The 57,671-nt window shown below is 37.8% G+C and carries 45 protein-coding genes (2 of these 45 cut by a window edge); 22 read left to right on the plus strand and 23 right to left on the minus strand.

Annotation, left to right across the window (positions count from 1 at the left end; all coding sequences use genetic code 11):
- Positions 1-363, plus strand: the 3' portion of a protein-coding gene (locus U736_RS0103645) for an MBL fold metallo-hydrolase (protein WP_012754896.1). It extends 288 nt beyond the left edge of the window; only the last 363 of its 651 coding nucleotides appear in the window; the start codon falls outside the window, past its left edge; it ends in the stop codon at positions 361-363.
- A gap of 65 nt (positions 364-428) precedes the next feature.
- Here the strand turns inward: U736_RS0103645 and U736_RS0103650 are convergent, their stop codons facing one another.
- The 3 genes from U736_RS0103650 to U736_RS0103660 all read right to left on the minus strand — a co-directional run bounded on the left by U736_RS0103650 (position 429) and on the right by U736_RS0103660 (position 4,572).
- Positions 429-1,184, minus strand: a complete 756-nt coding sequence (locus U736_RS0103650; protein WP_026500312.1) for a BA14K family protein — start codon at positions 1,182-1,184, stop codon at positions 429-431.
- 429 nt (positions 1,185-1,613) lie between these two features.
- On the minus strand, positions 1,614-3,998 hold the full coding sequence (gene uvrB / locus U736_RS10905; protein WP_051406047.1) for an excinuclease ABC subunit UvrB: 2,385 nt from the start codon (positions 3,996-3,998) through the stop codon (positions 1,614-1,616).
- Positions 3,999-4,257: 259 nt separating this feature from the next.
- Entirely contained in the window at positions 4,258-4,572 is a 315-nt protein-coding gene (locus U736_RS0103660; RefSeq protein WP_012754901.1) for an SH3 domain-containing protein, read from the minus strand.
- Positions 4,573-4,910: 338 nt separating this feature from the next.
- Between U736_RS0103660 and greA the strand changes: the two genes are divergently transcribed.
- Positions 4,911-5,384: a transcription elongation factor GreA gene (gene greA / locus U736_RS0103665; protein WP_012754902.1), complete on the plus strand. Its 474-nt coding sequence runs from the start codon at positions 4,911-4,913 to the stop codon at positions 5,382-5,384.
- Positions 5,385-5,401: 17 nt separating this feature from the next.
- Positions 5,402-6,460 (plus strand): glycosyltransferase family 4 protein, encoded by a 1,059-nt coding sequence (locus U736_RS0103670; protein WP_012754903.1) that lies wholly within the window; start codon positions 5,402-5,404, stop codon positions 6,458-6,460.
- 1,153 nt (positions 6,461-7,613) lie between these two features.
- Here U736_RS0103670 and U736_RS0103675 read toward each other — a convergent pair.
- A complete protein-coding gene (locus U736_RS0103675; RefSeq protein WP_026500313.1) occupies positions 7,614-9,008 on the minus strand; it encodes a TrkH family potassium uptake protein in 1,395 nt (464 codons plus the stop codon).
- Between the two features lie 312 nt (positions 9,009-9,320).
- Between U736_RS0103675 and trxB the strand changes: the two genes are divergently transcribed.
- Together trxB and U736_RS0103685 are read left to right on the plus strand one after the other, a co-directional pair.
- A complete protein-coding gene (trxB, locus tag U736_RS0103680) occupies positions 9,321-10,277 on the plus strand; it encodes a thioredoxin-disulfide reductase (RefSeq protein ID WP_012754905.1) in 957 nt (318 codons plus the stop codon).
- 42 nt (positions 10,278-10,319) lie between these two features.
- Positions 10,320-11,225: a LysR family transcriptional regulator gene (locus U736_RS0103685; protein WP_012754906.1), complete on the plus strand. Its 906-nt coding sequence runs from the start codon at positions 10,320-10,322 to the stop codon at positions 11,223-11,225.
- 1,148 nt (positions 11,226-12,373) lie between these two features.
- Here the strand turns inward: U736_RS0103685 and U736_RS0103695 are convergent.
- From U736_RS0103695 to carB, 3 genes are all read right to left on the minus strand, one after another.
- The gene (locus tag U736_RS0103695; RefSeq protein ID WP_026500315.1) at positions 12,374-13,576 is read right to left on the minus strand and encodes a pyridoxal phosphate-dependent aminotransferase; all 1,203 of its coding nucleotides are present in this window, start codon (positions 13,574-13,576) and stop codon (positions 12,374-12,376) included.
- Between the two features lie 321 nt (positions 13,577-13,897).
- The gene (locus tag U736_RS0103700; RefSeq protein ID WP_012754908.1) at positions 13,898-14,107 is read right to left on the minus strand and encodes a cold-shock protein; all 210 of its coding nucleotides are present in this window, start codon (positions 14,105-14,107) and stop codon (positions 13,898-13,900) included.
- Positions 14,108-14,352: 245 nt separating this feature from the next.
- Positions 14,353-17,838 (minus strand): carbamoyl-phosphate synthase large subunit, encoded by a 3,486-nt coding sequence (carB, locus tag U736_RS0103705; RefSeq protein WP_012754909.1) that lies wholly within the window; start codon positions 17,836-17,838, stop codon positions 14,353-14,355.
- A gap of 817 nt (positions 17,839-18,655) precedes the next feature.
- Between carB and U736_RS0103715 the strand changes: the two genes are divergently transcribed.
- Positions 18,656-19,180: a methylated-DNA--[protein]-cysteine S-methyltransferase gene (locus U736_RS0103715; protein WP_012754910.1), complete on the plus strand. Its 525-nt coding sequence runs from the start codon at positions 18,656-18,658 to the stop codon at positions 19,178-19,180.
- Here the strand turns inward: U736_RS0103715 and U736_RS0103720 are convergent.
- From U736_RS0103720 to thiC, 9 genes are all read right to left on the minus strand, one after another.
- Positions 19,177-21,498, minus strand: coding sequence for a sensor histidine kinase (locus U736_RS0103720; RefSeq protein WP_026500316.1), 2,322 nt, complete (start codon positions 21,496-21,498; stop codon positions 19,177-19,179). The two genes, U736_RS0103715 and U736_RS0103720, sit on opposite strands and share 4 nt — an antisense overlap.
- A 284-nt stretch (positions 21,499-21,782) precedes the next feature.
- Positions 21,783-24,410, minus strand: coding sequence for an aminopeptidase N (gene pepN, locus U736_RS0103725; protein ID WP_012754912.1), 2,628 nt, complete (start codon positions 24,408-24,410; stop codon positions 21,783-21,785).
- A 69-nt stretch (positions 24,411-24,479) separates the two neighbouring features.
- Positions 24,480-25,310, minus strand: a complete 831-nt coding sequence (locus tag U736_RS0103730) for a uracil-DNA glycosylase (protein WP_012754913.1) — start codon at positions 25,308-25,310, stop codon at positions 24,480-24,482.
- A gap of 471 nt (positions 25,311-25,781) precedes the next feature.
- The gene (locus U736_RS0103735) at positions 25,782-26,540 is read right to left on the minus strand and encodes a hydroxymethylpyrimidine/phosphomethylpyrimidine kinase (protein ID WP_012754914.1); all 759 of its coding nucleotides are present in this window, start codon (positions 26,538-26,540) and stop codon (positions 25,782-25,784) included.
- Positions 26,531-27,136 carry a thiamine phosphate synthase gene (locus tag U736_RS0103740; protein WP_026500317.1) on the minus strand — a complete coding sequence of 202 codons (606 nt, stop codon included), beginning with the start codon at positions 27,134-27,136 and terminating at the stop codon, positions 26,531-26,533. The genes U736_RS0103735 and U736_RS0103740 overlap by 10 nt, the downstream gene beginning before the upstream one ends.
- A complete protein-coding gene (locus U736_RS0103745) occupies positions 27,133-27,906 on the minus strand; it encodes a thiazole synthase (RefSeq protein ID WP_012754916.1) in 774 nt (257 codons plus the stop codon). Before U736_RS0103745 ends, U736_RS0103740 begins: the two co-directional genes overlap by 4 nt.
- A 4-nt stretch (positions 27,907-27,910) precedes the next feature.
- The gene (thiS, locus tag U736_RS0103750; RefSeq protein ID WP_012754917.1) at positions 27,911-28,108 is read right to left on the minus strand and encodes a sulfur carrier protein ThiS; all 198 of its coding nucleotides are present in this window, start codon (positions 28,106-28,108) and stop codon (positions 27,911-27,913) included.
- Between the two features lie 3 nt (positions 28,109-28,111).
- Complete coding sequence (gene thiO, locus U736_RS0103755; protein WP_026500318.1) at positions 28,112-29,062, minus strand: glycine oxidase ThiO; 951 nt, start codon at positions 29,060-29,062, stop codon at positions 28,112-28,114.
- The gene (thiC, locus tag U736_RS0103760; protein ID WP_026500319.1) at positions 29,059-30,894 is read right to left on the minus strand and encodes a phosphomethylpyrimidine synthase ThiC; all 1,836 of its coding nucleotides are present in this window, start codon (positions 30,892-30,894) and stop codon (positions 29,059-29,061) included. The genes thiO and thiC overlap by 4 nt, the downstream gene beginning before the upstream one ends.
- Before the next feature lie 1,728 nt (positions 30,895-32,622).
- Between thiC and U736_RS12170 the strand changes: the two genes are divergently transcribed.
- Together U736_RS12170 and U736_RS0103775 are read left to right on the plus strand one after the other, a co-directional pair.
- Positions 32,623-32,793, plus strand: coding sequence for a hypothetical protein (locus tag U736_RS12170; RefSeq protein ID WP_155914971.1), 171 nt, complete (start codon positions 32,623-32,625; stop codon positions 32,791-32,793).
- A 780-nt stretch (positions 32,794-33,573) separates the two neighbouring features.
- Positions 33,574-34,548, plus strand: coding sequence for a tail fiber protein (locus U736_RS0103775; protein WP_012754920.1), 975 nt, complete (start codon positions 33,574-33,576; stop codon positions 34,546-34,548).
- A 741-nt stretch (positions 34,549-35,289) separates the two neighbouring features.
- Here U736_RS0103775 and U736_RS0103780 read toward each other — a convergent pair.
- From U736_RS0103780 to U736_RS0103800, 5 genes are all read right to left on the minus strand, one after another.
- Positions 35,290-36,123, minus strand: a complete 834-nt coding sequence (locus U736_RS0103780) for a heme ABC transporter ATP-binding protein (protein ID WP_012754921.1) — start codon at positions 36,121-36,123, stop codon at positions 35,290-35,292.
- Positions 36,120-37,217, minus strand: coding sequence for a FecCD family ABC transporter permease (locus U736_RS0103785; RefSeq protein ID WP_012754922.1), 1,098 nt, complete (start codon positions 37,215-37,217; stop codon positions 36,120-36,122). Before U736_RS0103785 ends, U736_RS0103780 begins: the two co-directional genes overlap by 4 nt.
- Before the next feature lie 5 nt (positions 37,218-37,222).
- Positions 37,223-38,125 carry a heme/hemin ABC transporter substrate-binding protein gene (locus tag U736_RS0103790; RefSeq protein ID WP_012754923.1) on the minus strand — a complete coding sequence of 301 codons (903 nt, stop codon included), beginning with the start codon at positions 38,123-38,125 and terminating at the stop codon, positions 37,223-37,225.
- Between the two features lie 18 nt (positions 38,126-38,143).
- Positions 38,144-39,187, minus strand: coding sequence for a hemin-degrading factor (locus U736_RS0103795; RefSeq protein WP_012754924.1), 1,044 nt, complete (start codon positions 39,185-39,187; stop codon positions 38,144-38,146).
- Between the two features lie 271 nt (positions 39,188-39,458).
- Positions 39,459-41,636: a TonB-dependent hemoglobin/transferrin/lactoferrin family receptor gene (locus U736_RS0103800; protein ID WP_026500320.1), complete on the minus strand. Its 2,178-nt coding sequence runs from the start codon at positions 41,634-41,636 to the stop codon at positions 39,459-39,461.
- Positions 41,637-41,881: 245 nt separating this feature from the next.
- Here U736_RS0103800 and U736_RS0103805 point away from each other — a divergent pair, with 245 nt between their 5' ends.
- Positions 41,882-42,652, plus strand: a complete 771-nt coding sequence (locus U736_RS0103805; RefSeq protein ID WP_026500321.1) for an energy transducer TonB family protein — start codon at positions 41,882-41,884, stop codon at positions 42,650-42,652.
- Between the two features lie 1,032 nt (positions 42,653-43,684).
- Here the strand turns inward: U736_RS0103805 and U736_RS0103810 are convergent.
- Positions 43,685-45,775 carry a lytic transglycosylase domain-containing protein gene (locus U736_RS0103810; protein WP_026500322.1) on the minus strand — a complete coding sequence of 697 codons (2,091 nt, stop codon included), beginning with the start codon at positions 45,773-45,775 and terminating at the stop codon, positions 43,685-43,687.
- Between the two features lie 251 nt (positions 45,776-46,026).
- Between U736_RS0103810 and dapA the strand changes: the two genes are divergently transcribed.
- Positions 46,027-46,911 (plus strand): 4-hydroxy-tetrahydrodipicolinate synthase, encoded by an 885-nt coding sequence (dapA, locus tag U736_RS0103815; RefSeq protein ID WP_012754928.1) that lies wholly within the window; start codon positions 46,027-46,029, stop codon positions 46,909-46,911.
- An 18-nt stretch (positions 46,912-46,929) separates the two neighbouring features.
- Positions 46,930-47,406 (plus strand): SsrA-binding protein SmpB, encoded by a 477-nt coding sequence (gene smpB / locus U736_RS0103820; protein WP_012231306.1) that lies wholly within the window; start codon positions 46,930-46,932, stop codon positions 47,404-47,406.
- Positions 47,407-47,455: 49 nt separating this feature from the next.
- Here smpB and U736_RS0103825 read toward each other — a convergent pair whose 3' ends face one another.
- A complete protein-coding gene (locus tag U736_RS0103825; RefSeq protein WP_026500323.1) occupies positions 47,456-48,124 on the minus strand; it encodes a uracil-DNA glycosylase in 669 nt (222 codons plus the stop codon).
- A 557-nt stretch (positions 48,125-48,681) separates the two neighbouring features.
- On the opposite strand from U736_RS0103825, the gene rpoZ reads away from it, so the two are divergent.
- The 11 genes from rpoZ to panB form a co-directional block, all read left to right on the plus strand.
- A complete protein-coding gene (gene rpoZ, locus U736_RS0103830; protein WP_012754930.1) occupies positions 48,682-49,080 on the plus strand; it encodes a DNA-directed RNA polymerase subunit omega in 399 nt (132 codons plus the stop codon).
- Between the two features lie 127 nt (positions 49,081-49,207).
- The gene (locus U736_RS0103835; RefSeq protein WP_012754931.1) at positions 49,208-51,433 is read left to right on the plus strand and encodes a RelA/SpoT family protein; all 2,226 of its coding nucleotides are present in this window, start codon (positions 49,208-49,210) and stop codon (positions 51,431-51,433) included.
- A gap of 16 nt (positions 51,434-51,449) precedes the next feature.
- Complete coding sequence (pyrE, locus tag U736_RS0103840) at positions 51,450-52,028, plus strand: orotate phosphoribosyltransferase (protein WP_012754932.1); 579 nt, start codon at positions 51,450-51,452, stop codon at positions 52,026-52,028.
- A gap of 94 nt (positions 52,029-52,122) precedes the next feature.
- Complete coding sequence (locus U736_RS0103845) at positions 52,123-52,695, plus strand: DUF2062 domain-containing protein (RefSeq protein ID WP_026500324.1); 573 nt, start codon at positions 52,123-52,125, stop codon at positions 52,693-52,695.
- Positions 52,696-52,732: 37 nt separating this feature from the next.
- Positions 52,733-53,134 (plus strand): holo-ACP synthase, encoded by a 402-nt coding sequence (gene acpS / locus U736_RS0103850; protein ID WP_012754934.1) that lies wholly within the window; start codon positions 52,733-52,735, stop codon positions 53,132-53,134.
- Between the two features lie 79 nt (positions 53,135-53,213).
- Complete coding sequence (lepB, locus tag U736_RS0103855; RefSeq protein WP_012754935.1) at positions 53,214-54,026, plus strand: signal peptidase I; 813 nt, start codon at positions 53,214-53,216, stop codon at positions 54,024-54,026.
- The gene (gene rnc / locus U736_RS0103860) at positions 54,007-54,714 is read left to right on the plus strand and encodes a ribonuclease III (protein WP_012754936.1); all 708 of its coding nucleotides are present in this window, start codon (positions 54,007-54,009) and stop codon (positions 54,712-54,714) included. The genes lepB and rnc overlap by 20 nt, the downstream gene beginning before the upstream one ends.
- The gene (gene era / locus U736_RS0103865; RefSeq protein WP_012754937.1) at positions 54,707-55,612 is read left to right on the plus strand and encodes a GTPase Era; all 906 of its coding nucleotides are present in this window, start codon (positions 54,707-54,709) and stop codon (positions 55,610-55,612) included. Before rnc ends, era begins: the two co-directional genes overlap by 8 nt.
- Before the next feature lie 25 nt (positions 55,613-55,637).
- Positions 55,638-56,384, plus strand: a complete 747-nt coding sequence (gene recO, locus U736_RS0103870; protein WP_012754938.1) for a DNA repair protein RecO — start codon at positions 55,638-55,640, stop codon at positions 56,382-56,384.
- A 23-nt stretch (positions 56,385-56,407) separates the two neighbouring features.
- Positions 56,408-57,268, plus strand: coding sequence for a pantoate--beta-alanine ligase (panC, locus tag U736_RS0103875; protein ID WP_012754939.1), 861 nt, complete (start codon positions 56,408-56,410; stop codon positions 57,266-57,268).
- On the plus strand, positions 57,265-57,671 hold the 5' portion of the coding sequence (gene panB, locus U736_RS0103880) for a 3-methyl-2-oxobutanoate hydroxymethyltransferase (protein ID WP_012754940.1). The gene runs 409 nt beyond the window's last position; only the first 407 of its 816 coding nucleotides appear in the window; the start codon lies at positions 57,265-57,267; its stop codon lies beyond the right edge, outside the window. The genes panC and panB overlap by 4 nt, the downstream gene beginning before the upstream one ends.

Genomic DNA, 57,671 nt, shown 5'->3' on the forward strand with positions numbered 1-57,671 from the left:
GCAAAAAATTACGACATCACTGATGCATGCATCTGTATTCCTGACCAATGGTTAGAAGATGGTGAGTGCGTTCATTTTGCTGGACATGTGTTTAAGGTTTTTCACACCCCAGGACATTCTCCTGGTCATGTTATTTATTTCAATGAAAAAGAACGCTTAGCTCTCTTGGGTGATGTGCTCTTTCGTGGTTCTATTGGACGCACTGATTTCCCCTTCTGTTCTCATGAAAAATTGATGCACTCTCTTCGAGAAAAAGTTTTACCCTTAGGCGATGATGTTTGTTTTATCTGTGGGCATGGTCCTAAAAGTAGCATAGGCTATGAGCGCCAAAATAATCCTTTTCTTCAAGATTTTAATATATGAGCAAACAAAAAAACGCTTTGAAGCGTTTTTTTGTGCCATTTAAGACTTTTTTAGTAGAACAGAAGTTAATTTATTGGGGCATAACAAATGTGTTCCAAACCATTACGGTCTCGAAAAGTCCCTGTTTTAGGGTTGAAGGAACGGTATTTTTTCTTGCAATAGCTAAGCCAATTAGATTCTAATGATTGCTGGAGTGGCTCATATTCCGCCGTTTGCTGCACCTGATAAACTCTTTGATTTTGCGGAACTTTTTGATAAATTACCTGATTTTGTGGTACTATTTGATAAACCACTTGTGGCTGTTCTGGTTTTTTTAAAATTGTACCAAGAATACCCACCGCTAAAGCATCTCCTGAGTTGTCTATATGAATATTACTGTGTTTTGTCTTTTTGCGTTCAATGTGATGATATGTTTTGTTTTCAACATGATGATAATGATGATAATGATGATGATGATGATGATGATGTTGTTGTTGTTGTTCCGTCTTATTAAGTTTGGCTTTAAATCTTCTAGAGTTTTCTTCAGAACGCTTGCGGAAATCATCAACAAACTTTTGGAAATCATCAGAATGACAGACATTTTTGCTATCAGAACAATGGGAGCTAGAAAAATGGGAACGCCAGATATCATCAATTTTCTTATCAATTTCCCTTGTCGCATCATCTCTTTCTTTACGCATCTTCCTCATCATATCATCTGTTTCTCTCGTGATAGAGTGAGTAAAGTCCCATGCCATATCCGCAAGCGTTGCATTTAGCGGCATGAAAACGGTTACAGTTGACATTGCTGATAATACCGCTAACCTGATCACCTTTTTCATAATGATGCTCCTTGTGTAAATTCGTATTTTTCACATCCTACACGTTTCAAACTGAATAGAGCCTGAATAATTTTGGACTTTATTGTGGCAAAACAAATGAAAATTCATTTAGTTAAACCCATCGCAGATACAGTAAAATAAAATCATGACAGAATTTTGATTTCAATTAATGTACTATGCTTGAGGTTAATTAATAAGTTTATATTGAGAGTACCCGATTTTTTACTATGAAATATAAACTCTTTGTTTAGGGATATTTTTTGTATCACTTGATACAATATAAATTGAATAATAGGTGTATGAATAAAAGTTATCATTTTTTATCATGAGTTTATGGTTCTACGATAAAGTCTTGTTTTACTTTATTTGTTTTATAGAACAGTGTCCTGTTTGAATATTCATCTTTTGATGATAAGTAATATTTTAGTTCTATATCAGACTATAAATGTATAAAGATAATATATTGTAAGTAATTTTTTGATATATATAAGACATTCTCTTTAAATTTGTCTGCGTTTTTTTTCGTTTTATTGTTGCTTGATTAGGGGTGTTTTTACCAGATTTTCCTTTTCGATTTTCCAAAATACCAGTATCCATGGTTGGTCCCATGTGTGCAAGGTCTGGTTTGGAGAAAAGACTTGGTTGTAACACGGGCTCATGGGTGGATTGTTCGCTATGATGTGTTAAGGGGTTCTCAGCGATTTCTAGTTCTATCTTTTGTAATTGTTTGATTTCATCGCGAAGTCGCGCTGCTTCTTCAAAGTTGAGATCAGCAGCTGCTTCATGCATTAATTTTTCAAGGTGTTTAATATGAGATGCTAAATTGTTGCCAACCATATTTTTTTTCTCGATAACATCAGGGGTAATTGTGCGAATATGGTTGTTTTCATAGCCTGAATTGAGAATATCTCCGATATTTTTTTTGATACTTTTTGGTGTGATATGGTGTTCTTCATTATAGGCTATTTGTTTTTGTCGACGTCTTTGTGTCTCCTGTAAGGCTCGTTCTATGGAGCCTGTGATTGTATCTGCATAGAGGATAACGCGGCCATCTACGTTACGTGCAGCACGTCCGATTGTTTGTATGAGGGAAGTTTCAGAGCGCAAAAAGCCCTCCTTATCAGCATCTAGAATGGCAACAAAACCACATTCTGGAATATCTAAGCCTTCTCGGAGCAAGTTGATACCGATGAGGACATCAAAGGTTCCAAGCCGCAGATCGCGTAGAATTTCAATGCGTTCTAATGTATCAATGTCAGAATGCATATAGCGTACGCGAATATCTTGTTCGTGGAGATATTCAGTTAAGTCCTCGGCCATACGCTTTGTGAGAACTGTCACCAATGTACGGTAGCCTTTTTGAATTGTTTTACGAATTTCATTCACAACATCATCGACTTGATTGCTGGCTGGACGAACCTCTGTTGGTGGATCAATGAGCCCTGTTGGACGAATAATTTGTTCTGCAAAAGTGCCATGAGATTGTTCTATTTCCCAGCGTCCTGGTGTTGCAGAGACGGCAATAGTTTGTGGGCGCATGGCATCCCATTCTTCAAAGCGTAAAGGGCGATTGTCCATACAGGAAGGTAGGCGAAACCCATATTCTGCTAGGGTTGCTTTTCTTCGAAAGTCACCTCGGTACATGCCTCCAATTTGGGGAATGGTTACGTGGCTTTCATCGATAAAAACAAGAGCATTGTTTGGAATGTATTCGAACAAGGTTGGTGGTGGTTCACCAGGTTTTCGTCCTGTTAAATAGCGTGAATAATTTTCGATTCCAGAGCATGAGCCGGTGGTTTCCAACATTTCCAAATCAAAAATTGTACGTTGTTCTAAACGTTGTGCTTCTAAAAGACGTCCAGCTGCGTTCAACTCATCAAGGCGTTGAGCGAGTTCCATTTTGATCGATTTCATCGCTTGATTGAGTGTTGGGCGTGGTGTTACGTAGTGTGAGTTGGCATAAATTTTAATCGATTGAAGATCGCCTGTTTTTTGTCCCGTTAGAGGATCAAATTCCGTAATTGTTTCCACTTCATCGCCAAAGAGCGAAATACGCCAAGCACGATCTTCGAGGTGGGCAGGGAAAATTTCGATTGTATCCCCTCGAACACGAAAGGAACCACGAATGAAATTGATATCTTGTCGATAATACTGTTGAGAGACTAAATCAGCCAAGAGTTTTCGTTGATTGAGTTTATCACCTTTTTCTATTTTGAAGGTCATAGCAGTATAAGTTTCTACTGAACCAATCCCGTAAATACACGATACAGACGCGACAATAATGACGTCATCACGTTCAAGGACAGCACGTGTTGCTGCATGGCGCATACGGTCGATTTGTTCATTAATTGAGGATTCTTTTTCAATATAGGTATCAGAGCGTGCAACGTAGGCTTCTGGCTGATAATAGTCATAATAGGAAACAAAATATTCGACGGCATTATGAGGAAAAAAACTTTTAAATTCCCCATAAAGCTGCGCTGCTAGAGTTTTATTGGGAGCTAAAATCAGAGCTGGACGCTGTGTTTTTTCAATGATTTTGGCCATTGTATAGGTTTTTCCTGAGCCGGTAACACCCAAAAGCACTTGTGTACGTTCATCTTTTTGAATTCCCTCAACCAGAGTTTTAATTGCTTGAGGTTGATCTCCCGCAGGTTCAAAGGGTGTTTCGAGTTGAAATGGAATGCCACCTTCAGACTTTTCAGGACGAACAGGGCGGTGAGGTGTCCATAACGCGCCATTCTTAAAAAGAGGATTGCCTGAGGCAATCAGAGCAGAAAGAGCCTCAACTGTTGCTGTAACACCATTTTTCATTGTTGTATCCTTTAATAGAAAAGTGCTGGTGATTTTAAAGAAAATACTAATTTTTACAATTTCATTACGACAACAGCAAAACGTTATTGAACAGATTTATTTTGGTTTATTGGAGCTTTCATTAGGATATTGATCAAGTTTTTTCTATGAGACGAATTCTTCGAAGTGTTTCTTTGGAGGGGGCATATTGTGGTTGTTCGTGGACACTATTGCATTTTTGCCATGATGATATTTAAGATGGCATAAGTTATTATGGCTGTTATGGAGAAGAATCGGTACGTTTGGGCACTAAAGACATCGTGTATGTGTGATAAAGATCATTTCCATCTTTAAATGAAAGATAACGAGATGACACCCAACCTATTTGAGTGTTATATCGGATATGGCACCAATTGCCTTCACAGTTTTTAACAAAAACCAATTCTCCAGCAGAGATTAAGCCGCAAAGTGCATACTGAGTGCTAGGACCTGTTCTAAAATTAAGATTTCTCGTAACAAAAGCATCCGCAGCTTCAGATACTGTTGTGGCGAAAAAGAAAGAGCCAAACATAAAAAAAATGACGATTTTTTTCATTCTTCTGTAAAGAATTGCTTTAGAGATTTTCTATCCTTCTCTCTTTGTATCCCATATGATTTCTTTTGCTAGATTATGATAAAACAGAAAAAAATACAATTCTTTCTTCTTTAGGAGACTTTAAAGAGAAGAGTGAAGTTTAACGGTTTAAACACCAAAATGAGATGTTTTAATCACTATTTGTGCATGTTTTGTTTCCTTTATTTATTTTTGTATGGAAAATAGCGATACTGTACTATATAATAAAAAAGATCGTAGTTTTCGGATTCCAAAAGTAATTTTGGAAGCCGTTTTTTGTATTTTTATTAAACCTTCCGTGTAATAGAAAGGGACGGATTATGGAAAAAGTTCCGATGACTACAGCTGGTTTTGAGAGTCTTAAAGAAGAGTTGCGTTGGCGTCAACAACAGGAGCGTCCGCGAATTATTGAAGCAATTTCTGAGGCGCGTGCACATGGTGATTTATCAGAAAATGCTGAGTATCATGCAGCTAAAGAAGCGCAAAGCCATAATGAGGGGCGTATAAATGAGCTTGAAGATTATATCGCACGAGCAGAAGTTATAGATGTTACGCGTCTTTCAGGCGACAAAATAAAATTTGGAGCAACCATTAAACTCTTGGATGAGGATACTGAAGAAAAAAAAGTGTATCAGATCGTAGGAGATCAAGAAGCTGATGTAAAGGTTGGTAAAATCTCTATTTCTTCGCCTATTGCACGTGCACTCATTGGCAAGCAAGAAGGTGATGTGATTGAGGTGAATGCACCAGGTGGTGCACATAATTACGAGATCATTAAGGTTCAGTACATCTAAATAACATATGGATTATTATGCGTGTATCTTTGGATGAAACTGAGATTATTGCGCCTCACTTTAAAAGGCGTTTATCGGGAGTAACATCTACGATTATTCAGCTTATTCCACTGCAACGCGAACAGGGGGTGCGTATATCCACTTTGGGGTTTGGTTTACCACAAACTTTGCCGGCTCTTGCCTTTAAGGACCTTTTCGGACTTTGGAAAAGTCCGAAAGGGAAGCCATTTCGTATTTGGCATGCACGACGCAATATTGAGATGCTTTTTGGGATCTTTTTGCGCGATATCTTGAAAATGAAGCTGAAACTTATCTTTACATCGGCTTCACAACGCCATCATAAGCCTTTTACCAAATGGTTGATTCGCTGTATGGATAGGGTTATCGCTACCAGTACACATACGGGCGCTTATCTAGAAGTGCCTCATAAGGTTATTATGCATGGGGTGGATGTGAAGCGTTTTACTCCACCACAGACTCTTGATGATTACTTTTCTTCGACAGGATTTCCAGGAAAATATGCGGTAGGGTGTTTTGGGCGTCTGCGTTACTCAAAGGGAACAGATTTATTTGTTGATGCCATGATAGCGTTATTACCTGACTATCCTGAATGGACAGCACTTATCGCTGGTCGTACGACAGAGCAATATTATCATTTTGAAAAAGAATTACACCAAAAGATTGCTAAGGCTGGTCTGGATGATCGCATTATTTTTCTTGGTGAGATTCTGGATATCCCTTTGTGGTATCGTCGTTTATCGCTTTATGTTGCACCTTCTCGTACAGAAGGTTTCGGTTTAACACCATTAGAAGCAATGGCATCACAGGTTGCGGTTGTAACGAGTGATGCAGGAGCTTATAAAGAATTGGTGGCCGAGGGAACAGGAACAGTTGTAAAAGCAGGAGATGGAGCGGCTTTAACAGCAGCAATTGAACCTTATTTTGCTGATGTAGAAAAAACATTGGTAGCCGGAAAGAAAGCTTTAACCCATGTTCGTACACACTTTCCTTTGGAAAAGGAGACAACCGAGATTGAGCGTGTTTACAAAGAACTGTTTGCGGAAAAAACACTTTGATTATTATATCAAAGATCTTCTTGAGGAATGATAAAAAGTGTTTTCCTTAAAGGTTTTTCATAGTCATCAAGAAAACAGCTCAATGATATAAATGTTATTTTACAAAATTTATATTGTCTTTAGTAGAACGCTATAAGAAGTTCTCGAAATTTTGGATAAAAGATTAAAAATGTATACGCTTGAGAGCGATATGTAGTTTATGATAAAGCATATTAGGAGAGAGGAAAGCTATTTTTATTCAGTGATATTTTAGAATAAGAAAATAATGCTTTAACTCAAGTCTAGATATACGGTGTCGTACTGATATTGTTCGTTTTGGAAGACTTAAATAGATAGAAAAAAACGTTTTCTTGTCTTAAAAAAGATATTTATGGTGTCTCCATGGGTAAAATAGTCGTACATATTTTCAATAAATTCATAATAAGATGGATCTAAGATCAATATATATGATTTCTATAGATAGTTTACCTTTTTAATTTGAATAAGAGCTATCCTCTTGCACATCACAATTGGAGGAAAGCATGTGGTTGGATAAAACTATTGAAGACAGGGTGTAAAGAGATTTCTTATAAATTGTCTGAAATGCAGGTTGTTACGACATTAACAGAAAGAAAATAATATGGTGGTACTAATTTATATCTTATTTGTGGTACCGATTTGCACCTTATTATTATTTAAGTAAAAATGATGGTGCCCATTTTATATCTTTCATGAGAGCTGTCGTGAAATGGGGGTGATGAGTATTGTGAGATGTTTTTTACAAACAAGCTTGTGAATTCGTAATATAATAGCATTTTATTTTCTATAAGGATGTAACTCTATTAAAGAGAAAAAGCACTTTTATCAGCAAATATTCATATTTTTTTCATGAGAGATTATTCGTAAAAAAAGGATGTTCTATGTGCCCACTTTATTTGATAAAGAAGATCAATAAAGTGAAGTTTTATATGTTCTGGATTTGAAGGCTCTTGGTATTTTATTGCTCTTGTCGAATTATTTTTATATCAACATTTATATCGTTGATATGATGATTTGTATGAAATTTTAGGAAATCTTCAGTGGATTGAGTGAGGGGTGAATATTATGACTCATACTGTTCACACCTTTTTATGTTGTAAATTTTTTATCATGGTAGAATAAAATGCTTTATGCATTAGAATTGTTCACGCCAGAAAGCGGGAATAAAAAGGACGAATATTGTTATGATTTCAAGGCGTCCAGCTAACATTAGAAAACTTAAAATCCATAAAGCATTATCGTTGATTGTAGAGAAATTACCAGTGGGGCCAATAATATCTCCAAAGCCTGGACCAACATTTGAAAGTGCGGTTAAGACCCCTGTAAAGGCAGAGGTAAAGTCAAGACCGGTTGTAAGCAAAAGTGCAGTGCCGATAACAAGGCAAAACATATAAAGACAGACAAAAAACAAAACGGCTTGAGCAACATCGTTTGATATATTTGAGTGATCGTAGCGCGCCTTTACAACGACATTAGGAGAAAGAAGTTTTTCTATATTTGTTTGTGTAATACGCCAAAGAATAATGAGGCGATTGATTTTCATGCCACCAGAAGTAGAACCAGCACATCCGCCTGTAAAAGAAACAATGAAGAAAATTCCAAGCGCAAACGGTCCCCAAAGTTGATAATCTTCAGCGCTGTAACCTGTGGTGCTAATAATGGATGAAAGGTGAAAAATGACATCAAGGAAAATCAAGTGGAACGCGCGATGATCATAAAACCGTAGCCATGCCGCTAAAGCAAAGCTGAAAAGGAGAACGATATGGAGAAAAACAATCACTTGTGGGTCAAGGAAGCGTTTGGAGTGTCCAGGAAGGACTAATTTAACATAAAGTACGAAGGGCAAAGCAGAAAGCAACATGAAGATTGTTGAAATAATTAAGATGGCTGGTTTATCAGAAAAATAACCAAAAGAAGCATCATGCGTTGAAAAACCAGCTGTTGCGACTGTACTCATTGCATGGTTAACGGCATCAAATAAATTCATGCCTGCAGCAAAATAAGAAAGCATACAAGCCAATGTGAGACCAACATAAGCGATGATAATTCCGTTAGCAATTTGGTTGATGCGAGGCAATATTTTTTCAGATTTATCAGATGATTCCATATGAAAAAGTCGTACGCCACCCACACGCAATGAAGGCAAAAGTAAGAGGGCTAAACCGATAAAACCAATGCCCCCAATCCAGCATATAAGAGAACGCCATAACAAAATACTTCGCGATAAATTATCAAGATCAGAAAGGACTGTGGAACCTGTTGTTGTAATTCCAGAAACAGATTCAAAAATGGCTCCTGCTAGAGAAATGGGAAGAGGAGAAAGATAAAGAGGTAAGGCACCTACGATGCTTCCTGTTAGCCAAAGACAAACAGTGAGCATAAAGCCAAGCCGTGCTGAAAAACGACAAGTAGCTCCCTTAGTTGCTAAAAGAATCAGAGTTGCTAACATGGTGGTTATGGCACAAGAATAGAGAAAGGTTATCCAATTACGATTGTTGTCGTGCAGATCCACAAAAATTGGCAAAAGCATTGCTCCTGCCATGATTAACGCAAAACGTGCACAGACATTGATAATAAACTGAAAAATGACCGTTCCCTATCTTTGTATCTCTTTTTATTATGGTTTTGTGCTCATAAGAATTTACGTTTTTCTCTTTATAGGATAAAGATTAATTCTTAACATTAGGATGCCTTGATGAAATTGGTAATCAGACCTTTTCATAAAACTTGAAAATGAAGTACATATAACATAATTGGAGTTTTTGAAAAATATTTTTTTAAAAGGCTGCATTCCGTTATCATTTATAGAATAATTAAGTTATAATAAAGTGAAGGGGATTTAATGGTACAATCGCATATTCGTCTGCTGATTATTGGCTCAGGTCCAGCTGGTTATACAGCGGCGATCTATGCAGCAAGAGCAATGCTTAAGCCGGTTTTGGTGACGGGCTTGCAGCAGGGGGGACAATTGACAATTACAACTGATGTTGAGAATTATCCAGGTTTTGCAGATCCCATTCAAGGACCGTGGTTGATGGAACAAATGGCGAAACAAGCTGAGAATATGGGGACAAAAATTGTCTATGATACAATTATAAAGGCTGATTTGTTGAAGTATCCTTTTGTTTTATATGGGGATTCAGGAACACAATATTCTTGTGATGCACTGATTATTGCAACAGGAGCTCAAGCGCGCTGGCTTGGTTTAGAAAGTGAACAAACCTTTATGGGCGGTGGTGTGTCCGCTTGTGCTACATGTGATGGCTTTTTTTACCGTGATAAGGACGTTATTGTCGTGGGAGGAGGAAATACCGCTGTTGAAGAAGCACTTTATTTATCGCATTTGGCTAAAAGTGTAAGCGTGGTTCACAGGCGGGGGCAGTTTCGGGCAGAAAAAATTTTGCAAGATAGGTTGCTTGCTTGCAAGAACGTACGTATCATTTGGGATCATGTGGTGGAAGAAATTGTGGGGCTGCCTGCACAGGGGGCAGTGGGCGCTGTTGTAACAGGGGCACGTCTGAAAAATGTTAAGACAGGTCACGAGATGACAGTGAATGCAGAGGGAATATTTATTGCTATTGGGCATGATCCTGCTGTTTCTCTGTTTGAAGGACAGCTGAAACAAAAACGAGGCGGCTATTTATGGACAGCACCGGACTCAACAGCAACAAGCATTGCTGGTGTTTTTGCTGCTGGGGATGTAACAGATGAAATATTCCGCCAAGCTGTAACAGCTGCGGGAAGAGGATGTATGGCAGCGTTGGAAGCAGAACGGTTTCTGGATATATCTAAGCGTTAGTAACTCATTGAGAACATAAAGAATCTAGAGGTAGAATTAATTGTGGCGCCACCGTTGGATTGGGATAAGTTAAGGGTTTTTCACGCTGCAGCAGAAGCGGGATCTTTTACGCATGCTGCTCAAAAGCTTCATTTATCTCAGTCAGCAGTTTCACGACAGGTTTCGGCTTTAGAACAAGAGGTTGGGGTATCCTTATTTCAACGTCATGCGCGTGGTTTGATTCTTACAGAACAGGGAGAAACTCTTTATCGTACAGCTCATGATGTTTTGATGAAGCTTGAAAGTGTACGTTTGCAACTAAGTGAAAGCTATGCAAAACCAACGGGGCACTTGCGTGTGACCTCGACCTTTGGAATGGGGGCAGGGTGGATTGCAGAGCGTATGCCAGAATTTCTTAGTCTTTATCCTGATATGCAGGTTCAGCTTTTGCTTTCCGATGAAGAGCTTGATTTGACAATGTGTCATGCGGATTGTGCTGTTCGCTTACATCAACCCCAACAACCTGATCTTATACAAAGAAAACTCTTTACAATTCATATGCATGTTTATGCTTCGGAAAAGTATATTGCAAATTATGGAAAGCCGGAAAAATTGTCTGATCTCGATGAGCATCGTATTATTTCGTTCGGTGAACCTGTCCCACCTTATTTGTCTGGTTTAAATTGGTTGGAAAAGGCTGGTAGAAGTGATGGATCATTGCGCGTTTCAGTTCTACAAATCAACAATATCATCTCAATAAAGAATGCGCTTATGCGTGATCTTGGGATTGCTGTGCTGCCTGATTATATCGTCAATAATGATGAGCATTTGGTGCGTCTTTTTCCTGATATGGTTGATATTCCTTCTTTTGATACTTTTTTTTGTTATCCTTATAATTTAAAGAATTTGGCAAGGTTAAATGCTTTTCGAGATTATATTTTTTTAAAAGCCCGTCAGTGGTCTTTTTAATGTTAATGCCTTAATTTATAAGGAATAATTAACTGTTTTACAATTTGAGACTCCCCTAATATTCTTTCGTTTTAAATTTGCCCATATTGAATCAATTAAAACTATTCGTTGCACATTAAAAGTGGATGGAGTCCGTGTGGAAAAATACTTTTGAAAAAAGGGATAAATGTTTTTTATGAATGCTAGCAAATGTGAGAGTTATTATATATTGAAAACTGGACAATCGTGTGATGGTGTAGCTTACATCTTTATATTTAATTAATAAAGAGTGGTACATGATGGAGACAAATTTAAAGCTATGTGTTTATTGCATAGCAGATACGCTTAAGTCTTTATTGTACTTTTTCTTATAAAATGACATAGAATGCTATCTCTTGATTATGTTGCCTCCCAGTGCATTTTCTTGAGTGTTCCCTTACGAAGATCTATCAGATTGGTTTTATCTCTGAGGATTTTCCAAATTTGCCGGACGTATGTCCGGCTTTTTTTTTTATTTTTGAAAGAGCTCCTAGAAATTGCAATATATGGGAGGATGATAAGGAAAAAATTTCGAAACTTGTGGATATCCAACAATTTTTTAAGAATACTAAAATTCAATAAGGAGTTTGAGAGAGATTTATTCTGTTGTAGCATAAAAGTCTGTCTTTTAGAGGCATGATATAAAATATTTAAAACTTTATACATTGAGGTGCTTTTTATTAGAGTGAGAGGTGAATATTTAAGGCAGGTCTTGTTCATAAAGCCTATGAAGTAAATCAAGTCGTTATTAGATAGAACTTAAAGGAAACTGGATTGTTTACATAACGACGGGAAGTGGCTTCTTCTTCATTTTAGGACGAAGAAGAAGCCGAGAAATAGAAAAGATTTGATTGTAAGGGCAATTGGGTTTAAAAGCGCTCGATCTTTTTTAGAGTTATAAATTGAATAGAGAAAGCAGAATAGTTTTTTTATCATCTCATGATAATAAACCGATTCATTTATTTGATCGCTAGATTTTTTTGATCTTTATCTACAGCCTCTATTGTTGTGTTTATTCATGGATATTTTTACTGAATCGATTGATTCAGACCATGATACAGTTTCCGATATTTTCTCGGATATACTGACATTCGGCAAAAAAACGATCACAAAAAATGATATTAAAAATTTTAAATTAAACTGTTGCAAAAACGCTGTATACGTATACAAGCTTCTTCAAGTAATTCTTCTGATGTTGCATAAGAAATACGAAAAGCTGATCCAAGTCCAAAAGCAGATCCTTGGACGACAGCAACAGCTTCTGTTTCTAGAAGCGCTATGGCAAAGTCTTCATCATTCGTAATACATTGACCGTTGGGTGTTTTCTTTCCAATAAGTCCTGTGCAAGAAGGATAAACATAAAAAGCACCTTCGGGCGTTGGACAGTGAATGCCAGGAGCTTGGTTTAGCATGGAAACAACGAGATCACGGCGTGCTTGAAAAATACTTTTATTTTTAGCGATAAAGTCTTGTGGCCCATTGAGTGCTTCAACAGCAGCCCATTGTGAAATGACACTTGTTCCAGATGTTTGCTGACCTTGAATGGTATCCATAGCTTTAATTAATTCTTGTGGTCCCCCTGCATAGCCGATTCTCCATCCCGTCATCGCATATGCTTTGGAAACACCATTCATTGTGAGTGTACGCTCATAAAGCGCTGGTTCTATTTGAGCTGGAGTAACAAAGGTAAAACCCTCATATGTGAGATGTTCATATATATCATCGGAAAGAATATAAACATGAGGATATTTTACTAAAACATCTGTGAGTTTTTTCAATTCATTATGTGTATAAGCGGCACCTGATGGATTTGAAGGAGAGTTAAAGATGAACCATTTGGTTTTGGGGGTAATGGCAGCTTCTAGCTCTTGTGGTTGGAGTTTATAAGAAAATTCGGCTTTTGTTTCTAAAAAGACAGGTGTACCATCGTTGAGTGCAACCATTTCTGGATAACTTACCCAATAAGGAGATGGAATGATGACTTCATCCCCTTTATTCAAAGTTGCCATCAATGCATTAAAGAGAATTTGTTTTCCACCGGTACCAACAATAATTTGCTCTGGTTCATAATTGAGATTATTTTCCCTTTTAAACTTTGCAGAAATTGCTTGGCGCAATTCTGGAATTCCAGATATGGGAGGGTATTTTGTTTCTCCTCTTCGAATAGCTTCAATAGCTGCGTTTTTGATGTTGTCTGGGGTATCAAAGTCTGGCTCTCCAGCGCTTAAAGCAATAACGTTGCGCCCTAATGTTTTTAAATGACGGGCTTTTTGGGAAGCAGCAATTGTTGCAGAAGGTTTGATACGAGACAGTTTGTCGGCAATAAAAGCCATAATTTTAAATCCTTATATTATATCAACAAATAGTTATTGCTTTAAGGATATTCTATAAGAGATTATATTGTATGCAATAAAAAACTTCCAAAATACTCTTACACGGGCTTTACATTCTTCTTTTTTGAGATTTTTACAAGATAATCTATTCTTAGATTTTATGAAAGTTTTAGAGGAAGTATAAGGGGGGGTGATAAATTGTGCAAAGGAGATAAGCAGTCTTTTATTTTAACAAGGTAAAATGATGCTTTATACAAAATAAAAAAAATCTTCGTCGTTACAGACGAAGATTTTTAAATAAAATATTGCAGAATTTAAATCTTAAAGAGCTGCAAGGTTGCCAGCGGCAAATTTTCCTGAACGACGATCTTGAAGAACATCATAAGAAATTTTTTGCCCTTCATTAAGACTGTTTAGACCAGAACGCTCAACAGCAGAAATGTGCACAAATACATCTGCACTACCATCACTAGGCTGAATGAATCCGAAACCTTTTGTTGTATTAAACCACTTAACTGTTCCTGTAGACATAGGAAACTCCTTAGAATATATAATTATATTGAGTATTGAAGCTTTCATTCCTTCAATACGGTTGTAGATCGAAATTAGGTGGGAGAAGTTTCGTCAAAAGTGCAGATCGCACAGGAAAGAAAGTCACGTAACCGAAAATTCGATGAAACCTCTATAAAAGCCTTTAGAACAAAAAGCAAGTCTTAATCAATTTTTATATAAAAAAAAATAAGAAAGCAGTGTACCTTTTGCTGAGTAGAAAAAATTCAACTGAAATAACTTTGTAGTGAACGTACTTCAAGGCGCCTTTTTTTGAGTGCTTTGATCGCTTCTACGACGGCTTCGGCCCCAGCTATTGTTGTATAATAGGGAACATTTTGCATGAGTGCTGCATAACGTAATGATTTTGAGTCTGAGATGGCACTGGCAGTGCTAGTTGTATTAAAAATCAATTGAATTTGGCGATTACGAATAGCATCTTCAATATGAGGATGCCCTTCTAGGACTTTGTTGATTTTTGTTGCTTCAACGTGGTGTTCGGTAAGAAATTTATGTGTTCCACTTGTGGCGACAACAGAAAAGCCAAGTTCAGTTAAACGTTTTACAGGATTTAAGATGCGTTTTTTATCTTCATCTCTTACAGAAACGAACAAAGTTCCCTCTTTAGGGAGTTTTACACCAGCTCCAAGTTGGGCTTTAGCAAAAGCAAGCGAAAATTCATAGTCAAGTCCCATAACTTCACCGGTTGAGCGCATTTCTGGACCAAGAAGTGTATCAACACCTGAAAAACGAGCAAAAGGAAACACTGCTTCCTTGACGGCAATATGTTGTTTTTTCTGCAAGGAAGGTAATCCACCATAAGCTTGAAGAGCATCATGAAGTGTTTCTCCTGCCATAATACGTGCAGCCATTTTAGCAATAGGGCGACCAATCGTTTTTGCAACAAATGGGACAGTACGTGAAGCACGGGGATTGACTTCTAAGACATAAATGGTGTCATCTTTTATAGCATATTGTACATTCATGAAGCCGCGAACATGAAGTGCTTGTGCTAATGCTTTGGTTTGGCGCTCTAATTCAGTAACTATTTTATTTGAGAGCGTACGGACTGGTAAAGAACATGCTGAATCACCAGAGTGGATACCAGCTTCTTCAATGTGTTCCATAATACCAACAATCAGTGTTTCTTTGCCATCACATAGACAATCAACGTCTACTTCAATTGCTTCTGTTAAATAGGTATCAAAGAGAAGCGGATTTTTACCAAGCAATATATTGATTTGTCCTGTTGTGTCGTTAGGATAACGGACTTTGATATCTTCTGAAATTAATTCTGGGACACTCTCAAGTAAATAATTTTGTAAGTTACGTTCATCACGGATAATTTGCATAGCACGTCCTCCTAAAACATAAGAGGGACGTACAACCAATGGGAAGCCTAGTTCGTGGGCAATGAGGCGTGCTTGTTCGATGGAGTGAGCAATACCATTTTGAGGTTGTGTTAAGTTAAGTTTAAATAACAGTTTTTGAAAGCGATCTCTATCTTCTGCTAAGTCGATAGCGTCAGGTGAAGTACCCAAGATGGGAATGTTGTGTTTTTCTAGAGCGCTTGCCAATTTCAAGGGTGTTTGTCCGCCAAATTGGACGATGACTCCAACCAAATCTCCTTTTTCCTGTTCTGCTTCTAAAATAGCGATAACATCTTCTGTTGTTAAAGATTCAAAGTAAAGGCGATCAGAGGTATCATAGTCGGTTGAAACTGTTTCAGGATTACAGTTAATCATAATCGCTTCAAAGCCTGCATCACGCAGTGCAAAAGCAGCGTGACAGCAACAGTAATCAAATTCAATACCTTGCCCAATGCGGTTTGGTCCACCGCCTAAAATAGCAATTTTTTTGCGTTCAGAAATGTGTGCTTCCGAGTGCTCTATACCTGCAAAGGGAACTTCATATGTTGAATACATATAGGCTGTAGGAGAAGAAAATTCAGCGGCACAAGTGTCAATCCGTTTGAAGACGTGTTTAACATTTAGTGATTTGCGTAAAGCTGCGATATCATCGGGTTCTTTTCCAGTAAGGGAGGCTAATCGCGCATCTGAAAATCCCATAGCTTTTAACATACGTAAGTTATCTGCGTCTTGGGGTAATCCATGAATGCGGATACGCTGCTCCGTTTCAATGATGGAGGCTATTTGTTCTAAAAACCACGGATCAATTTTGCTAATTTGGTGAATCTCATCTAAGGGTAAGCCTGTGCGCATGGCTTGAGCAATATAGCGTAGACGATCAGGGCTTGGTATTGCAATGGCGGAGCGTATAGAACTTTTTTCATCACCTTCAGCATGCTCTGGAATAACAATTTCATCAAGACCCGTAAGTCCTGTTTCAAGTCCACGGAGTGCTTTTTGTAACGATTCTTGAAAAGTGCGTCCAATTGCCATGACTTCTCCTACAGATTTCATCGCAGTTGTAAGGACAGGTGATGAACCGGGAAATTTTTCGAAAGCAAAACGAGGAATTTTTGTCACAATATAGTCAATAGAAGGCTCAAATGATGCTGGTGTTGTACCACCCGTTATATCATTTTTTAATTCATCAAGAGTATAACCAACAGCCAGTTTAGCCGCTACTTTGGCAATGGGAAACCCCGTTGCTTTTGAGGCAAGCGCTGAAGAGCGAGAAACACGCGGATTCATTTCAATAACAATGAGGCGCCCATTTTCAGGATTGACAGCAAACTGTACATTGGATCCCCCCGTTTCAACACCAATTTCACGCAAAACAGCAATCGAAGCATTACGCATACATTGATATTCTTTATCTGTTAAGGTGAGAGCAGGCGCTACAGTGATCGAATCACCGGTATGAATCCCCATTGGATCAATGTTTTCAATAGAACAAACAATGATACAGTTATCGTTTTTATCACGAACAACTTCCATCTCATATTCTTTCCACCCTAAAACACTTTCTTCAATTAAAACTTCAGTTGTAGGCGAAGCTTCAAGACCGCGTTCGATAATTTCATAAAATTCAGAACGATTGTAAGCGATTCCACCACCGGTTCCACCAAGGGTAAATGAAGGACGAATAATAGCTGGAAGTCCAACAACATCAAGAGCTTGAACTGCTTTTGCTGTTGCATGGGCGATATAATGTTGTTTGCGATCAGTTTCGGTATGTCGCCAGTTGCGCTCAAGTTCTTCGAGTGCTTTGTCAAGTGCAGCACCAGAAAGTTTTGCTTTAAGTTCAGCACGCGTTTTTGCGTGCTGTCGGCGATTTTCTTCTTTTAGTTCTGTTGCATTGGCTAACATAGAGCGTGGCGTTTCCAAACCGATTTTTGCCATCGCTTGGCGGAATAAAGCACGATCTTCAGCTTTATCAATAGCATCAGCATTGGCCCCTATCATTTCAACATGATAGCGGTCTAAAATACCCATACGCTTTAATGATAAAGCAGTGTTGAGGGCTGTTTGTCCTCCCATAGTGGGCAAAAGGGCATCGGGACGTTCGTGGGCAATAATTTTGGCAACTATTTCAGGAGTAATGGGCTCTATATAAGTTGCATCAGCTAGATCTGGATCTGTCATAATCGTGGCAGGATTAGAATTTACCAAAATAACTCGATAACCTTCTTCTTTTAATGCTTTACAGGCTTGTGTGCCTGAATAATCAAATTCACATGCCTGACCAATGATAATAGGTCCTGCTCCGATGATAAGAATAGATTTTATATCTGTGCGTTTGGGCATGGCTTTTTCCTATGACAAATATCTGTGCGCGATTGTTGCGGGTAAAATATTTCAGTTCTGAGGCTACAGTCATTTTATAAGTTAAGTGACAAAGAAAGTAAGCACTAAAATACCTTTTCCATGCTTTTTTTCATGAAATTGAAGATAAATTTCTTTTTTGAGCTGAATCATCTCGTCAGTATATCAAAAGTATGATCTTTGATAAAAAAATAATAGTAATACTCCAACAAATTAGAATATTTAAGCATACTGTGAAGAATAAAAAGCCGGAACATCTTTCCAGTCCATTGCCGGCATATTTTGTGTTTTTATGACGTTGATTTCCTAAAGAGGGCCGCACTTTTTCTGTTGCTTGTAAAACATAAGCCATTATTTATGGTTCGATGGGATTTCGTAAAATGAAATGGGAAGTTTATCTTGTTGTTCCGTAAAGTACTACCGTTTAGAGCTGTGATATAAGGTATGAAAATTTACTACATTAAGGTGTTTTTTGTTAGAGTATATGATAGAATTCAGGGGAGGATTTGTTTTTAGAGAGCTTGTGAAATAAACCATATGAAATGGTCTCAGTTGGAATCTGTTAGATAAAAAGAAAGATTGTTGATAGATCGGTTCTGGTCGAACTTTCCGTTTTAGGATAGGAAGAAAGTCAATTGATGTATGTTTCCATTTCATAAAAGGGTGAGAGTGTATTTTAATACAATGGCTAAGGAGATAATTTCAGAATGATTTTGTTTGCTGTTAAAAGATAGTGAATACTCTCTCTTTACTTTATGGATGATGTTCAAAAATATTTAAAAATATAAAGAAGGCTAAAATGCTGAACATTTCCCAAACGAGAATATTCTGTCTGAAAGATGTATCAATAGGAAAGCTTTTGGTGGCTAGGTCTCAAAAAGGGATTTGTTATATAGCGTTAGGAGATACTATAGAACAATTATTACAGGAGTTTACGATACGATTTGGCAATGCACAACAAGTTGTAGGTGACAATACATTTAAGAGAGAAGTTGCTCATATTATAGCCATGATAGAAACACCTAAGTTGGTCAAAAAATATAATTTTTCCTTAGATATAAATGGTACAGTTTTTCAACGACAAGTATGGGCAGTATTATGTGATATACCATGTGGTGAAACAATTTCATATGAAGTCTTAGCATGCCGTATTGGTATACCGAACGCTTTTCGTGCCGTTGCTAATGCGTGTGCACGTAACGAATTGGCTGTTATCATTCCGTGTCATCGTGTTGTGCGTAAAAATGGTTTTATTTCAGGGTATCGTTGGGGATCCAAACGGAAACAGATTTTGCTACAACGAGAACAAAATGGAGGAATTTAATTTTGTGTGATGGGCATTATAATCGTTACAGTTGTCCCTTTCATTTCTTTTGAGGTAATTTCAAGTTTTCCTTTGTGGAGTTCTAGCAAGGAGCGTGAAATGGCTAAGCCAAGACCTGAGCCCGTGTGAGATTTAGTAAGCTGATTTTCAACTTGTTCAAAAGGTTGCCCAAGTTTTTTAATTGCTGATTGGGGAATACCAACACCTGTATCTGTAATTTTAAAAATAAGGTTGTTTTTTTTCTTGAAAGCGCAAACATCAATATTTCCGCCAGAAGGCGTAAATTTAACGGCATTAGAGATGAGATTAAGGAAAATCTGTTTCATAGCACGACCATCAACTTCAGCATGAAGTTCTGGCGTAATGTTTGTTGTAACAACAATATTTTTTTCTTGAGCTTGAGGCGTTAGTGTCCGTACTGCTTCACTAATGATGGGCTCAAGATCGGTATTTTTACAATCAAGCGAAAATCTTCCAGCTTCAATTTTTGACATATCAAGGATGTCATTGATAAGGGTTAGAAGATGGGTTCCCGAATTGTAAATATCATGCATATATTCCTTATAGCGTTGTGAGCCAAGAGGTCCAAAAGTCGATTGCAACATGATATCTGAAAAGCCGAGAATAGCGTTAAGAGGAGTGCGCAATTCATGGGACATATTAGCCAAAAACTCTGATTTAGCTTTGTTAGCACTTTCAGCACGCTCTTTTTCTGCCTTGAGACTTTTATTAAGTTTTTCAACTTCTGAGGCACGTTGTTGAGCACTTCCTCGAGCACGTTTGAGTTCTTGAATAAAAGAAAAAAGACGCCTTTCACTGTCTTCAAATTTTTCCTGTTGTTGTTTAAGCTCAGAAATGTCAGTACCAATACAAACCAATCCTCCGTCTTGGGTTCGCCGTTCGTTAATTTTGAGCCAACAACCATCTGCCGTTTGGCGAATACTGGTTAAGTTACCAGTACCATCATCTTTAAGGGGATATTCACTGATAGCAGGGCGTGCCATGGCTTCGACGGTTGCACGTTGGATACCGGATTGTAGAATTTGTTTAGGAATAGCAGCATATTCGCAAAATTTGCTGTTGGACATGACTAAACGTCCTTCTGAATCCCACAAGACGAAAGATTCTGAAATGTTTTCAATTGCATCACGGATACGAAGGTCGGCTTGCGCTGTTTGTTCAGCCAATTGTTGCTGTTCACTAATATCGAAGGAAATACCAACCAAATGGGGTTCTTCTTCTTCAGTAACTTCAGCACGAATGCGCATCCAGACATAATGGCCATCGGCATGGCGCATGGGAACGTTAATATCGATATGCTTTTTTTTACCGCTCATTAATTCCTGAGCAAGATCAAAAAAATTCGCATCATTTGGATTGATAATGGCGCTAATTTGGGAAATTGAGAGCAATGCATCTTGAGGGACATAGCCCAGCATTTCGTACATTGCTCGTGACCAGTAGACGCGTCCACTTGCCATATTCCAATCCCATAGTCCACAGCGTCCACGCATCATTGCCATATCAATACGGTTTTGAATTTTTTCTGAGACAAGATCCGTTTTGCGTGCTCGTACAATTTGGTTGTAATAAGCATAAAGAAGAGCGAGGATAACGCCACTAGTTCCAATGAACAGGGTTATATTTAACGAGAGAATTTTCCGCCATTCCATGGCGCTATCTTGCATTTTTTCGCTAATGAATACGCCATATTGCCCATTTTCTGTTTGCTGAAATGAAGCAAGAGCAGGGGCATCTTTTCCTATTGTGATTTTCATAATTCCAACGTGCTGTCCAAGAGATTGTAAAGCAATGCTGTCAGAGATAAAATCTTGCAAAGGTTTTCCTAAAGAAATCTCTGAACTGGATGAAGCTAAGACATTTCCTTTTTGATCAATAATGGCGATCAGAGTGCTAGGATTAATAAGATCTTGATTACGAAAAGTGGTGAGGATATTTTGCAAATGACTATGAGAAAGGGCAGAGACTTTTCCTTTCTGAGAAACAGCCAGTAAGTCATGATTAATTGTATTGGTAATATGAGAAGCTAAGAGAGTGATGGTAGAACGAGTGTTCTTATCAATCGTGTTACGCCAATCATAGAGTGATATAAAACGAATTGATGCAAGTACAATAAGAAATGCTAAAATAACAAACGGAAGTGAGCGACGCAACCAAGGTTCAATAAAGAGAAGCTTTTGATAGGCGGAGCCAGAAAGCAGATGAATACGTTTTTTCTGCGCTTTATGACTTGGAGCGCTCGATTTTGAATCAGTATACACCTCCGTTGGCGCATGATATGCGTCCAATTTAGCCATTTCCAGTTCCTTTAATTATGGAATAATGTGATTTAAAAACTGCTTCGATATTCATAGTAACCCCATCGAGTGCAATGAATCAAAACAGGAGTCTTCTGTCCAGTCTTTTTTTTAAAAAAAATAATTTTACTTCTATGAACTTGGAATATGAAAAGGAAAAGGCATTTAAACATGATCTATAAACAGGCTTAGATTGCCTGTTTATAGATTTAATGATGATCGAATAGTCTGTAGAATTTATTTAAAAAATATTATAGAATATTGATTTAAAATAATTTTTCGTTTCAAGTGAGCAGACGGTTGATAATATCAGCGACATCGCTTGATAATTTTGGCGCAGCAGCAATTGTTTTTAATTCAGTTTCAAGTTTTTGTTGTCGAATGGGTTCTAATTGTCGCCAAGAGCGCATCGTCGTTAATAATCGTGAAGCGAGCTGTGGATTTTTTTTGTCAATTTCCAAAATGATTTGGCAAAGAAAATGATAAGATGCTCCATCCATCCTGTTAAAACCCGTGAGATTGTTAGAGGCAAAGACACCGATTAGGGAACGCACACGATTGGGATTATCTTTTGAAAATAGCGGGTGTTGCATGAGCTTTTGAACATTCTTGAGCGTTGATGCTCCTGCAACCATTGCTTGAATGGAGAACCATTTATCCATGACCAAAGGATCATGGTGATAGCGGTTTTCAAAATCATTTAAGGCATTTTGCGCCTGCTCACTTTCATTAAAACGCTTCACGAGAACAGCGATACTAGCCATACGGTCAGTCATATTATCAGCTGTTGCATATTGTGCGGCAGCACGATTTGGATTGGCCTCAGTAATGGAAAGATAATCCAGTATTATATTCTTTAATGCTCGCTTTCCAGCTTGTACAGTGTTTGATGAATAGGGCTCTTTGGTTTGCATTTGCCCATAAAATTTTGTGAAGAGCCCTTGATGTGTATGTGCGAGCGAAGCTAAAAACTGATTGCGCACATGATGAATACGCTCTGGGTCAACATTTTTACCAAGTGTATGGGCAAGTTCAACTTCGCTCGGTAAACTTAAACAAAATGCACGAAACTCAGGTTCAAGACTTTCATCTGTAATGATAGCTTCAATCAATTTTATCAAAGCAGAGGGCATCCCCTCTTTTGCTTTTGTTTCATCTTGAATGCTTTGAATCAAAGCTTGCGTCATTAAATGATTAAGAGATTGCCAGCGATTGATGTGATTGTCATCATGTTGTGCAAGAAAAATAAGTTTGCTTTCATTGAATGGAGTTTGTAGATTGATTGGCGCAGAGAAGTCTCTAAGCAGTGATAAAACAGGTTTTTCACGCAGACCCTTTAATGTAAACGTTTGGTTTTCCTTGGATAAAAGCATAACGTTTGATTGAATATCTGTATCCGCTTCATAGGTGAGGTTTTCTCCATTAGGTCCTAACAAGCCAAATAATATAGGGATAAGCATGGGCTTTTTTGTATTTTGTTGTGGGGTTGCCGGAATATGTTGCTTTGCATGAATTGTTAAAACACCATCGCTATAATGACTATCGATTTCTACATTTGGTGTTCCAGCTTGTTCATACCACAACATGAATTGGGAAAAGTCTTGACCAGATACTTCAGCAAAACAGGTGATAAAATCTTCAATTGTACAAGCTTGTCCATCATGACGTTGAAAATAAAGATCAGTACCTTTACGAAACAGAGAGGGTCCTAAAATAGTCCGTATCATGCGAACAACTTCAGCACCTTTTTCATAAACAGTTGTGGTGTAAAAATTGTTAATTTGGCTATATTGACGAGGACGTACAGGATGAGCGAGGGGACCAGCGTCTTCGGCAAATTGAGTAGCTTTTAATGTTTTTATATTTTCAATTCGCTGTAGGCTGCGTACATTTTGATCTGATGAAAATTCCTGATCACGATAAACAGTGAATCCTTCTTTTAAACAGAGTTGAAACCAATCGCGACAGGTAATACGATTACCACTCCAATTATGGAAATATTCATGTGCAATGACACGTTCAACATTTCTATAATCCTGATCGGTTGCTGTTTCAGGATCTGCGAGAACATATTTATCATTAAAAATGTTAAGTCCCTTGTTTTCCATTGCTCCCATGTTAAAATCGGAGACAGCAACAATATTAAAAACATCAAGATCATATTCGCGCCCAAAACATTGTTCATCCCAACGCATGGAACGTTTAAGAGCATCCATTGCATAGGTTGCGCGTTTGGTTTTTCCTTTTTCCACATAGATACCAAGCTCGATACGTCGTCCAGATACAGTTGTAAAATGATCTTCTAACTTATCAAGATCTCCACCTACTAAAGCAAAGAGATAAGATGGTTTGGGATAAGGATCTTCCCAAATGGCAAAATGGCGATTATTCTCTAAAGTTCCTGTTTCCACTAGATTACCATTTGAAAGCAAGATTGGGATTGTTTGGGAATCTGCTTCAATTTTCACTCTATAGGTAGAAAGAACATCTGGGCGGTCGTAAAAATAAGTAATACGACGAAAGCCTTCCGATTCGCATTGTGTGCAATAAACACCATTTGAAAGATAAAGGCCCATAAGTTGGCGGTTGCTTTCAGGATTCAGTTCCGTAACCAATTTCAATGTAAAAGGAGCCGCTGGTGGGTTTGTAATTTCTAAACGTGAAGGCGTCACTTTATAAGTGTTTGGGGCTAACGTCTCACCATTGATAGAAACGGAAATTAAAGTAAGATCATCACCAGAAAGAACAAGAGGTGTTAATTCTTTTGTATTGTGACGGGATTCAATAGACAATATGGCTGTAACATAGGTTTTTGTTGGTGCCAATTGGAAGGAAAGTTGTGTTTTAGGGATAGCGTAAGGGGTTGGCTGATAGTCTTCCAAACGATAAATAGATGTTGTTGGCTGTTCCATAGTTTTTCCCATTCGTATTTTAAGAGTTAAAGAAGGTGTTTAATTTTAGAGTCAAAGAAGATTACAGAATTACAAAAGGCTATCGAGGCGATTTTTTACTTCTAAGAAGTCTATCCATGTAAGTTTTTTTTGACTAGGGGTTCGGAGAAGGTAAGCAGGGTGGAAAGTTGGCATAACAGGTATTTTAATATTATCCTCACTTTCATAAATATGCCATTTCCCTCGTGTTCGGATAATCCCATTTTGAGATCCCGTAAGAAGCTGTGCAGCAATGCCTCCCAGTGCTATAAGCACACGAGGACGCGCTAAATAAATGTGCCGTTCAATAAAAGGGCGGCACAAGGCAACTTCTCTTGGTGTTGGTGTACGATTTCCTGGTGGACGCCAAGGAATAGTGTTGGCAATGTAAACATTATTTCTTGTTAAGCCAATTGATGCGAGGATTTTATTAAGCAACATCCCTGCTTTTCCCACAAAAGGAATTCCTTGTATATCCTCTTCTCGTCCTGGTGCTTCGCCTATAAGCATCAGGGGGCTTCCTGCTGTTCCATCTGAAAAGCAGGTATTTTTTGCTGTCAATTTTAGTGAACAGCCATTAAATGCAAGGAGAGCAGATTTTAATTCATCAAGTGTTTTTGCATTGTTTGCACTCTCTATAGCTGTGGGTTCATTTTGTATAGCCCCCCTAGAGTTATGCAGCGGACGATGATCTAATTTTACGGTGGGAGATGTTTGTTGATTATGAGAAATGTTCACGACAGATATTAATTTGCTCTCTGAACAAGCAGACTGCTTAAAACGATTAATAGGGAAATTTGTCAGAACAGCATCCGCACCACTTTCTTTATAAAAGTTTAAGAGTTCTTCATAGGAAATTGAGCACGGCGTTTGATTTAACATTTTATTTTTCTAATGATCTAGCAACTATAGATCAAACAAAATTATCCTTCAAGTTTTATAAATATATTCGCTAGCCATTAATGTACAAGAACGCTGATAGGATTCTCTCTTTTCACAAAAAAGGCAAATCGTAAAATGCGAGTGTTCGCGATTATATACATCTTTAAATGTACAATTTGTTTAAATTACGCTATTTTAAATTTTTAAACAGACTAAGCTCTTTATAATAAAAGAATTCTCTACTGAATGCAAGTGGTATGATAACATTTTTGATCATTATATTCTATATTTAATAATTAATGAAAGTGATTTTTGTAGTATTTTATTTGTAATAATTAAGTATAATTTTTTTATTATTATATTTTTATTTTTTTTAATAATTTTTATTAAAAATATTAAATATATTAATGAGATATATAAATATTACTTTTATATGAGAAAATATTAGATATATGAGAAAATACTAAGACTTTACAAACTGTTTTTGCAATGGGTTAAAAGCAATGTGTAGATATATGCTTTTGCTTTTTTTACAGCTGAAATGAGAGGTTCATTTAATGCTAAATGCGCAGCAATAGCGCTTGAGAGAATGCAACCTGTTCCTCGCATTGTTCCTTTTAAACGTGGCGTAGAAATATTTATGACTTCAGTTTTGTCAATGAAGCTATCAATTGCAAGAGGACCCTCTGCATGTCCCCCTTTTACTAAAATAGATCGAGCTCCCAATGACAAAAGTTTTTTTGCTTGTTGTATTGCTTGCTCATCATGAGATGCCAATGGACTTTGGCTAAGAAGAGCAAGTTCTTCTCTATTCGGTGTTAAAAGAGTAACATGAGAAAGCAGTTTATCGATCATCGTGTCGATGATTGCTTCCGTTGTTAGTTTTCCTCCTGATGAAGCGACAAGTACGGGGTCCAAAATAACTGGAACATGGGGATAGTCTTTGAGTACGTTACAGATTGCTGTTATAATTGCTTTTGTACCCATCATACCGATTTTTATTGCGCTTATTGGATTTGCTTCTAGGGCAGCACGCATTTGCGCAGCGACGAGGTCTTCACGCATTGGAATGATTTCGGCAACGCGATTATCATCTTGTACGTTAACACAAGTGATTGCCAAATTTGCTTTTATTTGAAAATGTGCAGCGGTTTCTATATCACGAACAATACCGGCACCTCCTGTTGGATCCGTGCCTGCAACAATAAGAATGGAAGGTATCAACGCCATGTTTGTGTCACTTTTATCCACTGTTGGACACGTTCTTCAGGTTTTTTATGGAGGATAATATCAGTCACAACAGCAGCACTATTTGCTCCCGCTTTTAAAACACCAACTGCGCGTTCTGGTGTTAAACCACCAATACCCACCAAAGGTAAAGCACCAATCCGCTTTCTCCATTGTTTGATTTTTTCTAGTCCTTGCGGCATCCATTTCATTTTTTTTAAGATTGTCGGATAAATAGGACCAAGTGCAATATATTCAGGATTAACAGAGAGTGCGATATCCAATTCATGTTCATCATGTGTACTAAGACCAACTTTTATACCACTTTTACGAATTGCGTGAAGATCAGCATTGCTTAGATCTTCTTGTCCCAGATGAATAAAATTGCACTTTTCATCAATTGCTATTTCCCAATGATCATTAATAATTAATTGTGCTCCCAATTTATTGCATATGTTTTTTGCGCGCTTGATATGTTGACGGATTATTTGTTGATTTTCATGTTTCATACGCAATTGTACGAGCTTGATGCCAAGAGGGAGCAAACGTTCAACCCAATCAGCGTTATCAACGATGAGGTAAAATGGATCCAGTTTCATGAAAATACTGCTTTTCCAATGACTGGCGTTGAAGGGACTGCCACATTGCGTGCTTCGATCATGCCAGCTTTATATCCCATACGTCCTGCTTGAACAGCTTTAGAAAATGCTTCAGCCATTAAGACAGGATCACCTGCTTTAGCAACTGCGGTATTAAGCAGTACTGCATCGTAACCGAGTTCCATCGCAATGGCAGCATGTGATGGGCGTCCAATGCCGGCATCAATAACAAGAGTAGCGTCAGGAAGGTAAGCACGGATAGAACGCAGTCCATCAGTATTATGAGGTCCTTTGGCAGAACCAATAGGAGCACACCAAGGCATAATAACACGGCAACCAATGTCGAAAAGTTTTTCAGCAACAATGAGATCATCCGTTGTGTAAGCAAAAATTTTGAAACCTTCATTGTTTAAAATTTGTGCTGCTTCGATTAAGGAAAAAATATTTGGCTGTAAGGTGTCTGGGTTTCCTATCACTTCGAGTTTAATCCAAGCTGTTTTAAAGAGATCTCTTGCTAATTGCGCTGTGGTTACGGCCTCTTTAACAGTATAACAACCAGCAGTATTAGGAAGCACTGTTACCCCAAGTTCTTGAAGAAATTGCCAAAATTGTCCACCTTGTTTTCCACCTGCCGTTTCACGACGCAAGGAAACAGTCACAATTTCCGTATTCGATTTATGAATAGCATCACGAAGAATTGCTGGTGAAGGATATTGCGCTGTACCTAATAGAAGACGGGAAGAGAATTGTCGTCCATAAAGATTCAGCATAATTCTAGCCTCCTTGCATTGGGCTCAAAATTTCAATTTTATCTCCTTCATGCAAGACAAATTGGCTTCGTGCATCTATGGAAACAACTTCAGCGTTAACAGCGGTTGCAAGCCAATTTCCTTCATACCCCAATTCTTCAAGTAAGAGACCGAGAGTCATAACTTCTGTTTGGACTGTTTCACCATTAACAAATATTTGCATGCTTTATTCCAATGCCAATTTCATTGCTCGCTTTGCCATTTCTGGAGACAAAAGAAAACCATGTCTATAAAATCCATTAATAGAAATACAATTACCATCTTTATGCACAGAAGGGAAGTTATCAGGATAACATGGACGAACACCAACGCCAGATTCAATAATTTCTGCTTCAGCAAAAGCAGGATGTAAAGTATAAGCCGCGTTGAGCAGTTCCATCATTGATCTCACTGAGATTGCACCATCAAAGTCACTTTCAATCATTGTTGCACCAATCATAAAAATATTATCTTGTCGAGGTACAATGTAGAGAGGAAACCGTGGATGAAGAAGACGAATTGGACGCGAAATTTTAATATCGGTGCAGCGCACGAGAAGCATTTCGCCGCGTACGCCCCGTATATTTTTATCTTTTCCTAAACGTGCTATTCCTGTCGCATCAATAACAATATCAAAATTTGTTTCAGCCGTCTCTACATCAGCAAAACACGCTCCATTGTTGAGAAGCTTTTCTTTTAAAGCCATAAGTGCTTTGCGAGGATCAATATGTGCTTCATTTTCATAAAAGAGCGCACAGTTAAAACGTTCCGCAAGATCTGGTTCAAGATGAGCTATTTCTACATTATCTATGGTTTTGTGATTATGCGTGCGTCCAGAAAACCGTTCAAGCTCTCCTCTATCTCGTGTAGGTGCAACCACTAAAGTGCCTTTTTGTATGACAAGGTTGGGAAGCGTTTTACACCACCACTGTATAGCTTGTATACCAAGATCTTCAACAATCTGTTCCGCACTTTCTCTCTCACAGTAAGGTGCGAGCATTCCTCCTGCATACCAACTAGCACTTCCTATAGGAGAATGAGGGGGAGCCGATATAGTAACAGAAACACCTTTTTGCTGTAACATAAAGGCAACCGTTAAGCCGCCTACACCTGCACCTTTGATAAGAATGTTCTTCAACTGTTTGCTTTCTCTTTTTGAGGAGAAACGATTTCCATATAAAGATCACCATTTTTTTGATATTTCTCGGACATGGCGATCATACCTTCCCCTTTTGTTTTTCTTATTGCTGCTGCCTCACGAATATCATGAGAAATACGCATAGAACAGAATTTTGGTCCACACATGGAACAAAAATGTACCAATTTATGAGCTTCTTTAGGCATTGTCTCATCATGAAAGGCACAGGCTGTTTCCGGATCAAGAGAAAGGTTGAATTGATCATGCCATCTAAAATCAAATCGTGCACGCGAAAGAGCATTATCGCGCAATTGTGCTCTAGGCAAACCTTTGGCAAGGTCAGCGGCATGAGCAGCAATTTTATAAGTGATCACACCAGTTTTTACGTCATTCCTATCGGGGAGTCCTAGGTGTTCTTTAGGTGTTACATAACACAACATAGCTGTTCCAAACCATCCAATCATAGCGGCACCAATTGCTGATGTAATATGATCATAACCAGGAGCAATGTCGATTGTAAGAGGTCCCAAAGTATAAAAAGGCGCCTCATGACAGAGATCTAATTGTTGCTCCATATTTTCTTTAATTTTGTGCATTGGGACATGCCCAGGACCTTCAATCATAACCTGTACATCTTTTTTCCAAGCAATTTTTGTCAATTCTCCCAAAGTTTTAAGCTCTGCAAATTGGGCTTCATCATTGGCATCGGCAATAGAGCCAGGGCGCAATCCATCCCCCAAGGAAAGAGAGATGTCATACGTGCGTGCAATATCACAAATTTCATCAAAATGTTCATAAAGAAAACTTTCTTTGTGATGCTGCAAGCACCATTTTGCCATAATAGAACCACCTCGTGAAACAATACCTGTTACCCGATCAACGGTCAAAGGGATAAAAGGTAATCTTAATCCCGCATGAATGGTAAAGTAATCAACACCTTGCTCTGCTTGCTCAATAAGGGTATCACGGAAAATATCCCATGTTAAGTTTTCAGCAATACCCTGTACTTTTTCAAGTGCTTGATAAAGTGGAACAGTCCCAATGGGAACAGGGGCATTTCGAATAATCCACTCACGAATATTATGAATATTTCGACCTGTTGAGAGATCCATAACTGTATCTGCTCCCCAGCGAATGGCCCAAACCATTTTATCAACTTCTTCTTCCATAGATGAAGTCACTGCTGAATTGCCAATATTGGCATTAATTTTAACACGAAAATTACGCCCAATAATCATGGGTTCGCACTCTGGATGATTAATGTTTTGTGGAATAATGGCGCGTCCACAAGCAATTTCATTGCGAACAAATTCGGCAGTATAAATTTCTGGTATTGATCCAGCAAATGTTTCATTTGATGGTACATTTTGCCGTTCTTTTACTGCTAATCCTTCATTTTCTCGTATAGCCACATATTCCATTTCTTCGGTAATAATGCCTGCGCGCGCGTAAGCCATTTGTGTAATTGCTTTGCCATTTTTTGCTCGTAAAATGGGACGTTTTTGTTTAAATGTTGGTGTAAGGTTTTTATCAGAAGCCAATCCATTATCTTCAGGTTTTACTAATCGTGCAGGATAAGTTTCAGTATCATCCCGCTTAGAGAGCCAAGGCAAGCTAATTGCTGGCAAGCCTTTTGTAATATCAATGATCATATCTTTATCTGTGTAGGGGCCAGAAGTATCGTAAACTTTTAAAGGTTTCTCACCACTGCCATCAGTCAGTGAAATTTCACGCAATGGTACGCGCACATCAGAAAAGATAGGACTTTGTTGATAAATTTTGCGTGAAGCGGGAAAGGGGCTACAACTAATTGATGGAGTATTTTTCTGCACAAACTTTTTCCTTATAGACACAGAGTTCAAAAACAGGTTGCGATGTTAATGGGGATGTATTCAAATTATCAATCACGAGTATTCGGATGAATAGGAATAGTATTGCTTTATAGCAAAGCAAACCCAATAAAGCTCAAGAAAATTTATTTTGAAAAATTGATACAATATCTATTCTCATATTTACATGCCTCTTCCCACTTAAAGTATTTTTGCTAATACGAATATGGTTGGCTTAAATATCTATATTGTCAATCATAAAAATATATTTAAACGATTTTGGTGTGTTTTTTAAGAGTGAAAATAGATATTATGAAGTGATAAACTGTGATATTGAAGCTTTTATAAACAAGAATAAAGTTAAAAACGGATTATCAAGGAAAAAGTAGATAGTTTATAGCTCTGATTGAGATTTTTTCATATTAAAATAATAACTCAGAATACTATAAGATTCTCTCATCATACATCTTTTCATATAAAATCACTTCCTTGCACGTCATCCGTGGGAGCATATGGGGCAAAACACTTGAAGAAAGGAAGCCAAAAGTCATTCATGAACATTCTCAGATGCGAGGACTATCGCAATGTGGGGACCAACAAAATGTATAATGGGTTCTGGCTTGTATCTTCAAAAGCTTAAAGATGATGATCTGTAATGGCTTACTATTGTATCATTGACGTGCGCTGTCGTAAAATGAACAGAGTATATTTTGAGCAATATTTCTTTAAAAAGTGCGTGATATGCAATATCAGTATATTTTGTGTGGGACATTCTATTTTTCATGAGGGGATGTTCCCATTAAGAATGCAATAAACAAAAGCGTGAAACAATAACTAATCTTCATTATTAAAAATAAATTGCCTTGAATGTTTTAAAAATCGTAAAGCGGAATTAAAAAATGATGATGAAAATAAACAAAGGCTTTTCATTTTGAAATTTCATCAACACTTTTAAAGAGTTGGAAGAGAGAGGAAAGCAAAAGGATGTATCTCAGCATAAAGTACTAGGTAAATTCATTAATTAGTTTGAAATAGAAATGCGCACAAAGCGCTGTTTTTTAGCTTAAGACGAGGCAAAAATTCATTTTCTGAGACATAAAACTCTTTGTTTTCAAGGTAAAGTTATTCAAGAGTCATGTGATATCGTGCAACAATATTACAGATAAGAAATCACTAATTATATACAAAAAGCTTTCTAATTATAATGAAGTGCTCTTATTATTATAAGACAACAAGAGAAAAATTGAGTAAATTTGCGTCAAAAATTTTTTTAAACACTAAAATAGGTAATAAATAAAACAAACGCAAACAAAGAATTATTATGATAATGATTAACAAAGCCAAAAACTAATTTTGGAATAAGTAGGGAATTATGAGGAGGAGTAACCAAATTCCCACTAATATTGCTATTATTAGCAATGTTACAATTGGTAGCCATATAAAAGCTGCAGCTATACAGGAAAAGATGATTGGTATACTCCAGAGATAGACAAATGTGTTAACAAGAGACTCATAGGTAAATTCGTTAGTGAATTCTTTATCTACACTATTATAGCATTCTATAATCGCTTTGCATTGTCCCACTAATACCATAAAACTGGTTATGAACATTATGAAAGATATAAAAAACAGTTTATCTTTTAGATCTTGTTAAAAAAATCATTTTTAAGTAGCGCACTTATACTAAATAATGAGGTAAACGCCGGAAAGAGTAGAGAAGAGCACCAATAATTGCAAGATGTTGTTGAGAATGATTTATTATTCTTGCAAAAAAAATATACATATAATAATATATATAGAGATATGCTAAGTGCGGGAGGGGAGAATTTGATTACGGGGCGTTTAAAAAACAAGGGTATTGTTCATAAAAATTGGGGGAGAGTGCTAGGTTATGTTTTTTAATATTTTCCGGATTGGATACAACCTTCAGATTTGGTGAGGGTGTGTGGTGTTTCTTTAGTATTTCAAAGTATTTCATTTCCAGTTCAATGAAAGTGTGAAGAAATGTCCATATTGAATATATTTTCTATGGTGCATTTAGATTAGACAAAAGTTTGTTCAAAAAAACATTGGTGCTGACCTTGTAACACAATTTCAGGAATAAATTGAATAAAATAGAACAAAGCATCTGCATGTGAATAAAAACATAATGAAGCATGCAACGAAGTTGAAGCTAACTTTTAAAATTTTAATACAAGTGATAGCCAAAAGATAGAGTTTTTTTGTTTTAAAATATCGACGCGATAGATTTAAACTATTGAAAAAAATAAAAAAAGATAATGTTTAAATCAGAAACTTTCTATGTGGATGATAAGTTATTACATTCGATAATGGTTGTATGAAATCCATAATAAGGAAAATTTTGAACAGTATTTATAAATTTTGCAATAAGATGCAAGATTTAAAAAATAATTATATAACAACAGCAAAGCAACAAAACAAGATATTAAGTAACATCAGATGAGGTGTTACATTACACATTAGAAGAGAAAACATTAATACTAATGTTATGAAAAGCATCTGGTGAATTTAGGTTATAAAATTGTAAGGAGTGAAGAGAGGTAAAATGCGTAAATACGGATGGTGCAGTGATTATGATGTACCAATCAACAGCGGCAGCACATTTTAGTGCACAGAACGAGAATTTGTTAAAAAAACTATGAAAATAATGGGGGATTTATAATGTCTAATATTTACGATTGGTCTCTAAAGGCTGATGAAAATGCTTATTCAGATAGTATCATTAATTGGGCAGAAGGTCAGCCGCCTAGTTCTGTTAATGATAGTGCACGGGCGATGATGCAGCGCGTGCGTGAATATCTTGCAGATAATGGTGGATCTATTAATTCAAGCTTTATAGTAAATGTGGAAGATAAAACAACATTAATTACCTTAAAGACAGTTTCGCCTATAAAGAAATACAACAATGATATCGTCATACGTTTTAAAGCTTGTGGTGTAAATATTGGCGCGACAAAAATAACTGTTAATAATATAGGAGAAAAGCTTATCTATAAAGCAACTGATGCGGGGGTTATACCATTAGAAGGTGGAGAATTTCAAACAGATGGCATTTATGAAATGGTATACAATAATGGTGTTTTAATAAAAGAGCATGAGGGGTGGTATTTATTAAATCCTACACCACCAAAGATAGAAAGTTTTCCCTCTGGATTCATTGCAACATTTGCTATGCAAAATGTGCCAAATGGTTGGCTTTTGTGTGATGGTAAGGCCTATAAGCGTGAAGATTATCCGCAGTTATTCAACGCAATAGGTGATAAATGGGGAAAAGACAGCAATAAAACTTTTAAAGTTCCTGATTTTAGAGGCATGTTTTTACGCGGCTTTGATAATGGTCGGGGTTTAGATGGTGGTAGAAAATTTGCAGATGAACAACAAGATAGCATAAAATCGCATACGCATATTGGGAGTATTGAAAATGCAGGCGAGCATGCGCATAATTTTGAGTATCAAGGGGTAGGATGGCCAGTTGGTGATATTGGGAGACTACCAAATCATTATACTTATAATGCGACCCTGAAAGGGAGAACAGGTTCTGCTGGTGCACATACACACAAGGTAACTCTTTCCCATACGGGTGAGGCAGAAACGCGCCCTGTTAATGCAACCGTTGTCTATGCTATAAAATCATGAGTATGTTTGAGTAATAATAATCCATCCACCCTGATAATTTTGTTAACGCGGAGCAATTCCGCGTTATCTTCATATACATGAAGAGGAAATCTATATTGTTAATACGATACTTGAGAGAGTCAAAAAAATAATTTTAAAATGATTGAAAGAAAGAGTTAATGATATAATTTATTATAAGAAAAAGAAAATCATGATTTTTTATAATTGTATGATAACATAGAGAAAATGTGTAAAAATCATTTAAACTGTGCCGTGAAGTGATCTGGAGATATATTTTTTCATAAGGTGTTTTGATAGGGGATAAGGTGATAAAATCATTCAACCTGAGGCATAAAAAAGTACAATATTTTTAACGTTTTTTGTGCAAAAACAGCATACCCCTGTATGAATTAATTTATCTCATAAAGATATCTCTCATCTTGTTATCTATTTCATTTCTTTGCATTGCTATGGTGTAGGCTTTATCTGTAAATGATAGTATTCCTTGAGTGGTGTCATCGTTATGCTTGTGAAGCAGCAGACAAACGCTATCTCTCTCCTCATCCCTATATTCCGCATTGTTTTTGCATTAGGGGGCTTACAAGAAGCGTTATTGAGTTTATTTTAAAGTTTTTATTCAATAGTTTAATTCTTTGTGATATGCCAATAAACAATTTTTTAAAATGACAGATGATAAAAAGAAGTTCATATAAAAATAAAAAAGATTCTTGAATATTTGCATGTTTTATTTTTCTATGGACTTTAGTTTTTAGATTGAAGCCGATAGCTTAGAGATCTAATTTCATAGGAGGATGCCGTTTGAGGGAGTATAAATGGGATATCTTCTTTAGGTAATTCAGAAACATTTAAAGAACAATGATAAACATCGCGGAGATTTTGTGTTGTCAAAACGTTAGTTGCATTTCCTTCGCAATAAATCTCTCCTTCCTTGAGCAAAATCATGTTATCTGCATAATGTGCTGCGAGATTGAGGTCATGAAGAACAGCAAGAACGCCGCCACCAGAATGGGCAAAATTTTTGGCAATATCCATAACGATGATTTGATGTTGAATATCGAGGCTAGCAATAGGTTCATCTAATATCATCCAGCGAGGAATTCCATTATGAACAGGTTTCCAGATTTGGCAAAGTACACGGGCAAGTTGTACTCTAGCTTGTTCTCCGCCTGATAATTGGTGATAATATAGGTTGCCATAATCAGAAAGGTCAACGCACTCTAAAGCTTTTTGGATAAGATTTGGCACTTCGGCTTTGGTAATGGTAAATTGGTTTACAGAAAGGCCAAGCCCTACGACTTCATGGACTAAGAATGGAAATACGAGCGTTGTTGATTGTGGTAGTACAGCGCGCATTTTGGCCATTTCATGAGTTTTTGTTTGGCATACATTATAACCATTTAAGGTTATTTTTCCACTGTAGGGAATTTCACCACTCAGAGCTTTGATAAAAGTACTTTTTCCTGATCCATTAGGACCAATAATAATGTTAAAAGCACCACTTTTAGCTTGAAGATTAATGTGTTTAAGAATCTGCTTCTTTCCGCGCTGAACACAAATATTTGTCGCTTCAATCATGAAAAGTCTGTTCCTCGTTTGCATATAAGGATCCATAGAAAGAAAGGTGCACCAAAAAGTGCTGTTACAATTCCAATCGGCAATTCTGCGGGGGCAACAATTAAGCGTGCAAACGTATCAGCAAAAATAAGTAATGCTGCTCCCAAGAGAGCAGAGCAAGGAATGAGATAGCGATGATCAGGACCAATGAGTTGACGTAAAATATGAGGAACAATAATACCAATAAAACCAATACCACCACTGACAGCAACAGCACTACCACACATAAGAGCAACAAGGGGAATAGCAATATTTTTAACGCGTTGAATATGGAAACCAACATGGCCAGCAACAGCTTCTCCAAGAGCAAGGGCATTAAGTGCTCGTGATAAAAAGGGAGAGAAAAGAAGACCAATAACGATGAAAGGGAGAACGAGCCATACTTTCAACCACGTAGCGCCCGCAAGAGAGCCAAGACTCCAAAAAGTGATATCACGGAGTTGTTGGTCATTTGCGATAAAAATCAATGTTCCAACAACTGCACTGCTTAATGCACCAAGAGCAATACCAGCAAGCAGCATGGTTGCAATAGATGTAAAGCTATTATGCGTTGCTATTATGTAGAGAATAATCGTTGATAAAAGTCCACCAAAAAAAGCACCTATGATAACTTTGTAAGGCTCTAGAAAAGGTGCAAATGAAACAGGAAAAGCAATACCGACAACAATTGCTAAGACTGCTCCAAGTCCAGCACCTGCTGATACACCTATAATTCCAGGATCTGCAAGAGGATTACGGAAAAGCCCTTGCATAAGAACACCGGAGACAGCTAAAGCTGCTCCAATCAACAATCCAAAGATAACACGGGGAAGCCTTATGTCGATAAGCACGAGGTAATCACGCGTTTTACTACTTACTGAAAAATCTTGTGTAAGCATTACATGGAGGAGATCAACGAAAGAAACCTTTGCAGCACCATTCAAGAGCCCACCAAAAATACTGAAGATAAGGAATATTATTAAGCTTAATAATAAAATCTTCCCCTGCTTTGAACGGTTTATTTTTTTACCTTCTTTTGCTTCAGGTAAATGCATCATGGATGTACCGTCTACCATTTTTATCAGCTCTTACCGTTTTGATTTGCACCATAAAGTATCTCAATAAGCTCTCTTGATGCGTCTGCAGTGCGTGGACCAAATCCTAAAAAATACATAGCATCCATCTGTTTTATGGCATGATTTTTTGCTGCTGTTGTTGCTTGAACTGCCGGTATGGCCAAAATCTTATCAATGCTGGTTGATCTTGCACCATGTTTTACAAGTAAGATAACATCAGGATCTGATTTCAATAACGCTTCGCCGTTGAGAAGTTTATATCCTTTATAATCGGTGATAGCATTGATGGCACCTGAAAGTTTTATCATACTATCAGCTGCAGTACCTGTTCCAGATGCCATGACGCGTCCATTTTGCACAGAGAAAACAAAAAGAACACGCTTTGGTGTTGTTACTTTCGCCAAAAGCGCATCGTTTTCTAAAAAATTACGCTTCAATTTTTCAATTAACGCAGCCGCTTGCACTTCTCGATGAATAGCTTGGCCAACGAGGCGAATCTTTTCTATCACATTTTCACGGGAGTAGTCTTCTGGTATGATCACCAGAGGTATTGATGTTTTTTTGAGAATATCAATTGTTGAAGCGGGACCGCTTCCTTCAACAAGCAATATGCCCTCTGGGGCAAGTGATAAAACACCCTCAGGTGAAAGAGCACGCATATATCCAAGCACAGGAAGCTTGAGCGCTTCTTGTGGGTAGACGCTTGTACTATCACGGGCGACAAGTTGATCTTGGGCTCCCAATGCATAGACAATTTCTGTAAGTGCTCCGCCGATAGAAACAATTCGAGCATTTTCAGGAAAACGGGTTGTGGGTTCAGCAATCACTTGTTTAGAAAAACAGGTAAGAGAGAGCAGTAAACACATAAGTAAAAGGTTTGATAACCTATGCAAAAGAGATATGAACATGTTTGACCTTACCTTATCTTAGTTACTGCTGTTTTCTTGGCACGATGGTAAACCATTCAATAAAGAGCGCCAATCTTCACGTTCTTTTTGGCCCTCCTTGCGTACGCCAAAGAATTGAATAATCATCTCATCATCTTTATCGAAAACTTCAAGTGAGTTGACATACCCATCAATTGTAGGTTTGCGAACACGCCATACCTTCTTGATTCCAGAAACGAGTAAATGGAGGTGAAATTTCTGATCGAGAACATTAAGCCAAGGTCCCATTTGCTTAATATTCTTTACTTGCCCAGTGAAAATTTGGATACATCCTTTATTTCCAACAAAACACATAATTGGTAACTCTTCTTGCGCAACTTGTTTGAGCATCATCTCAACAGCTTCTATTTTTAACTCATCGGCAAATTCATTTCCGGCATGTTTTACAGCATTATGTCGATTAATTTTCAGTTCAGAAATAATTCCATGAAGTTGATGCACATCAGTCATCTGTCTCCAACGATCTCGGAACTTTTCAACATCTAGCTTTGCCGTATCACATTGTACTGGAGTAGGAACGGGAGAAATATCAAGTACTGGTGATTGATCGTCATGAAGCAACTTTTCAACAAGTGCAGCCCATTCTTCCATATTTGTTGCGTCTTGAGAATAGAGTTTGAAAATAGCAATGCCATATTGATCAAAAAATTGCAGACTTTTCATAGGTGTTCCGAGAATAGTCACGTCATGCTCGAAACCAAACTTCCACTGTTTTGAAAAAATACGCAAGTCAATTTCACCGAGTGTTATCGGAATATGCTGGCTTTGAACAATCTTCTCAAAACATCCTGTTATTTCATGGACGGCATTTTTATTGCGTGTTAATGCCATGACTATTCCAAGTTTAGGAGCATTTTCCAAGAGAGTAGCGACATCAGCGCGTAGTTTTTTTGCTTTTCCAATTGTACAATAAGCCGCAATGAGTTCTGCTTCGGATATACCAATAGAGTCCGCGAAATCGCGGTTACGCATTTCTTTTTTTTCTTCACGCAAGCGAATAATCATTTCGGCTGTGTATGACATGGGTTTATCCTTATGTTACCTGTTTAAAGGTTAATTGTTTAATTTTAAAACTCAAAGACAGTGAGTTGAACCACTATCAACTAATGGTTCAACTCGCCACCAAAAAAGCCCTTATTTTATCAACAATAGAACAATAAAAACCGATAAATTACAAAGAGTTAAAGCGCAAACTTCAAAATTTGTTGTTCAAAGAACAATGAGAACAGAAACGCAATAATTTATTTTTTATCGATATAACCTTTTTAATTGATCTAATGATTAACAAAAGTGACTAAAATTTTTGCACGAACGAAACTTTAAAGTTACGACCAGGCTGACTATAATAATCCTTCGGTGTTGAGCTTGCACCGGAAGGAAGATCTGAAACATTCCAATATTTTTGATTGAACAAATTATAAACACCAGCCCTTATAACAGGACCCGTTTCACCGAATGGTTTCCACCACCCTGTCATATCAACGACATGGTATCCCGGAATTTTTTGGTAATCAGATTCCTTAGCAACTTTATCACGTTTGGCAGATGAGGTAAGCACAATGTCTGCTCCCCAAATTTCTTTTGCATATCCGATCCCAGCAATTACTTTTAAAGCTGGAATCGAGTTAAGATATTCATCTTTATCAAGATCCTTTCCTTGCGAATAGGTAAGAGAAAAATTGCTATGGAATCCACCATTAAGAGCCAAATGTATTTTTGCTTCAGCACCATAAATACGCACATTTGCAAGATTTCTATAATGGCGACGTTTCAATTTGTATTCCTCTGATGGCCCTATATCCACAGTATCTATGAAGTCCTTGTATTGATTGAAAAATGCACTAAGTGAACCACCGAAATTTCTATTTCCATACCTTATGCCAATATCATACCCATTGCTCGTTTCTGCTTTTAGATCAGGGTTGCCCTTCGAGTAATAAGCAGGAGGTTTCATATAAGAGACGTAAAGCTCTGCAATACGTGGTGCACGAAAAGCCTGTGCCCATTGAGCATAAAGCGTTACTTGATCACGAACATCCCACTCCACACGTAATTTGGGAGAAAAACGTGAACCATTTCTTTCTGGAGGAAATTTGTCAGAAAGTAGAGCTTTCTCATAAGAGGACGTTTTCTGAGGGATATACTTATACCAATCATAACGAATTCCAGGTGTTATACGGAAACGGTTATCAGAAAAGCCAATTTCATCTTCGAAAACAAAACCCAAATTATAGCCATTTGTATCTGGTGAATCTGACCGATTAGCGGGCACGAAGAGGCACCCCCGTGCATTTTCCGGCAAGTGACAATTATCTTTCCCGAACAAATAATGATGAAACTTAGATGACAAGACGTTAGCGGTAATCTTTAACGTATGATCTACAGTGCCAATATGAACTTTCTTGAGAGCATCAGCATTGAAACCATAATTGGTATTACGCAAAAAATTATCTCTCAAAAAATCCCCTTTGGGTGCCGAAACACGAAATGAAGTCGTAATATCATGACTTGACTGTCTTTGCCAATAAATCTGTCCACGAAACGCATCAAAAAGTGCATCTTCATTGCCGTTATAGTCATAAGAAAGAGAAAAGCGTTCACGGAGTTTGTCGTCCTTCTCATAAACGGAACCAGGGGCATATCTGTCAGAAGCATTCAATAAATGTGTATCAATATTGTGACCAAAACGCTCCGCTGTAAAACCAAGTCGGTGATTGTCATCAAGGTATTGGTGAATTTTAAAGAGCAAATTATTTTGGTCAAAATGAGCAGGGTTTTTACGTGTGCGCTCTTCATAGCCTTCTAGGGTTCCCATATTTTTGCGCTCATGACCTTCCGCATAAGAACCTTGGAAAAGCAAAAACGTTTGTTGAGCACGCATTGCAACAGCTTGATCTACGTGCCAACTATTATCAACAGAATGATAACTACTTCTTATAAGACCACCCCAATTTTTTCCTTCTGTGATAAGATCTTCAGGATCAAGAGTACGCAACGCAACAACTCCTCCCAGTGCACCAGATCCATAAAGACTAGAATCCGGTCCCTGAATAACATCAAGTGTGGAAAGCGCACTAAAGTCAAACATTGTGTTACCACTGTTATCACGCAATATATCATTGAACCATGGAAGAACAATACCATCCATTGTTGTGAGAACACGGTTTGCTTCTAAACCACGAATGACAAAACTGTTATTGCTTGGGCTATACCCCACGCTTGGATAAAGACGACTAATATCATAGGCATCAGTTATTTGTTTCTCACGAATATCCTTCGCGGTTTTCCGATCTGTCAAAATAGTGACCGAATCCAAGGCCGTCCCTATTTTTTTCTCTTTAATAACAATTGGCTTGAGTTCAGTGACAGCACCTCCATCTTTATTTTGTGCAAAAACAAATGAAGGCATACAGACCGATAATGCACTTAAAATCACACAGCTTTTATAGATATTTTTTCGTCTTATTTGCATAACACATCACAACCTTTTTAAACATCCCCTCTCTGTTTTGAAATTTTATTTACATACAAAAAAGCTAGACCCGCTGATTAAAACTTGCCAGCCAAGCAGAAATGATTTTGCCAACAAGACAAAATCACTAGAAAACCATATTAAACATGACAAAATCAGTCAAGAAAAAAGTTGCAATTTCAAAATAGCCTGTTTTAATGAGATTAGACACCAATATTAAGCTTAAAATAGTGGCAGAAGAAACGATGAATTTTGCAAATACGAAGCAATTATTAACTCTTTGGATTGGTGCATTTGTTGGAGCTTTCTTTTTGCATGTATTATTGGGGGCGCAGTTTTATTTTCAAAGTACGGGTGTAAGTAATGGCTTGCTCTCGTCGGAGATTATGCTGACTTTTGTGCAAGAAACTATCTATCCGGATGTTGATACAGACTTGTCAGATATTCATACAGAGTCGGATATTAATACAGAGCAAAAAGTATTACAGTCTGATCTTTTAGAGAAGAAGTCAGAGGAATTGGAATCCGTGGATGAAGTTCAATCGGAAGATCCTCAGCATATGGTAGAACAAGATGACTTAAAGTCTTTGGAAGAACCCCTTCCTCAAAAAGTGGAGCATAAAGCGTTTATCAAAAAAACAATACCAATGCCAAAGGCTGTAGTAAAGCGCTCTAATGCAAAGGCGGTACGTTCTTCTTCCACCAACAAGGGCGTCGGTACAGCAGGGCTTGAAGATATGTTGTTAATGGAGTGGTTAGCAAAGGTACAGTCACAATTAGAAAGGCAAAAAAATTATATTGTGGGACAGCGTACCAGTCGTGCAAAAGGAACGGTGAAGTTAGAATTTATGGTGCGTGAGCAGGGGAGTATTTTTTCTAGTCGTGTAGCAGTCTCTGCTGGTAATCCAGAACTTGATCGATTAGCGATGGCGGCACTTCAACGTGTTGGTTCTTTTCCACCACCACCACCATCAAAAGTAAATAAAATAATCAGAGTATCCCTGATATTTAGTTGATTTTTTATATGGAGCGCTTTTCTTATAATATATTGATTTATAATAATTATTTATAATTTGAATGAAAGTTAAAAGATAGTTCGTTCGATTTTTTTGACGTTGTATCAATCAAAACCATCCGCTTACTTATGGACACAAGTTGAGGGGGGAGTATGGGTAAAAAACTTTTAAAAAGCAGTGAATATACTTCTTATGAATGCTCTAAATGAAAGGGCTGTTGCAACATTGGGAGTTAAGGGATGATAGAGCTATAGTTTTTATTAAGTAAAGGTTAATCGTGTCTAATCGATTTTTATACCATTCGTGAGAGGATTTTCGTAAGTACTTTTCAGATACACCGTTGTGAAATGGACTTAGAAACATTAAAATAAAACAAGAATATAAATAAGAAAAACATACTATTTTTAGATGCTCTGTTTTGTGTGAAGGATGTGAGCTTATGTGTAAAAATGGGAAAAAAGCAAAGCTTTATCTTCATCATTAAAAGATATTGACATATTTAAAAGTCGTAAACCCGAATGAAAAGGGAAAGGGTAGAAGAGAATTGTTTGTCTTTAAGGCTTTCTAACTCAATGATTCTGTCTTTCTGTTATCAGAGATAATCCAAACGATATACATAATAACGTACTCTCTATTTAGTATAGAAATGTTATAAGCAGAATAAAATAGTCTTAAAATATGCTTATGCTATTGTACAAAATTTGAATATTGATACTAATAAGCAACAGTAAAAGAATGCCATATTTGTTTCACTCTTCTCTTATATTTGCAATCATCTATGATATTGTCGTTTATGTTAAGAGGAAATGAACTATTTGTACGACATGTTGATTTATAATGATAATTCATTATTTTGTATTTGAAATAAAAGACCCTAATAGCGTAGGGTTTTCTCATTTTTAATTTATTGATACTGAATTAAAATTACTTGCTTATACATCATAAGCAGGTTGGTATGTGGATACTATTTAAAAAAGAATAAAAATACTTCTTATGAACGCTTTCAAATACTATATGGGAAGTTAAGGCATATTATTTCCGTCGACCAGAAAGCAGGTCGGTTTTTATATCTATTTTCCCAGTGAGCCTTGCTTTGTAGACACCATAATTTTCCATGACACGCATCACGTAATTACGTGTTTCTGTATAAGGAATACGCTCAATCCAATCAATGACGTTATCGAGAGATTGTCCTCGAGGATCGCCATAACGTTTTATCCATTCATTGACACGACGGGGACCCGCATTATAGCCAATAAGAGTGAGTATATAGGATCCATTAAAACGTTCTAATTGTTCATTGAGAAAATGGGCACCTAATGTTGCATTATAATGAGCATCACTGCTAAACTTTTTAGGAGACCATGTGATTGAGTATTTTTTTGCCAGTGCTTTTGCTGTTGTAGGAAGCAATTGGAGTATACCTTGTGCACCTGCTTTTGATATGGCTGTTGGATTAAATTCGCTTTCTTGGCGTGCAATGGCATAGATAAGCGATTTTTCTTCTACAGAAATATTAGTAGAAGCTGGTATAGCTCCCAGAGGATGAGAGAGTGCACCGACACTTTTCCCCTGAAAAACAGCCATTTTTCCAATTTTGAGGCTGGTATAATAGTCTCCATTTTTTTCTGCCATAACAGCCAGAAGAGCTAATTCACCGGGGCTTTCTATTTTTTTTCCGAGCTCTCTATAAAAAATTTTAGCAAAATCAGCATAGCCGGCTGCTTCAAGACGTTGAATTGCTTTGATCGCTTTTCGTGCATTAAAATGTTGTCGCTCAGCGGTTGTTGGTTTGGGAAAGGAAACTTTAAGCTTTTTTTGGTTGAGTCGTGCAGCGGCTAATTGACCATAGTAAGTTGCACCAAAATGAGCTGCGCGATGAAAGTATTGCTGGGCATTTTTATGTTCGTCTAGCGTTTCTGCTGTTCGTCCCATCCAGTAATATCCACGTGATGCAGAAAAAGGTAAAGAAGAGAGTTGAGGAATACGTGAAAAATGCTGCATTGCCAATTTAGGGTTATGAAGAAACCGTAGTGCGTACCATCCTGCATGAAACTCAGCATCGATAGCTAATGCAGATGTTATACCAGTGTGCATTGCAACGAGTTGATAAGCAATTTTGGGTTTGTTTAAATCGAGCATTTCACGAGAAAGGGCGCGTTGTTCTTTCCACAATGAATGAGGGTTCATAAGGCGGAATGCATCTTTTGATGTTTTCATCATGAGTGCTGCGGCTGCATTATATTGCTCTGTTCGTCGAAGATGGCGTATTCGAGCAAACTGAAAAAGAGGATCTTTTTGCCATGATCTCTCTACAGCTTTTAATTTTTGTGTAGCTCTAGGGTCATTTTTTTCAACGGCCACAAAAGCATCAAAAAGAGATTGAGCATGGGCTAATTTTGCAACGCGTGCTGCTGAATCAAAACGATATGCATACAGCATAAATTGCATGCGTTTCAAATGATCAATAGGTTTTAATGCAACGCTTGCATTTTTAAGAACAAATATTTCTTCTTTTGCATTAAGCTGTGTTTTATGCCACCATGGCGCAATAACGTGTCGAGCACGAGTGGTTTGTCTCGTTGCAATAAGTGCTTTAGCGAAGAGAGCCATTCCTTGCGCTGTTTGGGGCGGGTGATGAGAAAATTTTTGGATGATTGCGCGTGTGAGGTTGGTTTCGTTAAGAAAAGCACGTTCAGCATTGCGTTGCATCGTTTCTATACCGGGCCATCCTTTTAGCATGTTGATTGCATTAAATATTTCAGAACTTGGTATATTAGCTTGGTTTGATATCCCCAGCGCCCATGTCAAAATATGACGATCAAGGCTATTTTTTTCCATTGAATTACGAAGGTTTATTGTTTTTGCAATATTGTTGTTTGCTAGTGCATCTAGCCCAGCTTTCAGTTGCTGAAGTGTAGCAGTATTGTGTGATGTCGTGTGTATCTGTTGAAGAGGCTCTTGAGCTCTTTTTTCGGGAAAGGGAGTAGGGCGCACCAAAGGGATTGGCGCTTTCCCGTGCAAAAGAGGTGTTTGCGCGGATGCACTTGAAAATAAAATTCTTATTGCCAGTATAAGTGCAGTAAAGGTTGATACGAAAAGAGAGGTGGAAAATACACGCATAGAGAAAAGACCTTGAGACCTTGCTTTTTGTAAAAACTTAAGGATTTATAGAACACAAGCATGAAAAACGCGTTAATATAGACGGTTTATTTTAAACAAATGTGCAACATTTAAGGAGGGACATTTTTATCTTATGAGGGCTTTTTTTGAAATTCATCTTGCTTCAATGATAGAGCAAGATTATGCTCTATTTAAAATTTATAAAAGGCGATTATTAAAAAAATAAAAGCGAATATTATAGGGAGTTTATCATGCTCAAGGGAGCTATAACTGCGCTTATTACACCGTTTGATAATAAGGGCGCAATTGATGAGAAGGCGTTTTGTGATTTTATTGAATGGCAGATCACACAAGGGATTAACGGTGTAAGCCCAGTTGGGACAACCGGTGAATCAGCAACGTTAAGTCATGAAGAACATAAGCGGATTATAGAATTGTGTGTTGAGCAGGTCGCAAAGCGTGTTCCTGTTGTTGCTGGAGCGGGATCAAATAGCACAAGTGAGGCTGTAGAGCTTGCACAATACGCGCAAAAAGCTGGTGCAGATGCAGTTTTGGTTGTCACTCCCTATTATAATAGACCAAATCAATCTGGTTTATACAAACATTTTTCTTCCATTGCCAAAGCTGTTTCTATTCCGATTATAATTTATAATATTCCTGGTCGTTCTGTTATCGATATGGCTGTGGAAACGATGAAAGACCTTTACCGAGATTTTAAAAATATCATTGGTGTAAAAGATGCAACGAGCAGAATTGAACGCGTTAGTGAACAACGTGAAAAGTGTGGGAAGGATTTTGTACAGCTTTCCGGTGATGATTGTACAGCGTTAGGTTTTAATGCACATGGAGGTATGGGGTGTATTTCAGTTTCCTCCAATGTTGCTCCAAAGCTGTGTGCAGAGCTTCAAGCTGCTTGTTTTCGTGGTGATTATAAAACAGCACGAGAATTAAATGATCGCTTGATGCCTCTTAATCGTGCTGTGTTTATTGAGCCTAGTCCAGCGGGTATTAAATATGCTGCTGCAAAATTAGGATTTTGTGGTGATACTGTGCGTTCTCCGATTGTTCCATTAACAGAAAGAACAAAGAAGATTATTGATGCAGCCCTCAGTCATGCTGGTATTTTAAAAGCATAAAATGATATTGACAAAGCCATGAATAAAAAAAAGAACGCGCCCGTACGGAAAATAATTGCTGACAATCGTAAAGCACGTTTTAATTTTGAAATTCTTAATAATCTCGAGGCCGGTCTTGTCCTTCAGGGAGCGGAAGTAAAGTCCTTACGTTCTAATCATGCCAATATTGCTGAAAGCTATGCGAGTTTTGAGAATGGGGAATTATGGTTAGTAAACAGCTATATTCCTGAATATACGCAGGCTAATCGTTTTAATCATGAACCGCGACGTTTGCGCAAGTTATTACTTTCAAAACGTGAGATGGCACGTTTTTTTAATGCAACGTCTCGTGAAGGAATGACACTTGTTCCTCTTAAACTTTATTTTAATGAACGAGGGCGTGTTAAGTTGGAGATTGCTCTAGCGCGGGGAAAAAAGCTTCATGATAAGCGCGAAACGGAAAAAAAACGCGATTGGGGACGTGAAAAAGCAAGACTTTTAAAAAGATATGGATGACGGATGCGATTTAGATATCCTTTATTTATAGCGCTGGTTTAAAACAGTTTTAGCATTGATCTAAGTATGTTTTTGCTGCTTGAAAAATTTGGTGAAACATGGCGTCTGTCAAGCGTCCAGTATTTGTATTATAACGAGAACAGTGATAGCTCGAAAAGATGCGTAATCTGCCGATGTTATTAATTTCGCCGTGTCCAAAAGGGTGAGCTAAAACTTTTGCATTAAGGGCACGTATCGTTGAATGGTGCGCAATGGTGCCTAAGGTAATAACGGCTTTAAGTTTGGGAAGATTTGTTAAAAGAGGTGAGAAGAAATAGCGGCATGTGTTAATTTCTGCACCGGTGGGTTTATTTTCTGGGGGAACACAACGAACAGAGTTGACGATTGCTGCATCAATCAGTTCAAGAGTATCGTCTGCTCTTTCTTCAAAGGTTCCTTGGGCAAAACCAAATTTTTTTAAAGTTGAATAAAGTAAGTGCCCAGCATAATCACCAGTGAATGGACGTCCAGTTCGATTTGCACCGCGTAATCCAGGAGCAAGCCCAACAATAAGCAGGCGCGTTGTGTCTGCTCCTTTATAAGGAAAGAAGGGGCGCACCGGTGCGTTATACCAACTTGGTTCTTTTACACGCCAGTCAGCGATAAACTGATGGAGCCTAGGACATAAATTGCAATTTTTGGGCGGTTCTGGGCAAAGTGATGTTAATTGGCTATTCATGGTGTTAGGCATCAATCGTTTTTTCTATTTTTTTGAATCTTTTATAGCGTATATGACGGGTTATGTTTTGAGAAACAATCTATAATGAATATAAATAAAATTTAATATAAACTTATTGCTAATTATTATGTAAAGAGAGGTAATCTTTCAGTAATTTATTCGATGAATAAGAGTGCAATACGCATGATGTTCAAAGAAAAAAGTTTTCTCTGTTAAATAAAGATATTATCATAAAAAGTATGCATAAGGCTGCCGTTATTGCAAAGGATTTTAAACAGCTGGTATTCCTTTTAAAAGGAGGAAGACTACAGACAAGCGTTTTGTCAAGAAAGACCTCTCTTTGTTTGAAGCCAATCTATTGGAATGCTTTTAAGAGCAGCTTTGATAACGAGCATGAATAGGTTATACATTTTTATAAATTTTCTAAGAATTTTCTTAAATAAGTTCTTTAATCAAAAAATATAAAAGTTTTTGTTGTTTTTCTTGTGTTTTATTTTGATTATTGTATATACTTCCCTATCCGCTATTAAATTTTTTTATTTGAGAAAGAGGCATAAATGGCCCGCGTAACGGTAGAAGATTGTATTGATAAAGTTGACAACCGCTTTGAATTGGTACTTTTAGCAGGTCATCGGGCGCGTCAGATTTCACAAGGAGCGCAGATTACGATTGATCGTGATAATGATAAAAATCCAGTTGTTGCTTTGCGTGAAATAGCAGAAGAAACATTGTCGCCTGCTGATTTAAAGGAAGACCTTATTCATTCGCTGCAAAAACATGTGGAAGTAGATGAGCCAGAAATGGCAAGTGAATTTATTACCCATTCAGGTGAAGCTGAAAGTGTTTTTAATACATCGTCGCAAGAAGAAGCTACTTCATTTGATCATATGTCAGAAGAAGAGCTTTTAGCGGGTATTGAAGGTTTGGTTGTTCCAGAAAAAAGTGACGATTATTAATTGCAGCAATTTATATTACAGGAGTAAAGATGCCTTGTCTGTAAGGAGCAGTTATTTTTCTTGTCTTTTATTGATAAGATGTGTTCAATAAGGATTAGGGATGTGAAAAGATAAAGGATATGCTCGTATGATGCGTCAGTGTGAGCTTGTTGGACGTGTTCAACGTTACAAGTCTGACGTAGATGAGGCTCTTTTAAACAGGGCCTATGATTATGCAATGAGAAAGCATGCACATCAAAAGCGTGCTTCGGGCGATCTTTATTTTTCTCATCCTTTAGAAGTTGCTGCTATTTTGACAGATATGCGGTTGGATGAGGCAACGATTGCTGTTGCTCTTTTGCATGATACAATTGAAGATACAAGCGCTACACGAGCAGAAATTGATCAGCTTTTTGGTTCTGAAATTGGCAAGTTGGTTGAAGGACTTACAAAACTTAATAAGCTTGATCTTGTATCAAAGAAAGCCGTACAGGCAGAAAATCTTCGTAAACTCCTTATTGCCATTTCTGATGATGTTCGTGTTCTTTTAGTCAAACTTGCTGATCGTCTTCATAATATGCGCACCCTTGGTGTTATGCGTGATGAGAAGCGCCGGCGAATTGCTGAGGAGACGATGGATATTTATGCGCCGCTTGCTGGTCGTATGGGTATGCAGGATATGCGCGAGGAATTAGAAGATCTCTCTTTCTTTTATTTAAATCCAGAAGGTTATCGTACGATTACCAATCGTCTTTCTGAGTTATCAAAACGCAATCGTGATTTGCTTTCCACAATTGAAAACGAGTTGACAAAACTTTTTTTCGAGCATGGCATTAAAGCGAATGTTAAAAGCCGTCAGAAAAAGTCGTATTCCGTCTTTCGCAAAATGGAAAGCAAGGCGCTCTCTTTTGAACAATTATCCGATATTTTTGGATTTCGTGTGATTGTTGAAACAGTGGATGATTGTTATCGCGCTCTTGGTGTTATTCATACGACTTGGCCAATGGTTCCAGGTCGTTTTAAAGATTATATTTCTATACCAAAGCAGAATGATTATCGTTCCATTCATACAACGATTGTGGGACCATCGCGACAACGTGTTGAATTGCAGATTAGAACTGCTGCTATGGATGAAATTGCTGAATATGGCGTTGCGGCACATTCCATTTATAAAGAGCAAGGTTCTAATTATTCGGCTTCGAGGTTATCAAATGAAACAAATGCGTATGCATGGTTGCGCCAAACGATTCAATCTTTGTCAGATGGAGATAATCCGGAAGAATTTTTAGAACACACAAAACTTGAGCTTTTTCAAGATCAAGTTTTTTGTTTTACGCCGAAAGGTCGATTAATTGCTTTTCCTAAAGGAGCTACGCCTATTGATTTTGCTTATGCCGTCCATACAGACATCGGTGATTCTTGTGTGGGTGTGAAAATCAATGGTCGTATTATGCCTTTAATGACCAAATTAAAAAATGGTGATGAGGTTGATATTATTCGTTCACACGCTCAAATTCCGCCAGCTGCGTGGGAATTTCTTGTTGTCACAGGTAAAGCACGTTCAGCTATTCGGCGAGCAAGTCGTGCCGCGGTACGTAAACAATATTCGGGTTTAGGATATCGTATTCTCGAGCGTTCATTTGAATATATGGGAAAACAATTTTCAAAAGACGTTTTGAAGAAAGTTTTGCCACGTTTAGCACGTAAAGATGTAGAGGATGTATTGGCGGCTGTTGGGCGTGGAGAGCTGTTTTCCGCTGATGTGATTAAAGCGGTTTATCCTGATTATCAAGATCACCGTGTGGTACAAAAGTCATCTTTTAAGTCTGGGGAAGAAGGTTGGTTTAATATTGAGAATGCCCAAGGTATGATTTTTAAAGTTCCAGAAAATGAAAAGAATGCAATGGTCGAGAATCATCAATCTAAAGCATTGCCTATTAGAGGAACCCGTGGAGATATACCCGTACGTTTTTCACCGGAAGGAGCAGTACCTGGAGATCGGATTGTTGGTATTATGCAGCCTGGGGCTGGGATCGTTATTTATCCAATACAGTCTTCAGCTTTGATGGCGTATGATGATCAGCCAGAACGATGGATTGATGTCCGCTGGGATATTGATGCCCAAATGAATGAACGTTTTCCTGCACGGATAAATATTTTGGTTGTAAATAGTCCTGGTTCTTTGGCTGAAATTACACAAATAATTTCTGCTAACGATGCCAATATCCAAAATTTATCTTTTATCCGTACAGCACCGGATTTTACAGAAATTATGATTGATTTGGAAGTGTGGGATTTAAAACATTTGAATCGTATTTTTTCTCAGTTAAAAGAGGCAGGTTCAGTAAGTACAGTACGGCGGGTTCATGGATAAAAAGAAAGATTTTACAATGAATACACAAGATGTCATTGATATTTTTAAACAAGCAGATGCTATTCTAGAAGGGCATTTTATTTTAACATCGGGGCGCCATAGTGCGACTTATATGCAAAAAGCGAAAGTATTCATGCATGCTGACTTGACGGAAAAGTTATGTCGTGGTTTGGCTGAAAAAATCAAAAAATCTATCGAGGGAGAAATTGATTATGTTGTGGGTCCCGCAATTGGCGGCCTTATTCCTTCCTATGAAACTTCACGTCACCTGGGTGTTCCTTCTCTTTGGGTAGAGCGTGTAAATGGCATCTTTGAATTGCGTCGTTTTGAAATCAAGAAGGGGGCACGGGTTGTTATTGTCGAAGATATTGTGACAACGGGTCTTTCCATTCGTGAGACTATTGAGGCGCTTGTTGCAGCAGGAGCAGAGGTATTGGCCAGTGCATGTATCCTTGATCGTTCTGGTGGTAAGGTCAATGTTGGAGTTCCATTGATTGCGCTTGCTGAATATGAGATAACCTCTTATACTAGTGATGCACTTCCTGCAGAGCTTTCTGTCCTTCCAGCGATTAAACCAGGCAGTCGAAATATTTAATTGTCTTTCTATTTTTTTTTGTGCAAAAGCTTAAAAAGATTAATTTGGATGATATAGATTATTTCATCATCAAAAGATGTATATTGAGAGTCATATGCTTTTTCGTAGTCGAGAACCAATAGATTTTGTAACGCGTATTCGACTTTGGTTATGGCCACGTCGTTCATTTTCTCGCTCATTTTGCTACATACATAAACGTATTTTGCGTATATCAGCAACACCGCATGAAGTAGCATTAGGGGTTGCTGTTGGCATTTTTTTAGCTTGTTCCCCTTTCTTTGGGTTGCATATTATTTTGGCAATATTTTTATCTTGGCTTTTGCGTGCAAACTTTGCTGCCGCAATCATTGGGACGATTTTTTCTAATCCACTCACATTTTTATTGATTGTCATGGCTGATTATAAAGTAGGGTATTTTTGTTTATCACTTTTTAGCGATGTCAAAGAGATTTCTCTTTCGCAAATTCGTGCTCTATTTAATGGTTTGACATTGTCAAATCTCTCTCTCCTCTTTAAAGGCGCATGGGACACAATTATGAGTCCTATGATTTTAGGTGGAACTCTTTTAGGTATTGTTTTTGGTAGTTTATCTTATATAGGTGTTTACAGAGCAACGGTTCGTTTTAAACAAAAGCGATATCAAAAGATTATAAAAAAAGGCATTTAAAGAAGCGTTCATCGTAAGAAAGATCGGGTAATATGGTATGATTGTTGGTCTTGGAAATGATCTGGTTGATATACGACGTATTGAGAAAATATTGGTTCGTTATGGTGAGCGTTTTACCCAACGTATTTTTACGGATATTGAAAGGAATAGATCCAAAAATCTCAAAAAAAGCTCCTCTTCCTATGCAAAAAGATTTGCTGCTAAAGAAGCATGCGCTAAAGCCTTAGGAACGGGAATTGCTTGTGGTATCAATTGGAAAGACATGGGGGTCGTTAATTTGCCATCTGGTAAACCAATAATGCAATTAACAAATCGTGCGCAAGTGCAACTTCAAAAGTTATTACCTCCTCATCATGATGCAGTTATTCATCTTAGCATAACAGATGATTTTCCTTGGGCACAGGCATTTGTTATTATCGAAGCACTTCCACGTGGATAGATGGTGTGAGAGATTGTGCTTTTGTTATTTGAATATTATGATGAAAAAAATTATATCTGTGATGAGAAGGCAGTTGGTGATGATCCAAAAAGATAAAGTGCATAAAAAAGAAAAAAAAGGTGGGGTTCGTGAATTTATTTCTGTTTTAGTACAGGCTCTGCTTTTAGCAGCAGTTATTCGGACACTTTTTTTCCAGCCTTTTAGTATTCCTTCCGGTTCAATGCGTCCTACTTTGTTGGTGGGAGATTATCTGTTTGTTTCTAAGTATGCATATGGGTATTCTCGTTTTTCCATCCCCTTTTCTCCTCCTCTTTTTTCTGGACGGATTTGGGCATCTCAACCTCAACGTGGAGATGTGGTCGTTTTTCGCTTACCAAGTAATCCGAAGATTGATTATATAAAACGCGTTGTTGGGCTACCAGGTGATCGTATACAAGTCCGTCAAAGTGTTCTTTATATTAATGATGAGGCTGTTTCACGTCACTTTATGGGGGAGATTGATAATTCTGATATAACAGAGGTTAACTATCCTGTTGAGGTTTATCGCGAGACAATGCCTAACGGTGTTAGTTATGATACACTTGATTTAGCTTTCATCCCGAAAGTTGATGATACAACAGTCTTTGAAGTTCCTCAAGGACATTACTTTATGATGGGAGATAACCGCGACAATTCAGATGATAGTCGTTTAGATGTAGGCTACGTTCCAGAAGAAAATCTTATTGGTCGCGCGAGCGTGATTTTCTTTTCTATCAGTAACGGTTCAAGTGCTTGGCAGGTTTGGCGCTGGCCATTTGATGTGCGTTGGAAGCGTTTGTTTTCTTTCATAAATACGGTTCATGATTTGCCGCTTATCAAGCAAGGAAACAACGATGAAACGTCTAATGATTGATCAGCTTTTCAAGCTGACGGGGCATCGTTTTAAAGATGAAGAGAGGTTAAAGAAGGCATTAACACACTCGAGTGTACAAGATTCGGAACAGGGGAATTATGAGCGGCTAGAGTTTCTAGGGGATCGGGTTTTAGGGCTTTTGATTGCAGAAATGCTGTATCAACTTTTTCCTCAGGCAAGTGAAGGTGAATTATCAGTCCGTTTGAATCATCTGGTCAATGCCCAGACATGTGCTGATATTGCGCGTGAAATGAGGCTGCCTGATATGATCCGTGTTGGTTTTGAGATGAAAAATTTCGAGGGGCGTCGACTCATCAATATGCATGCAGATGTCGTGGAAGCTTTGATTGCCGTGATATATCTCGATGGAGGATTGGAAAGCGTTCGCCCTTTTATTCAAAAATATTGGCATAGTCGGGCAAAGAAAATGGATGCTGGTCGGCGTGATGCCAAGACCGAATTACAGGAATGGGCGCATATCCAAGGCAATGCACAACCACATTATCAGGTTATAAAACGTTCAGGTCCAGATCACGATCCTGTTTTTATGGTAGAGGTAAGTATTTCTGGGTTTGCTTCAGAGATTGGGCAGGGAAGCTCCAAAAGATATGCCGAAAGAATGGCAGCTGAAAAAATTTTGCGACGAGAGGGTGTATGGAAAACAGTGGGAAAAAATGATCATGAGTGACGTTATGAAAACGCGTTCTGGGTTTGTTGTGCTTATTGGGATGCCTAATGCCGGTAAATCGACATTGGTTAATCAATTGGTTGGAACAAAGGTTTCAATTGTAACGCATAAGGTACAAACAACACGAACTTTAATCCGCGGTATTGTCATTCATGATGATGTGCAAATTGTGTTGGTCGATACACCGGGTGTTTTTCGTCCCCATAAGCGCTTAGAACGTGCCATGGTCTCTGCTGCTTGGGGAGGGGCTAAGAGCGCGGATGTTCTGCTCGTTTTAATTGACGCTCAAAGTGGTCTTTCGGATGAAGTTGATATGATGTTAGATATTGTAAACAACATGAAACAAGAAAAAGTTCTTGTTCTTAATAAGGTTGATACAGTTGTTAAATCATCTCTTCTAGCGTTAACCACTAAAATAAATGAACGTGTAAAGTTTGCGCAAACATTTATGATTTCTGCTCTAAACGGTTCTGGTTGCAAAGATTTACTTCATGCGTTGAGTAATATGATGCAGGAGGGACCATGGTATTATCCGGAAGATCAAATTTCCGATATGCCCATGCGTCATCTTGCTGCTGAAATTACGCGTGAAAAACTTTTTCTTCGTCTTCATGATGAACTTCCTTATTCCTCAACGGTTGAAACAGAAAACTGGGAAGAGCGTTCAGATGGTTCCGTCAAAATTAATCAAGTTATTTATGTCGAGCGTGAGAGTCAGAAAAAAATTGTCTTAGGAGCAAAAGGCGATACAATTAAGGCGATTGGTCAAGCAGCACGTAAAGAACTTATGGAAATTATGGATCAAAAGGTTCATCTTTTTCTCTTTGTGAAAGTGCGCGATAATTGGGATACTGATCCAGAACGTTATCGCGAAATGGGATTGGATTTTTTAAAATAAGATTTTTAAAAATAATTAAAGTAAAATGAAGTGGAAAGAACAAGCTGTTATTCTTGGTACACGCCAATATGGTGAAACAAGTGTTATTCTTGAGGTTATGACACGTGAACATGGTCGTTATATGGGAGTGGTAAAAGGGGGGCGATCGCGTCGTATGGCAGCTCTTCTTCAACCTGGAAATTTTGTGGAGGCTGAATGGTGGGCTCGTTTAGAAGAACATTTGGGACTTTTTCGGCTTGAAGCTCTTGATTTACATGCGGCAAGATTAATCTGTCTACCAGAAGCACTTTATGCTTTGCAATTGATAGCTTTTCATTTGCGACTTCTTCCCGAACGTGATCCGCACCCCGTTTTATATGATATTTTACACCTTTTTATGCAGAATTTTGATGAACCATTTGTAAATGCAGAATTGCTTGTACGTTTTGAAATGCGGCTTCTTGAAGAACTTGGTTTTGGTCTTGATTTATCTTGTTGTGCTGCAACAGGTCGTCAGGAAAGGCTTCATTACGTATCACCAAAATCTGGACGGGCTGTCTGTGAAGAAGCAGGGGAACCTTGGAAAAAAAAGCTTCTCATTCTACCACAGTTTCTTGTGCAAAGAACGACTCGTCCTACTGATTCTAGTGATATAATAAATGGTTTTATACTGACGGGTTTTTTTCTTATGCGTCATGTCTGGGAGCCACGAGATATAAAGCAGCCGTCAGTGCGCATGAATTTGATACAATTGTTTGAGCGCCAATTTGGTATACAAGCATTAATTTATTAATCTGATGATAATTGAATGGGAAAATGAAAGTTTTAAAGACAATTGCTGAAGTCCGACAATATACTTCAGAGGAACGACGTTTAGGTTTTTCGATTGGTTTTGTTCCAACAATGGGGGCATTGCATGATGGTCATCTTGCATTAGTACAGTATGCAAGAGCAATGTGTGATCGCGTATTGGTTTCTATTTTTGTCAATCCAAAGCAATTTGGACCTCATGAAGATTTTGCTCAATATCCAAGAGACTTGAAGGGCGATTGTGCTTTGTTAGAAGAAGCAGGTGTTGAATGTGTTTTTGCCCCTTCTGTAGATGAAATGTGGCCACTGGGAAATGATACAATTGTGCAAGTGAAAAAATTATCACGTATTTTGATGGGAAAATTACGTCCAGGGCACTTTTGTGGTGTGACAAGCGTTGTTGCTAAACTTTTTAACATTGTCCAACCAGATAAGGCTTTTTTTGGGGAAAAGGATTTTCAACAAATTTTAATTATTCGGCGTATGGTTGAAGATTTGGCTTTTCCTATTGAAATTGTTGGAGTTCCTATTCTACGGGAGTCAGATGGTGTAGCTTGTTCTTCACGCAATCAGTTTTTAACATTAGAAGACCGTAAAGCTGCCAAAATTATTCCTGAAAGTGGGAAAGCAGCTGAAAAGCTTTACCGTGAAGGTGAACGGTCGGTTGATAAATTATGTAAAACTGTTCGTGATATTTTACAACAAGAAACGCGAGCAATCATTGAAGCGATAGATTTACGGGATATGGAAACTTTATGCGTGGTTAAAGGAACATTGAATAAACCAGCAGTTTTACTTCTTACTGTTCGCTTCGGAGAGGTAAGGCTGATTGATCAATATATATTGCAAGAGAAGGGCGGAAAATGAGTGTACATAAAACCGAAAAGCGTATAACATCTTTCGAAATACGTGCAAGAAAGGGACAACAGCCAATTGTTTCTTTAACAGCTTATCAAGCTTATGCTGCGCGGATTGCTGATCCATATTGCGATATCCTTTTGGTTGGTGATAGCGTTGGTATGGTTGTATATGGGTTTGAGACAACGCTTCCTGTTAATTTAGATATGATGATTTTACACGGACAAGCCGTGGTGCGTGGATCTCAAAAAGCTCTTGTGGTTATTGATATGCCTTTTGGCTCTTATGAGGAAAGTCCAGAGCAAGCTTTTTTTAATGCATCGCGTATTCTTGCTCAAACGGGGTGTGGTGCAGTTAAGCTTGAAGGTGGTGTTTATATAGCGGAAACAATTGATTTTTTGTGTAAACGTGG

Source organism: Bartonella grahamii ATCC 700132 (assembly GCF_000518085.1).
Lineage (GTDB): Bacteria > Pseudomonadota > Alphaproteobacteria > Rhizobiales > Rhizobiaceae > Bartonella > Bartonella grahamii.

Bases quoted from the DNA above. Each gene is read 5' to 3' on its own strand.
- U736_RS0103650 (WP_026500312.1), bottom strand. From the start codon at position 1,184: ATGAAAAAGGTGATCAGGTTAGCGGTATTATCAGCAATGTCAACTGTA.
- uvrB (WP_051406047.1), bottom strand. From the start codon at position 3,998: ATGAAAAATGGTGTTACAGCAACAGTTGAGGCTCTTTCTGCTCTGATT.
- U736_RS0103660 (WP_012754901.1), bottom strand. From the start codon at position 4,572: ATGAAAAAAATCGTCATTTTTTTTATGTTTGGCTCTTTCTTTTTCGCC.
- greA (WP_012754902.1), top strand. From the start codon at position 4,911: ATGGAAAAAGTTCCGATGACTACAGCTGGTTTTGAGAGTCTTAAAGAA.
- U736_RS0103670 (WP_012754903.1), top strand. From the start codon at position 5,402: ATGCGTGTATCTTTGGATGAAACTGAGATTATTGCGCCTCACTTTAAA.
- U736_RS0103675 (WP_026500313.1), bottom strand. From the start codon at position 9,008: ATGCTTTTGCCAATTTTTGTGGATCTGCACGACAACAATCGTAATTGG.
- trxB (WP_012754905.1), top strand. From the start codon at position 9,321: ATGGTACAATCGCATATTCGTCTGCTGATTATTGGCTCAGGTCCAGCT.
- U736_RS0103695 (WP_026500315.1), bottom strand. From the start codon at position 13,576: ATGGCTTTTATTGCCGACAAACTGTCTCGTATCAAACCTTCTGCAACA.
- U736_RS0103700 (WP_012754908.1), bottom strand. From the start codon at position 14,107: ATGTCTACAGGAACAGTTAAGTGGTTTAATACAACAAAAGGTTTCGGA.
- carB (WP_012754909.1), bottom strand. From the start codon at position 17,838: ATGCCCAAACGCACAGATATAAAATCTATTCTTATCATCGGAGCAGGA.
- U736_RS0103715 (WP_012754910.1), top strand. From the start codon at position 18,656: ATGCTGAACATTTCCCAAACGAGAATATTCTGTCTGAAAGATGTATCA.
- U736_RS0103720 (WP_026500316.1), bottom strand. From the start codon at position 21,498: ATGGCTAAATTGGACGCATATCATGCGCCAACGGAGGTGTATACTGAT.
- pepN (WP_012754912.1), bottom strand. From the start codon at position 24,410: ATGGAACAGCCAACAACATCTATTTATCGTTTGGAAGACTATCAGCCA.
- U736_RS0103730 (WP_012754913.1), bottom strand. From the start codon at position 25,310: ATGTTAAATCAAACGCCGTGCTCAATTTCCTATGAAGAACTCTTAAAC.
- U736_RS0103735 (WP_012754914.1), bottom strand. From the start codon at position 26,540: ATGGCGTTGATACCTTCCATTCTTATTGTTGCAGGCACGGATCCAACA.
- U736_RS0103740 (WP_026500317.1), bottom strand. From the start codon at position 27,136: ATGAAACTGGATCCATTTTACCTCATCGTTGATAACGCTGATTGGGTT.
- U736_RS0103745 (WP_012754916.1), bottom strand. From the start codon at position 27,906: ATGCTGAATCTTTATGGACGACAATTCTCTTCCCGTCTTCTATTAGGT.
- thiS (WP_012754917.1), bottom strand. From the start codon at position 28,108: ATGCAAATATTTGTTAATGGTGAAACAGTCCAAACAGAAGTTATGACT.
- U736_RS0103775 (WP_012754920.1), top strand. From the start codon at position 33,574: ATGTCTAATATTTACGATTGGTCTCTAAAGGCTGATGAAAATGCTTAT.
- U736_RS0103780 (WP_012754921.1), bottom strand. From the start codon at position 36,123: ATGATTGAAGCGACAAATATTTGTGTTCAGCGCGGAAAGAAGCAGATT.
- U736_RS0103785 (WP_012754922.1), bottom strand. From the start codon at position 37,217: ATGGTAGACGGTACATCCATGATGCATTTACCTGAAGCAAAAGAAGGT.
- U736_RS0103790 (WP_012754923.1), bottom strand. From the start codon at position 38,125: ATGTTCATATCTCTTTTGCATAGGTTATCAAACCTTTTACTTATGTGT.
- U736_RS0103795 (WP_012754924.1), bottom strand. From the start codon at position 39,187: ATGTCATACACAGCCGAAATGATTATTCGCTTGCGTGAAGAAAAAAAA.
- U736_RS0103800 (WP_026500320.1), bottom strand. From the start codon at position 41,636: ATGCAAATAAGACGAAAAAATATCTATAAAAGCTGTGTGATTTTAAGT.
- U736_RS0103805 (WP_026500321.1), top strand. From the start codon at position 41,882: ATGAATTTTGCAAATACGAAGCAATTATTAACTCTTTGGATTGGTGCA.
- U736_RS0103810 (WP_026500322.1), bottom strand. From the start codon at position 45,775: ATGCGTGTATTTTCCACCTCTCTTTTCGTATCAACCTTTACTGCACTT.
- dapA (WP_012754928.1), top strand. From the start codon at position 46,027: ATGCTCAAGGGAGCTATAACTGCGCTTATTACACCGTTTGATAATAAG.
- smpB (WP_012231306.1), top strand. From the start codon at position 46,930: ATGAATAAAAAAAAGAACGCGCCCGTACGGAAAATAATTGCTGACAAT.
- U736_RS0103825 (WP_026500323.1), bottom strand. From the start codon at position 48,124: ATGAATAGCCAATTAACATCACTTTGCCCAGAACCGCCCAAAAATTGC.
- rpoZ (WP_012754930.1), top strand. From the start codon at position 48,682: ATGGCCCGCGTAACGGTAGAAGATTGTATTGATAAAGTTGACAACCGC.
- U736_RS0103835 (WP_012754931.1), top strand. From the start codon at position 49,208: ATGATGCGTCAGTGTGAGCTTGTTGGACGTGTTCAACGTTACAAGTCT.
- pyrE (WP_012754932.1), top strand. From the start codon at position 51,450: ATGAATACACAAGATGTCATTGATATTTTTAAACAAGCAGATGCTATT.
- U736_RS0103845 (WP_026500324.1), top strand. From the start codon at position 52,123: ATGCTTTTTCGTAGTCGAGAACCAATAGATTTTGTAACGCGTATTCGA.
- acpS (WP_012754934.1), top strand. From the start codon at position 52,733: ATGATTGTTGGTCTTGGAAATGATCTGGTTGATATACGACGTATTGAG.
- lepB (WP_012754935.1), top strand. From the start codon at position 53,214: ATGATCCAAAAAGATAAAGTGCATAAAAAAGAAAAAAAAGGTGGGGTT.
- rnc (WP_012754936.1), top strand. From the start codon at position 54,007: ATGAAACGTCTAATGATTGATCAGCTTTTCAAGCTGACGGGGCATCGT.
- era (WP_012754937.1), top strand. From the start codon at position 54,707: ATGAGTGACGTTATGAAAACGCGTTCTGGGTTTGTTGTGCTTATTGGG.
- recO (WP_012754938.1), top strand. From the start codon at position 55,638: ATGAAGTGGAAAGAACAAGCTGTTATTCTTGGTACACGCCAATATGGT.
- panC (WP_012754939.1), top strand. From the start codon at position 56,408: ATGAAAGTTTTAAAGACAATTGCTGAAGTCCGACAATATACTTCAGAG.